At 65.9% G+C, this 44,600-nt stretch carries 38 protein-coding genes, 1 tRNA gene and 1 pseudogene (1 of these 40 running past the window's edge); 13 read left to right on the top strand and 27 right to left on the bottom strand.

Annotated features, from left to right (window positions below):
* Nucleotides 1–76: 76 nt before the first annotated feature.
* From LRH25_RS25935 to LRH25_RS25880, 12 genes and pseudogenes are all read right to left on the bottom strand, one after another.
* A pseudogene (locus LRH25_RS25935) lies at nt 77–926 on the bottom strand (fumarylacetoacetate hydrolase family protein); the annotation flags it as partial.
* 814 nt (nt 927–1,740) lie between these two features.
* Nucleotides 1,741–1,817, bottom strand: a tRNA-Pro gene (locus tag LRH25_RS25930).
* Nucleotides 1,818–1,844: 27 nt separating this feature from the next.
* The gene (locus LRH25_RS25925) at nt 1,845–2,366 is read right to left on the bottom strand and encodes a MerR family transcriptional regulator (protein WP_141290314.1); all 522 of its coding nucleotides are present in this window, start codon (nt 2,364–2,366) and stop codon (nt 1,845–1,847) included.
* A 58-nt stretch (nt 2,367–2,424) separates the two neighbouring features.
* Nucleotides 2,425–2,814: an integration host factor subunit alpha gene (locus LRH25_RS25920; protein WP_141290316.1), complete on the bottom strand. Its 390-nt coding sequence runs from the start codon at nt 2,812–2,814 to the stop codon at nt 2,425–2,427.
* 29 nt (nt 2,815–2,843) lie between these two features.
* The gene (gene pheT / locus LRH25_RS25915; protein WP_231012809.1) at nt 2,844–5,261 is read right to left on the bottom strand and encodes a phenylalanine--tRNA ligase subunit beta; all 2,418 of its coding nucleotides are present in this window, start codon (nt 5,259–5,261) and stop codon (nt 2,844–2,846) included.
* Nucleotides 5,262–5,323: 62 nt separating this feature from the next.
* Nucleotides 5,324–6,364, bottom strand: coding sequence for a phenylalanine--tRNA ligase subunit alpha (gene pheS / locus LRH25_RS25910; protein ID WP_141288452.1), 1,041 nt, complete (start codon nt 6,362–6,364; stop codon nt 5,324–5,326).
* Nucleotides 6,365–6,480: 116 nt separating this feature from the next.
* The gene (gene rplT / locus LRH25_RS25905) at nt 6,481–6,837 is read right to left on the bottom strand and encodes a 50S ribosomal protein L20 (RefSeq protein ID WP_141288451.1); all 357 of its coding nucleotides are present in this window, start codon (nt 6,835–6,837) and stop codon (nt 6,481–6,483) included.
* 27 nt (nt 6,838–6,864) lie between these two features.
* Nucleotides 6,865–7,068: a 50S ribosomal protein L35 gene (gene rpmI / locus LRH25_RS25900; protein ID WP_028601240.1), complete on the bottom strand. Its 204-nt coding sequence runs from the start codon at nt 7,066–7,068 to the stop codon at nt 6,865–6,867.
* A gap of 172 nt (nt 7,069–7,240) precedes the next feature.
* A complete protein-coding gene (gene infC, locus LRH25_RS25895) occupies nt 7,241–7,768 on the bottom strand; it encodes a translation initiation factor IF-3 (protein WP_141288450.1) in 528 nt (175 codons plus the stop codon).
* Between the two features lie 105 nt (nt 7,769–7,873).
* Entirely contained in the window at nt 7,874–9,793 is a 1,920-nt protein-coding gene (gene thrS, locus LRH25_RS25890) for a threonine--tRNA ligase (RefSeq protein ID WP_141288449.1), read from the bottom strand.
* A gap of 241 nt (nt 9,794–10,034) precedes the next feature.
* Nucleotides 10,035–11,105, bottom strand: coding sequence for a patatin-like phospholipase family protein (locus LRH25_RS25885; protein ID WP_231012815.1), 1,071 nt, complete (start codon nt 11,103–11,105; stop codon nt 10,035–10,037).
* 8 nt (nt 11,106–11,113) lie between these two features.
* Nucleotides 11,114–13,444, bottom strand: coding sequence for a Tex family protein (locus tag LRH25_RS25880; RefSeq protein ID WP_231012808.1), 2,331 nt, complete (start codon nt 13,442–13,444; stop codon nt 11,114–11,116).
* 239 nt (nt 13,445–13,683) lie between these two features.
* On the opposite strand from LRH25_RS25880, the gene LRH25_RS25875 reads away from it, so the two are divergent.
* The 6 genes from LRH25_RS25875 (at nt 13,684) to LRH25_RS25850 (ending at nt 20,597) form a co-directional block, all read left to right on the top strand.
* Nucleotides 13,684–15,057, top strand: a complete 1,374-nt coding sequence (locus LRH25_RS25875; protein ID WP_141284315.1) for a GH1 family beta-glucosidase — start codon at nt 13,684–13,686, stop codon at nt 15,055–15,057.
* An 89-nt stretch (nt 15,058–15,146) separates the two neighbouring features.
* The gene (locus LRH25_RS25870) at nt 15,147–16,379 is read left to right on the top strand and encodes an ABC transporter substrate-binding protein (RefSeq protein WP_375140546.1); all 1,233 of its coding nucleotides are present in this window, start codon (nt 15,147–15,149) and stop codon (nt 16,377–16,379) included.
* A 112-nt stretch (nt 16,380–16,491) separates the two neighbouring features.
* On the top strand, nt 16,492–17,328 hold the full coding sequence (locus LRH25_RS25865; RefSeq protein ID WP_375140547.1) for a carbohydrate ABC transporter permease: 837 nt from the start codon (nt 16,492–16,494) through the stop codon (nt 17,326–17,328).
* The gene (locus LRH25_RS25860) at nt 17,325–18,272 is read left to right on the top strand and encodes a carbohydrate ABC transporter permease (protein WP_141284313.1); all 948 of its coding nucleotides are present in this window, start codon (nt 17,325–17,327) and stop codon (nt 18,270–18,272) included. The genes LRH25_RS25865 and LRH25_RS25860 overlap by 4 nt, the downstream gene beginning before the upstream one ends.
* A 104-nt stretch (nt 18,273–18,376) precedes the next feature.
* Nucleotides 18,377–19,462: an ABC transporter ATP-binding protein gene (locus LRH25_RS25855; protein WP_141284312.1), complete on the top strand. Its 1,086-nt coding sequence runs from the start codon at nt 18,377–18,379 to the stop codon at nt 19,460–19,462.
* A 25-nt stretch (nt 19,463–19,487) separates the two neighbouring features.
* Nucleotides 19,488–20,597 (top strand): LacI family DNA-binding transcriptional regulator, encoded by a 1,110-nt coding sequence (locus tag LRH25_RS25850; protein WP_141284310.1) that lies wholly within the window; start codon nt 19,488–19,490, stop codon nt 20,595–20,597.
* Between the two features lie 101 nt (nt 20,598–20,698).
* Here the strand turns inward: LRH25_RS25850 and LRH25_RS25845 are convergent, their stop codons facing one another.
* The 14 genes from LRH25_RS25845 to LRH25_RS25780 form a co-directional block, all read right to left on the bottom strand.
* A complete protein-coding gene (locus LRH25_RS25845; RefSeq protein ID WP_141284308.1) occupies nt 20,699–21,604 on the bottom strand; it encodes an SDR family oxidoreductase in 906 nt (301 codons plus the stop codon).
* Nucleotides 21,605–21,632: 28 nt separating this feature from the next.
* Nucleotides 21,633–22,586 carry a glutathione S-transferase family protein gene (locus tag LRH25_RS25840; protein WP_141284306.1) on the bottom strand — a complete coding sequence of 318 codons (954 nt, stop codon included), beginning with the start codon at nt 22,584–22,586 and terminating at the stop codon, nt 21,633–21,635.
* Nucleotides 22,583–23,068, bottom strand: coding sequence for a GNAT family N-acetyltransferase (locus tag LRH25_RS25835; protein ID WP_211361261.1), 486 nt, complete (start codon nt 23,066–23,068; stop codon nt 22,583–22,585). The genes LRH25_RS25840 and LRH25_RS25835 overlap by 4 nt, the downstream gene beginning before the upstream one ends.
* Nucleotides 23,068–24,087: an NADP-dependent oxidoreductase gene (locus LRH25_RS25830; RefSeq protein WP_141284304.1), complete on the bottom strand. Its 1,020-nt coding sequence runs from the start codon at nt 24,085–24,087 to the stop codon at nt 23,068–23,070. Before LRH25_RS25830 ends, LRH25_RS25835 begins: the two co-directional genes overlap by 1 nt.
* A gap of 30 nt (nt 24,088–24,117) precedes the next feature.
* A complete protein-coding gene (locus LRH25_RS25825; protein ID WP_141284302.1) occupies nt 24,118–24,576 on the bottom strand; it encodes a PaaI family thioesterase in 459 nt (152 codons plus the stop codon).
* Between the two features lie 53 nt (nt 24,577–24,629).
* On the bottom strand, nt 24,630–25,421 hold the full coding sequence (locus tag LRH25_RS25820) for an SDR family oxidoreductase (protein ID WP_141284300.1): 792 nt from the start codon (nt 25,419–25,421) through the stop codon (nt 24,630–24,632).
* 30 nt (nt 25,422–25,451) lie between these two features.
* Nucleotides 25,452–27,284 (bottom strand): acyl-CoA dehydrogenase, encoded by a 1,833-nt coding sequence (locus LRH25_RS25815; RefSeq protein ID WP_141284298.1) that lies wholly within the window; start codon nt 27,282–27,284, stop codon nt 25,452–25,454.
* A gap of 91 nt (nt 27,285–27,375) precedes the next feature.
* Nucleotides 27,376–28,551, bottom strand: coding sequence for an acetyl-CoA C-acyltransferase (locus LRH25_RS25810; protein ID WP_141284296.1), 1,176 nt, complete (start codon nt 28,549–28,551; stop codon nt 27,376–27,378).
* 37 nt (nt 28,552–28,588) lie between these two features.
* Entirely contained in the window at nt 28,589–30,682 is a 2,094-nt protein-coding gene (locus tag LRH25_RS25805; protein WP_141284294.1) for a 3-hydroxyacyl-CoA dehydrogenase NAD-binding domain-containing protein, read from the bottom strand.
* 245 nt (nt 30,683–30,927) lie between these two features.
* Entirely contained in the window at nt 30,928–31,635 is a 708-nt protein-coding gene (locus LRH25_RS25800; RefSeq protein ID WP_211361260.1) for an ABC transporter ATP-binding protein, read from the bottom strand.
* Nucleotides 31,632–32,465 carry an ABC transporter ATP-binding protein gene (locus tag LRH25_RS25795; RefSeq protein WP_141284292.1) on the bottom strand — a complete coding sequence of 278 codons (834 nt, stop codon included), beginning with the start codon at nt 32,463–32,465 and terminating at the stop codon, nt 31,632–31,634. The genes LRH25_RS25800 and LRH25_RS25795 overlap by 4 nt, the downstream gene beginning before the upstream one ends.
* The gene (locus tag LRH25_RS25790; RefSeq protein WP_231012807.1) at nt 32,465–33,868 is read right to left on the bottom strand and encodes a branched-chain amino acid ABC transporter permease; all 1,404 of its coding nucleotides are present in this window, start codon (nt 33,866–33,868) and stop codon (nt 32,465–32,467) included. Before LRH25_RS25790 ends, LRH25_RS25795 begins: the two co-directional genes overlap by 1 nt.
* A gap of 10 nt (nt 33,869–33,878) precedes the next feature.
* On the bottom strand, nt 33,879–34,853 hold the full coding sequence (locus LRH25_RS25785; protein WP_231012813.1) for a branched-chain amino acid ABC transporter permease: 975 nt from the start codon (nt 34,851–34,853) through the stop codon (nt 33,879–33,881).
* A 157-nt stretch (nt 34,854–35,010) separates the two neighbouring features.
* On the bottom strand, nt 35,011–36,249 hold the full coding sequence (locus tag LRH25_RS25780) for a branched-chain amino acid ABC transporter substrate-binding protein (RefSeq protein WP_141284288.1): 1,239 nt from the start codon (nt 36,247–36,249) through the stop codon (nt 35,011–35,013).
* A 344-nt stretch (nt 36,250–36,593) separates the two neighbouring features.
* Here LRH25_RS25780 and LRH25_RS25775 point away from each other — a divergent pair, with 344 nt between their 5' ends.
* Nucleotides 36,594–37,778, top strand: coding sequence for a DUF4056 domain-containing protein (locus tag LRH25_RS25775; protein ID WP_170200681.1), 1,185 nt, complete (start codon nt 36,594–36,596; stop codon nt 37,776–37,778).
* A gap of 4 nt (nt 37,779–37,782) precedes the next feature.
* Here the strand turns inward: LRH25_RS25775 and LRH25_RS25770 are convergent, their stop codons facing one another.
* Complete coding sequence (locus LRH25_RS25770; RefSeq protein WP_141284284.1) at nt 37,783–39,438, bottom strand: 3-(methylthio)propionyl-CoA ligase; 1,656 nt, start codon at nt 39,436–39,438, stop codon at nt 37,783–37,785.
* Between the two features lie 140 nt (nt 39,439–39,578).
* On the opposite strand from LRH25_RS25770, the gene LRH25_RS25765 reads away from it, so the two are divergent.
* The 6 genes from LRH25_RS25765 to LRH25_RS25740 form a co-directional block, all read left to right on the top strand.
* Nucleotides 39,579–41,096 (top strand): protein adenylyltransferase SelO, encoded by a 1,518-nt coding sequence (locus tag LRH25_RS25765; RefSeq protein WP_141284282.1) that lies wholly within the window; start codon nt 39,579–39,581, stop codon nt 41,094–41,096.
* Nucleotides 41,093–41,512, top strand: coding sequence for a peptide-methionine (R)-S-oxide reductase MsrB (gene msrB / locus LRH25_RS25760; RefSeq protein WP_141284280.1), 420 nt, complete (start codon nt 41,093–41,095; stop codon nt 41,510–41,512). The genes LRH25_RS25765 and msrB overlap by 4 nt, the downstream gene beginning before the upstream one ends.
* A gap of 11 nt (nt 41,513–41,523) precedes the next feature.
* Nucleotides 41,524–42,183 (top strand): septation protein A, encoded by a 660-nt coding sequence (locus tag LRH25_RS25755; RefSeq protein WP_141284278.1) that lies wholly within the window; start codon nt 41,524–41,526, stop codon nt 42,181–42,183.
* A 16-nt stretch (nt 42,184–42,199) separates the two neighbouring features.
* Nucleotides 42,200–42,484 carry a BolA family protein gene (locus LRH25_RS25750; protein ID WP_141284276.1) on the top strand — a complete coding sequence of 95 codons (285 nt, stop codon included), beginning with the start codon at nt 42,200–42,202 and terminating at the stop codon, nt 42,482–42,484.
* 189 nt (nt 42,485–42,673) lie between these two features.
* Nucleotides 42,674–43,468, top strand: coding sequence for a peptidylprolyl isomerase (locus LRH25_RS25745; protein ID WP_141284274.1), 795 nt, complete (start codon nt 42,674–42,676; stop codon nt 43,466–43,468).
* An 80-nt stretch (nt 43,469–43,548) separates the two neighbouring features.
* On the top strand, nt 43,549–44,600 hold the 5' portion of the coding sequence (locus LRH25_RS25740; protein WP_141284272.1) for a dienelactone hydrolase family protein. 496 nt of this gene lie beyond the right edge of the window; only the first 1,052 of its 1,548 coding nucleotides appear in the window; the start codon lies at nt 43,549–43,551; the stop codon falls past the right edge of the window.

Genomic DNA, 44,600 nt, shown 5'->3' with positions numbered 1-44,600 from the left:
TGCGGTTTTCGATTTGCGTGGCATTCATGTTCCTTGTCGACATGCTATGCCTCACACACAAATCTCCTGACAGGCCCATCGGGTTGCGCAACAGCCCCACTGCCTCGATTTCCACCTCAACCACATCACCGACCTTCATGAACAGCGGCGGCTTTTTGCTCCAGCCGACGCCGGCAGGCGTGCCGGTGATGATCACATCGCCAGGCACCAGCGTAAATATTATTGATGCATAGTTGATCAGCCGCTCGACCGAAAAGATCATGTGCCCGGTGTGACTGGATTGAACCACTTCTCCGTTCAGACGCGTCTCGAGCTTTAATTGTTGGCCCGGCTTGATCTCGTCAGCGGTCCACCATCCATGGCCCAAACGCGCCGGTCGATTCGAAATTCTTGCCCGAGGCGATCTGCTTCGCGTGAAATTGCCACTCGCGCACGCTCGCGTCGTTGTAACAGACATAGCCGGCTACGTAGTCAAACGCTTCGGCAACGGGTATGTCGCGGCCCTCTCGGCCGATGATCACGGCCAGCTCACCCTCCCAGTCCAGCGACGGAGACACATTGGGAAGCACGACCGGCTGCTCGTGCCCCGTCTGCGAGCGCCACACTCGAAGGAAGATCGGAGGATATTCCGACAACTCGCGTTGCATTCCAGCGGCCAGCACTTCCTGATGGTGGTCCATGTAGTTGCGAACCGCGCAAACAATCTTTTCCGGTTTCGGGATGACTGGCAGAAAGACGATCTCACTCAGCTGGGCATCGATGGGACGGCCCTCAACGTGCTCAGCCGCGTCGCGGTACCCGCCACAGGCGATGTAGTCCTGCAACGTCTGCACATCGGTTCGCCAGTTCGACAAGTCCACCACCCCATCGCCGACGACAGCGCCCCAAGCTTCCCGACTTCCCACGCGATAGGACAAAAGCTTCATGTTTATCTCCGAATCAACTAGCGCAGATCAAAAACGTCCACCGCAAACTATATCGGCAAAAGTAATTTTTGTGCATAAAATTTTCCCTTAGGCAGACACCGTGGAGAAGCCAAAAAGCGCAGCTCGATCCGCCCACCTTTTGTAAGCGTTCCCAATGTCATCCGACTGTCCCACGTCTAGTCGCTCGACCTCTTCAGCGCTCAGCAGAACGACTAGCCTGTGCATTCGGTGCCATACAACTCCAACCCCGTTGCGATGTCATAGCGCGAGCTTTGAATACTGCGAAGCATCCGACAGGCATGCCATAAGTCACTGAACCGCCCCGGGGCGATTCAGCCTAAATCCGGCAGTTACCCGGTCGCTGGCAGCGCTGGGGCTGGCCTGGGTGGCCCGATGACGGGCGCGATGCGATCACTGATGTAGCGCAGCGGGCAAGCCCCAGCGCTGCCAGCGACCGGGTAACTGCCGGATTTAGGTTGAGATCAAGATCCCACAGCAGGCCAAGGACGACGTGGTCTTTGTTAAGTAAGACCACCCAGACAGCCAGGGCCCAATCAGAGAGAAAGCAAGGCTTGCTCGGCGAGCGGCAGCCCGGCGCTGGAAGACAGGCTGTTGCCGCGAGCGCCAAGGCTCCATGACAACCGGAACCACCATTAGCTGCCTGAGCGCTAAAGTGACCAATGTTGCAGTTTGCCGTGAGTAAGTCGGGCCGCGGAACAGGCACCATGTAGGCACCAACCGCGTTTGGTGCCCCAGAAAGGAGAAACGGGCTAGCCCCTGGCAAGGCTAACCCGTTGATTTTTCTCGCTGTCTTTGGTCGGGGTGGCGGGATTCGAACTCGCGACCCCTTGCACCCCATGCAAGTGCGCTACCAGGCTGCGCTACACCCCGACAAGACTTCCATTATAGGCAGAAAATTCACTGAATTGAAAGCAGGTCGCGGATCGCCAGCAATTCTTCTCGCACCTGCGCAGCACTGGGGTTTTGCGGCAGGACGGGATGCACACGCAGCTCGGCAGCGAGACCGCTGGCGTCGAGTGCGGCAGCTCCGAAGTGGCCGCTCGAAGTGCTGCTGTCCGCACGCGAGGCCTGCACGAGCGTGGCCATGTCCAGTTCGTCGCTCAGCGGATCGATCGTGATGTCGCTGCTGGAGAACTCGCCACCTTCGATGTGACCGGCTTCCTGCAGGCGGTTGCGGGCACCGCTGATGGTGAAGCCCTGGTCGTACAGCAGTTCGCGGATGCGGCGGATCAGCAGCACTTCGTGGTGCTGGTAGTAGCGCCGGTTGCCGCGGCGCTTCATCGGGCGCAGCTGGGTGAATTCCTGCTCCCAATAGCGCAGCACATACGGTTTGACACCGCACAGCTCGCTCACTTCGCCAATGGTGAAGTAGCGTTTGGCCGGAATGGCCGGCAGCAGCGGTGCGGCTTCATGGTGCATGGCGGAAAGAGGCCCCAATCACCGAGATATCAACGGGTTCTCGCAGGGCGCTGTGACTTTACTCGAACTCCTCGGCCGGCGGGACATCCCCCTGCACGACAGCCTTGAGCTTGTGGCTGGCGTGGAAGGTGACGACGTTGCGGGCCTTGATCGGGATCGACTCGCCGGTGCGTGGATTGCGCCCGGGCCGCGGCGCCTTGCGGCGGATCGCGAAGTTGCCAAAACCCGACAGCTTCACGTCGTCGCCGCTGACCAGCGCCTGGTTCACGATGTCGAAGAACGCTTCGACCATGTCCTTGGACTCGCGCTTGTTCAGGCCCAGCCGCTCGAAAAGCAGCTCGGCCAGTTCGGCCTTGGTCAGGGTCGGTGTTTCAACCGAGGTCAGCAGCAGCCGTCCGGGCGGTTGCAGGTCATCCTCGGACGGATCATCGTTGCCGTCGTTGCCCATCATGCTGGTCATGGTGTGGCGCCCTTCCCTCAAGCCCGCAGGCGCGCGCCGTGCGCGGCCTGCACCCGGGCAACTGCTGAGACGACTGCGGCGTCGATGCGCTCTTCGGTCAGCGTGCTGCTGTCGTCCAGCAGTTCCAAGCGCACGGCCAGGCTGCGTTCGCCCGCGGCAATGTCGGCCGTCGGCTGGGCCGGCTTGTAGACGTCGAACAGCCAGGCGGCGCGCACCAGCGGATCGTCGCGCAGCGTGCCCATCAGCGCGTCGTGCGTGACCTTGTCGGCCACCACCAGCGCCAGGTCACGCTGGATGAGCTGCTGTCGCGGCACGCCCTGGGCGGCCGGCAGTTCGCGCTTCTGCACCGCGGCCAGGTCCAGCTCGAACAACACCGGTGCCTGCGGCAGCTCGTAACCCTGGCGCCACTTCGGATGCAGCTCGCCGATGTGGCCGATGGTCGCGCCGTCCAGCTGCACCGCGGCGCAGCGGCCAGGGTGCATGGCGGGATGCTCGGCCGCCACGAAGGTGGCCTTGCGCGGCGCCAGCAAGGCTTCGATGTCGCCCTTGACGTCGAAGAAGTCCACCGCCTTGTCGGCCTGCGCCCATTGCGGCGCTGCCGCCGGACCGTAGGCCAGGCCGGACACGCGCAGCGGCTGGTGCACGCCGGCCACGCTGTGGTCGGTGTCCTGCACGCTGGCGTCGCGCAGGAACACGCGGCCCAGCTCGAACACGCGCACGCGCGGTGCCTTGCGCGCCAGGTTGTACTTCAGCACCTGGATCAGGCTGCCGAGCAGGCTGGTGCGCATCACCGACAGCGGCGCGGCGATGGGGTTCAGCACCTTGATCGGTTCGGCATTGCCCGCCAGTTCCAGCTCCCAGCGTGCCTCGACAAAGCTGAAGTTGATGGTTTCCTGGTAATCCAGCCCGGCCAGCGCGTGGCGCACCGCAAACGGCGCACGCTGCGACTCGCTGCGCACGCGCGCGGTCACCGGCGCCAGCGGCGGCGTGGCCGGCAGGCGCTCGTAGCCGAGGATGCGCACGACCTCTTCGATCAGGTCCTCTTCCAGCGTGATGTCGAAGCGCCAGCTAGGCGGCGTGACGGTCAGTGTGCCGTCGCCTTCAACGAAGGGCAAACCCAGGCGCTGGAACACGCTGGCACATTCAGCCTGGGTGACCGGCATGCCGATGACCTTGCAGGCACGCGCCACGCGCAGCGTCACCGGCTCGCGCACCGGCATGGCCGGCTGCTGGTCGTCGATGGGACCGGCTTCTCCGCCGCAGATTTCCTGCACCAGTCGCGTGATGCGCTCGATGTGTTCCACCGTGCCCTGCGGGTCCACGCCGCGCTCGAAGCGGTGGCCGGCGTCGGTCGAGAAGTTGTAGCGGCGCGAGCGGCCCATCACCGCCTTGGGCCACCAGAACGCCGCTTCGATGTAGATGTTGCGCGTGTCGTGGGAGACCGCCGTGGCGTCGCCACCCATGATGCCGGCCAGCGACTCGACGGCCTGATCGTCGGCGATCACGCCCACCTGCGCGTCCAGCGCGACGGTGTTGCCGTTCAGCAGCTTCAGGCTCTCGCCTTCCTTGGCCCAGCGCACGCTGAGGCCGCCGTGGATCTTGTCCAGGTCGAAGATGTGCGACGGGCGGCCCAGCTCGAACATCACGTAGTTCGAGATGTCCACCAGCGGCGAGACGCTGCGCTGGCCGCAACGCGCCAGGCGCTCGACCATCCACGCAGGCGTCTGCGCCTTCGGGTTCACGCCGCGCACGATGCGGCCGGAGAAACGACCGCAAAGGTCGCTGTCCTGCACGCTGACCGGCAACACGTCGGCATGCGCCTGCGCCACCGCTTGCAGGTTCGGCTCGACCAGCGGCGAGCCTGTCAGAGCCGAGACCTCTCGGGCCACGCCGTAGACCGACAGGCAGTGCGCCAGGTTGGGCGTGAGCTTGAGCGTGAACAGCGTGTCGTCCAGCTTGAGGTGCTCGCGGATGTCCTGGCCCAGCGGCGCGTCGGCCGCCAGCTCCAGCAGGCCGCCGTGGTCCTCGCTGAGCTTGAGTTCGCGGGCCGAGCACAGCATGCCGAAACTCTCGACGCCGCGCAGCTTGCCGGTGCCGATCTTGAAGGGCTTGCCGTCCTCGCCAGGCGGCAGCTCGGCGCCGACGATGGCCAGCGGCACCTTGATGCCGACACGCGCATTCGGCGCACCGCAGACGATCTGCAGCGGGCCGTCCTTGCTGTGCGGGCCGGCGTCCACGCGGCAGACGCGCAGGCGGTCGGCGTTCGGGTGCTGCTCGGCTTCGACGATCTCAGCCACGACGATGCCGTGGAACGCCGGCGCCACTGGCCGCAGCTCCTCCACTTCCAGCCCGGCCATGGTCAGCAGGCGGGCCAGTTCTTCGGTGTTGACAGGCGGGTTGCAGAACTCGCGCAACCAGGATTCGGGGAATTGCATGAAAGGTTCCGGATGAATGTTTTTCGAAGGCAGCGGGCGCGGCGCTCAAAGCCGCGCGGGGCTCACTTGAACTGCGTCAGGAAACGCAGGTCGCCGTCGAAAAACAGCCGCAGGTCGTTGACGCCATAACGCAGCATGGCCAGCCGGTCGATGCCCGAGCCGAAGGCGAAACCGATGTAGCGCTCCGGGTCCAGCCCCATGTTGCGGATGACTTGCGGATGCACCTGGCCCGAGCCGGACACTTCCAGCCAGCGGCCCTTCAAGGGGCCGGAGCCGAACATCATGTCGATCTCGGCGCTGGGCTCGGTGAACGGGAAGTAGCTGGGGCGGAAGCGGATCTCCATGTCCGTCGTCTCGAAAAACGCGTGCATGAAGTTGATGTAGGCCGACTTCAGGTCCTTGAAGCTAATGTTCTCGCCCACCCACAGGCCTTCGACCTGGTGGAACATCGGCGAGTGCGTCGCGTCGCTGTCCACGCGGTAGGTGCGGCCCGGCGCGATGACGCGGATCTCGGGCATCGGCTCGCCGGCATCGATAAGGTGCTGGTGCTTCTTGACGTGCTGCACCGCATAGCGGATCTGCATCGGGCTGGTGTGGGTGCGCAGCACATGACCACCCTCGACGTAGAAGGTGTCGTGCATCGAACGCGCAGGGTGATCCGCCGGCGTGTTCAGCGCTGTGAAGTTGAACCAGTCGATCTCGATCTCAGGGCCGTCGGCAACGTCAAAACCCATCGAGCCGAAGATGGCCTCGATGCGCTCCATCGCGCGCGTCACCGGGTGCAGGCCACCGCTGCTGCCGCGCTGGCGGCCTGGCAGCGTCACGTCCAGCGCCTCGGCCTTCAGCTGCACGGCCAGCTCGGCGTCGGCCAGGGCCTGGCGGCGCTCGGTCAGCAGGGCTTCGATGCGTTGCTTGGTCTGGTTGATCTCGGCGCCGCGGGTCTTCTTTTCTTCGGGCGACAAGGCCACCATGCCCTTGAGCAGTTCGGTCACCTGACCGGACTTGCCCAGGTAACGGGCCTTGGCATTCTCCAGCTCGGCAGGCGCGGCAGCCGCCGCGAACTCGGCGCGCGCGTTCTCCACCAGTTGATCGAGATCGTTCATGAAGAGGGAAATGTCTGCGGAAAAATAAAAAAGGCCGCACCACGAGGTGACGGCCTTCGAGAGCCTGATCGGGCAACCGGCCGCCTGCAGACAGACGACCGCGCCCTGTTAGGGAATCAAGCGAGCTGGGCCTTCACCTTGTCGACGATGCTGGCAAAAGCTGCCGGATCGTGGATGGCCATGTCCGACAGGACCTTACGGTCGATGTCGATCGAGGCCTTCTTCAGGCCGGCCATGAACTTGCTGTAGGTCAGGCCCAGGCTGCGAGCACCGGCGTTGATACGCGCGATCCACAGCTGACGGAAGACGCGCTTCTTGGCGCGGCGGTCACGGTAGGCATATTGCCCAGCCTTCATCACCGCCTGTTTGGCGATGCGGAAGACATTCTTGCGACGGCCGCGATAGCCCTTGGCCAGGGCCAGGATCTTCTTGTGACGAGCACGAGCGGTAACACCACGTTTGACGCGAGGCATGAGAGTTCTCCTTCAGTCTTGGTGGAATTACAGGCCGGCAAACGGCAGCATCTGTGCCATGTGACCCATGTTGGTCTCATGCACATTCACTGCGCCGCGCAGCTGGCGCTTGTTCTTGGTGGTCTTCTTGGTCAGGATGTGACGCTTGAAGGCTTGACCGCGCTTGACGGTGCCACCCGGGCGAACGCGAAAGCGCTTCTTGGCGCTGCTCTTGGTCTTCATCTTGGGCATTGCATGCTCCTTTTTGACACCTCTGCTGGGCGACGTTGCGCTTGCAACGTACTTGATGGCCTGCAGTGGCTTCTCTTCAACATCGCGGTCGCGAAACCGCGGCGTGAATCTCTGGATTCGATCTTCGTCTGAACTTCACTGTTGGCGCGGTGGCAAACACCGCGCCAACAGATCAGGACTTCTTCTTCGGGGCCAGCACCATGATCATCTGGCGGCCTTCGAGCTTGGGCATGTGCTCGACCAGGGCCACGTCAGACAACTCATCGCGAATGCGCTCCAGCAACCGCATGCCGATGTCCTGGTGGGTGATCTCGCGGCCGCGGAAGCGCAGCGTGACCTTGCCCTTGTCGCCATCTTCCGCGATGAACCGGCGCAGGTTGCGCATCTTGATGTTGTAGTCGCCTTCGTCCGTGCCCGGACGGAACTTGACTTCCTTGACCTCGATGACCTTCTGCTTGGACTTGGCTTCAGCTGCGCGCTTCTGCTCCTGGTATTTGAACTTGCCGTAGTCCATCAGCCGGCAAACGGGCGGATCGGCGGTGGCGGCAATTTCGACCAGATCCACGTCGGCTTCGGCTGACATGCGCAAGGCGTCCTGAATGCTGACGATGCCCAAAGGCTCGTTCTCGATGCCGTTCAGGCGCACATTCAGGGCAGTGATCTCGCGATTCAGTCGATGCTTGCGCTCGACGTTAGGCATCCGACGGTCGGCAAAGGTAGCGATGGTGCAAACCCCTCAAACAGGCGCCCAGGCAAGAGAGGGGCCCAAAAAAATAAAATCGGCGCGCGGCACCAAAGCGACTGCTCAGGTCCTGGCTGCGATGTCACCTGCGAGCTTCAACTGAAAGTCTGCGAGGGACATCACACCCAGGTCCTGCTGGCCTCGGGCGCGCACCGCGACGGCCCCGCTTGCCTTTTCCTTGTCACCTACGACCAGGATAAACGGGACCTTTTGCAACGAATGCTCGCGTATTTTATACGTGATTTTCTCGTTGCGCAAATCCGCGCTCACCCTAACTCCTTGTTTTTGCAAGGCTTTCACCACTTCGTGCACATAGTCGGCCTGTGCGTCGGTGATGGAGGCGACCACGACCTGCGTCGGCGCCAGCCAAACCGGCATCGCGCCGGCGTGCTGCTCGATCAGGATGCCGATGAAACGTTCCAGGCTGCCGACGATGGCGCGGTGCAGCATCAGCGGCCGGTGGCGCTGGCCATCTTCGCCGACAAAGTCCGCGTCCAGGCGCTCTGGCAGGTTCGGGTCGATCTGGATCGTGCCGCACTGCCACGGCCGGCCCAGCGCGTCCTTCAGCGTGTATTCAATCTTCGGGCCGTAGAAAGCGCCTTCGCCCGGCAGGTACTCGAAATCGCAGTTCGAAGCCTGCAGGCCCTTGGCCAGTGCGGCTTCGGCACGGTCCCAGCTCTCCTCGGTGCCAATGCGCTTTTCAGGCCGCGTCGAGAGCTTGTAGATGATGTCGCTGAAGCCGAAATCGGCATAGACCTTCTGCAGCAGCTTGGTGAAGGCCACCACTTCGGCCTCGATCTGGTCTTCGGTGCAGAAGATGTGGCCATCGTCCTGCGTGAAGCCGCGCACGCGCATGATGCCGTGCAGGCCGCCGGTCGGCTCGTTGCGATGGCACTGGCCGAACTCGCCGTAGCGCAGCGGCAGGTCGCGGTAGCTCTTGATGCCTTGCTTGAAGATCAGGATGTGGCCGGGGCAGTTCATCGGCTTGAGCGCGTAGTCGCGCTTTTCCGATTCCGTCACGAACATGTTCTCGCGGTACTTGTCCCAGTGGCCCGTCTTCTCCCACAGTCCCTGGTCGAGGATCTGCGGGCCCTTGACCTCCTGGTAGCCGTTCTCGCGGTAGACGCGGCGCATGTACTGCTCCACCTCCTGCCAGATCGTCCATCCCTTGGGGTGCCAGAACACCGTGCCGGGCGAGTGCTCGTCGATGTGGAACAGGTCCAGGTCCTTGCCGAGGCGTCGATGGTCGCGCTTCTCGGCTTCTTCCAGCATCGTCAGGTACTGCTGCAGCGCTTCCTTGCTGGCCCAGGCCGTGCCGTAAATGCGCTGCAGCATCTCGTTGCGGTGGTCGCCACGCCAGTAGGCACCGGCCACCTTCATCAGCTTGAAGAACTTCAGCTTGCCGGTGCTGGGCACGTGCGGGCCGCGACACAGGTCCTCGAAAGCGCCTTCGCGGTACAGCGAAACCTCCTGGCCTTCCGGGATGCTGGCGATGATCTCGGCCTTGTAGTTTTCACCCAGGCCCTTGAAGTACTCGACCGCCTCGTCACGCGGCAGCACGCGGCGCTGCACCTTCTCGTCCTTCTTCGCCAGCTCGGTCATCTTGGCCTCGATGGCCACCAGATCGTCGGGCGTGAACGGGCGCTTGTACGAGAAGTCGTAGAAAAAGCCGTTTTCGATCACCGGGCCGATCGTGACCTGGGCCTCGGGGAACAGTTCCTTCACCGCATAGGCCAGCAAGTGCGCCGTCGAGTGGCGGATCATCTCCAGGCCGTCGGCATCCTTGTCGGTGACGATGGCCAGCGGCGAGTCGGCCTCGATCAGGTAGCTGGTGTCCACCAGCTTGCTGGCATCGCCAGTGCCCACGCGGCCGCCGAGCGCGGCCTTGGCCAGGCCGGTGCCGATGGACGCGGCCACTTCGGCCACCGTCAGCGGGGCGGGATATTCGCGTTTCGCGCCATCAGGCAGCGTGATCGTGATCATCAGGAGACTCCAGGAACGGGGCGCATTTCAGGGCCCCAGAAAAACAAAAGCGCGGCATCAAGGCCGCGCAATTGGGTGCAGGAACAAAAACAGTGACGTGTGTAAACCTGCCGCGGCCGACTAATCCTCAGTGACGAAGGTCGTAGTTCGCGGTGTCATAACCCGTGCTGCCTTTCCCGTTCTTGTGGTGGATCTGCAAATTGTAGCGGTAGCGCGCGCACTGGTCGCCAGAAAAGCCGGGCTACAGCGGCTCAGCTTCCACAGCGCGGCCGCTTGCCACCTGCTCAGCGAACTCGTCCGCCAGCCGCTGGCTCTCAGCCACGGCCCGCCGCCAAGCGGACATGCGCCCCTTCAGGTCATCACCAAAAGCCTTGAAGTCATTGCGGTCCGGCAGCTTGGCATTCGGCAGCGTGGCAATCCATTCTTCTCGCGGTGCCAGCAGCACCAAGTTGTCCAGCGAGGCGCTGGGCTTGTGGCGGTGCGCCAGCGCCTTGTCCAGCCAGCCCGGCACCACGCTGGGCTGGAAGTGCGGGTACAGCACCAGGCCATCGCTCATCCGGGCGTAGCGCAGGTGCAGGTGGTAGTCGGTGATGCCGCCGTCCCAGTAGGCGCCACGCGGGCCGCCGGGAATGTCATGCACCGCCTGCAACCAGAAAGGGATGGAACAACTGGCCAGGATGGCTGGCGCCAGATTCGCGGCATCCAGTGGCACCTGGCGGCTGCGGTAGTCGTCCAGCGGCATGGGCAGCGCATCGCGTGCGTCCGAGAACACCACTCGCTCCAGCCAGTGGCCCAGCGCCTTGCGCGCCACCAGGTTGGTGAAAAACGCGCCGCCGTAGCCCAGCGGCGTGCGCAGCCGACCTTCCCGGCCCAGCACATGCCGGCCGCGGCTGGTGAACACATGCAGGCGGTAGCGCGGGTGCTGCAGCACCTCCGCCTCGCGCCCACCGAAGTGATGGCCCAGTTGCTCGCCGAAGATCTGGCTGACCACCCTCGCACTCGGCGCCTTGCCCGGCGCATGCGGATAGTCCTGCACGATGTAGTCCTCCGCCAGCCGGGCCAGCGCCGCCTTCGGATCGCTCATGCACGCAGAGGCCATGCGCCAGGCGCCGATGGAGGCGCCCAGCAAGTGCACCGTTTGCGAAGACTGCGGCAGCCAATCACCAAACAGGAACTGGTCCAGCGGATTCAGCGCCAGGCCCTTGGGCCCGCCGGCCGCCGCGGGAATGACCCGCACATCCGCCGGCGCCAGCCCGCGCTCGCGCAACTGCTGGCGCGCACGCGTGCCGGCGAGGATGCGCAGCGCCCGCACCGGCTGGCTCAACGCTTCAGTTTGGCAAAGGCGGCCGCCATCGCGCTGGGCGTGTCGGCCTGGCGTTGGCCGCCGCCTTGCGGGCGTTCGCCGCGGGCTGCCGGGCGGTAGTTGTTGTCGCCGCGGGCGGCCTGGGCCTTGGCACCGGTGGGGGCGTCCAGCTTCATCGTCAGCGAAATGCGCTGGCGCGACAGGTCCACCTCCAGCACCTTGACCTTGACGATGTCGCCGGTCTTGACGACCTCGCGCGCGTCGGTGACGAACTTGTTCGACAGCTGGCTGACGTGGATCAGGCCGTCCTGGTGCACGCCCAGGTCCACGAACGCGCCGAACTGCGCGACATTGCTGACCGTGCCTTCCAGCGTCATGCCGGGCTGCAGATCCTTGATGTCTTCGACGCCGTCGTTGAAGCGCGCCACCTTGAAGTCCGGGCGCGGGTCGCGGCCCGGCTTTTCCAGTTCGGCCAGGATGTCCTTGACCGTGATGGCGCCGAACTTCTCGTCGGCAAAGGCTTCGGGCTTGAGCGTGCGGATCACATCGCTCTTGCCCATCAGCTCGCCGGCGGGGCGGCCCAGCTTCTCGGCCATGCGCTGCACCAGCGGGTAGGTTTCCGGGTGCACGCCGGAGAAGTCCAGCGGGTTGTCGCCGCCGCGAATGCGCAGGAAGCCGGCCGCCAGCTCGAAGGTCTTGGCGCCCAGCCCGGCCACGTCCATCAGTTGCTGGCGGTTGCGGAACGCGCCGTTGGCGTCGCGCCAGCGCACGATGCTGGCCGCGACTGCATTCGACAAGCCGGAGACCTGCGCCAGCAGCGGCGCCGAGGCGGTGTTCAGGTCCACGCCGACCGAGTTCACGCAGTCCTCGATCACGGTGTCCAGCGTGCGCGCCAGCTCGCTCTGGTTCACGTCGTGCTGGTACTGGCCCACGCCAATGCTTTTCGGATCGATCTTCACCAGTTCAGCCAGCGGGTCCTGCAGACGGCGGGCAATGGAGACAGCGCCGCGCAGGCTCACGTCCAGATCAGGCAACTCTTTGGACGCGAACTCGGAGGCCGAGTAGACCGACGCGCCGGCTTCGCTGACGACCACCTTTTCGATGAACGTGCCGGGCGCCAGCTGCTGGATGCGCTTGATCAGGTCCCCGGCCAACTTGTCCGTCTCGCGGCTGGCAGTGCCGTTGCCAATCGCGATCAGGTTCACGCCGTGCGTGGCGCACAACCGGCCCAGCGTGTGGATCGAACCTTCCCAGTCCTTGCGCGGCTCGTGCGGGTAGACGGTGTGGGTGTCCAGCACCTTGCCGGTGTCGCTCACCACGGCCACCTTCACGCCGGTGCGGATGCCTGGGTCCAGGCCCATCACCACGCGCTTGCCTGCGGGTGCGGCCAGCAGCAGGTCGCGCAGGTTCTCGGCGAAGACCTTGATGGCCACTTTCTCGGCATCTTCACGTAGACGCGCAAACAAATCACGCTCCAGGCTCATCGAGAGCTTGACCTTCCAGGTCCAGGCAATCGTCTTGCGGATCAGCTCGTCGCCCACGCGCTTGGCATGGCGCCAGCCCAGGTGGCCTGCAATGCGGCCTTCGGCCAGCGTTGGCTGACCGGGCACCACCTCCTCGTCCAGCACCAGCTTCGCGTCCAGGATCTCCTGGGTGCGGCCGCGGAACACGGCCAGCGCGCGGTGCGAAGGCACGGTGCGGATCGGCTCGTCGTACTCGAAATAGTCGCGGAACTTGGCATGGTCCGCGTTGTTCGGGTCCTTGCCTTCGACCAGCTTGGAACGCAGCAGCCCTTCGGCCCATAGCCACTCGCGCAGCTTGCCGACCAGCGCGGCGTCTTCGGCCCAGCGCTCGCTGAGCAGGTCGCGCACGCCGTCCACCACGGCAAACGCATCGGCAAAGCCGGCGTCTGCATTGATGAAGGCCGCGGCCTCGGTCATCGGGTCCAGCGTGGGGTCGGCGAACAGCTTGTCCGCGAGCGGCTCCAGCCCGGCCTCGCGGGCGATCATGCCCTTGGTGCGGCGCTTCTGCTTGTAGGGCAGGTAGAGGTCTTCCAGATCCTGCTTGGTCGGCGCGGCCTCGATGGCGGCCTGTAGCTGCGGCGTCAGCTTGCCCTGCTCGGCAATGCTTTTCAGCACCGCCTCGCGCCGGTCTTCCAGCTCGCGCAGGTAGCCCAGCCGGGCTTCCAGTTCGCGCAGCTGGATGTCGTCCAGCCCGTCGGTGGCTTCCTTGCGGTAGCGGGCAATGAAGGGAACCGTGGCGCCGCCGTCCAGCAAGGAGACGGCCGCCTGGACCTGGGCCGGTCGAGCCTTCAGCTCGGCGGCAATTTGCAACAGGATCTTTTCCAAAACTCGTGTCTTCGGTGACCGGGAGAGCGCGGCAGTTTGCCAGAAGCCTGGCAGCCCGGACGCCGCCGCCATGACAACCGGCACGGGTTCGGAACGGCAGAAGCTCGGGTTCTCCCTGATGACGACGCCGGCCATCGTTGGTGCAATGCCAGCCATTGGAACCGGTTCCATATCCGTTCCACCCAACGCACCCACAACCGGCCCGCCCATGGCCGCCAGCTCCCAACAAGGAACGTCTCATGTCCAGCTCATCGCCTTCGCCCCTGCCGCCGCTCGCCCCGCCGCCGCAGTCGCCCATGGCGCTGCCCGGCTTCACCTGGGGCGTGGCGACCGCCTCGTTCCAGATCGAAGGCGCCACCCACGCGGACGGCCGCCTGGCCTCGATCTGGGACACCTTCTGCGACACGCCCGGCAAGGTGCTGAACGGCGACACCGGCGCGAATGCCTGTGACCATTTCAACCGCTGGGAAGCCGACGTGGACATGATCGCGGCGCTGGGCGTGGACGCCTACCGCCTCTCGCTGGCCTGGCCGCGGGTCATGGACGAAAAGGGCCGGCCGAACCAGAAAGGCATCGACTTCTACAAGCACCTGCTGGACCGGCTCGAAGCCAAGGGCCTGCAGCGCTTCGTCACGCTCTACCACTGGGACCTGCCGCAGCACCTGGAAGACCGCGGCGGCTGGCTGAACCGCGACACCGCCTACCGCTTCGCCGAATACGCCGACCTGATGAGCCGCGAGCTGCAAGGCCGCGTCACGTCCTATGCCTCGCTGAACGAGCCCTGGTGCTCGGCCTTCCTGGGCTACGGCAATGGCCACCACGCACCCGGCCGCAGCAGCGTGCGCTACGCCCGGCAGGCCATGCACCACCTGCTGCTGGGCCACGGCCTGGCGCTGCAGGCGCTGAAGGCCAACGACCCAGGCGCGCAGCGCGGCATCGTCGCCAACTTCGGCCGCGGCACGCCCGAGACCAGCAGCCCGGCCGACGTGCGCGCCGCCCAGCTGTTCGAGTTGCAGCACAACGACTGGGTGCTGGGCCCCTTGCTCAAGGGCGCCTACCCTGCCGACCTGGACAGCCTGTGGCCAGGCAGCGCGCCGCTGGTGCTCGAAGGTGACATGGCCACCATCGCGCAGCCGCTGGACTTCCTCGGCGCCAACTACTACTTCCGCACCCAGCTGAAGAGCGACGGCGGCCACGGCTACATCGAGACCGACGTGCCCAACGTCGAGCGCACGCAGATGGGCTGGGAGGTCTACCCGCAAGGCCTTGAAGACCTGCTGCGGGACTTCAAGTCCCGCTACCCCAACCTGCCGCCCGTCTTCATCACCGAAAACGGCATGGCCTCGGACGACCAGGTCGAGGCCGGCCAGGTGCACGACGCGCAGCGCATCAGCTTCCTGAACCGCCACTTCGCCGCGGTGGCGCGGGCCATCGAAGCCGGCGTGGACGTGCGCGGCTATTTCGTCTGGTCGCTGATGGACAACTTCGAATGGGCCTTCGGCTACGAGCGCCGTTTCGGCCTGGTGCATGTGGACTACCAGACCCAGCAGCGCACGCTGAAAGACAGTGCGCTGGCCTTCCAGGCCTTCCTCGCCGCCCGCAAGCAAGGCTGACAACCTTTTTCGCGCTGCTCGCTTCCCTACAGGCCGCCAAGCGGCCCTTTCCCCCGGTCATTTCAAAGACAGATACTGGAGACAAAGCCATGGCCCCAATGAAGTTCAAGACCCTTGCCGCTGCCGCCTTCGTCGCGCTGGCCGCCAACGCCGCCCACGCCCAGAAGGCCGAGGTGATCCACTGGTGGACTTCCGGCGGTGAATCGGCCGCGGTGAAGACCCTGGCCGACGCCTACAACCAGGCTGGCGGCACCTGGGTCGACGCGGCCGTGGCCGGTGCGGACAACGCCCGCGCCGCCGCCATCAACCGCATCGCCGGCGGCAACCCGCCGACCGCCGCCCAGTTCAACACCTCCAAGCAGTACCACGACGTGATTGACGAGGGCCTGCTGAACGACATCGACCCGGTGGCGGCCAAGGAAGGCTGGGACAAGCTCCTGCCCAAGCCCATCATCGACAGCATCAAGATCAAGGGCCACTACTACGCGGTCCCGGTCAACATCCACAACCCGACCTGGTTCTGGTACTCCAAATCCGCACTGACCAAGGCCGGCGTGGCCGCCGAGCCCAAGACGGTGGACGAATTCTTCGCCGCGCTGGACAAGCTGAAGGCCGCCGGCCTGGTGCCGCTGGCACTGGGTGGCCAGAGCTGGCAGGAATGGATCACCTTCTACAGCTTCGTGCTGCATGTGGGCGGCCGGGACGCCTACCTGAAGTTTTTCCGCGATCATGACGTGGCCAGCGTCAACTCCGAGCCCTTCCGCAAGGCCATGACGGCGCTGAAGAAGCTGCACGGCTATGTGGACGCTGGCTCGCCGGGCCGCAACTGGAACGACGCCACCGCGATGGTCATCAGCGGCAAGGCCGGCTTCCAGATCATGGGCGACTGGGCCAAGGGCGAGTTCGGCGCCGCAGGCCAGACAGCAGGCAAGGAATTCGGCTGTTTCGCCGGCTTCGGCCCCAGCGCACCCTACATGGTGGCGGGCGACGTCTTCGTCTTCCCGAAGACGACCAACAAGGCGCAGATCGAAGCCCAGCACAAGCTGGCCACCGTCTTCACCTCGCCGGCCACGCAGGTCGCGTTCAACAACAAGAAGGGCTCGATCCCGATCCGCACCGACGTCGACACCGGCAAGATGGACGTCTGCGCCCAGGCTGGCGTGGCGGCGATGAAGGATGCGTCGCGGCAGATTGCCAACCCCGACATGCTGATGACGCCTGACATGGTCGGCGCGGTGCAGGACGTGATCACCAAGTTCTGGAACAGCAACCAGTCGGTCGACGACGTGGTCAAGGCGCTGCAAGGCGCCATCAAGGGCTGAGCGCCGTCAGGCGCTGAAACAGGAAACCGCCATGGCCATATCTTCTTCCCGACACAGGCCGAGCCGGGCACGGCCATGGCGGGCCTTGACCGCGCAGATCGCGCTGCTGCCGATGGCACTGACCGCGCTGGGCGTCTACATCGGCACCGTGTTGTGGTCGATGCGCATCTCGGTCAGCAGCTCGCGCATCTTCCCGCGCGACGACTTTGTCGGCCTGTCGCAGTACCAGCGGCTGTTCGAAACCGAGCGCTGGCATGTCTCGGTGCAGAACCTCGCCGTCTTCGGCGTGTTGTTCGTCGCCGCCTGCCTGGTGCTGGGGCTGCTGCTGGCGGTGTTGCTGGACCAGCATGTGCGCGGCGAAGGTGTGCTGCGCACCGTATTCCTGTACCCCTATGCCGTTTCGTTCGTCGCCACCGGCCTTGTCTGGCAGTGGATGCTGAACCCCGAGCTGGGCATCCAGTCCACCGTGCGGGCGCTGGGCTTTCCGGACTTCAAGTTCGACTGGATCGTGCAGCAGGACCAGGTCATCTACACCATCGTCATCGCCGCCGTCTGGCAGGCCTCGGGCGTGGTGATGGCGGTCTTGCTGGCAGGCCTGCGCGGCGTGGACGAATCGCTGTGGCATGCCGCGCGGGTCGACGGCGTGCCGCGCTGGCGCTACTACCTCAGCATCGTGCTGCCGCAGCTCGGGCCAGCCATTGGCACCTCGTTCGTGCTGCTGGCCGTTGGCGTGGTCAAGGTCTTCGACGTGGTCGTGGCCATGACCCAGGGCGGCCCGGGCAATGCCAGCGAAGTGCCGGCCAAGTTCATCATGGACAACCTGTTCGGCCGCGCCAACGTTGGCCTGGCCTCCGCCGCCTCCACCGTGATGCTGCTGACCGTGCTGGCCCTGCTCACGCCCTGGTGGTATGCCCGTGCGGTGCAAGCGAAAAAGGCGCGCCATTCATGAACACCGCCACCACCGCCGTGCCCACGCCTCCCATGCCCACCATCGCCCCGCCTGCCAAGCCTGGGTCGCGCCATGCAACGCGGCCCAAGCGCGGCCTGTTCAGCCCCGCGCGCATCGGCCTGTATGCGCTGCTGATCAGCGCCGCGGCCTTCTTCCTGGTGCCGCTGTACGTGATGATCTCGACCTCGCTCAAACCGATGGTCGAGATCCGGCTGGGCAACCTGTTTGCACTGCCCACGCATGCCACCGCGGCCGCCTGGGTGGACGCCTGGTCCAGCGCCTGCACCGGGCTGGACTGCAACGGCATCCAGGTCGGCTTCTGGAACTCGGTGAAGATCGTGCTGCCCAGCACCGTGCTGTCGATCTTCTTCGGCGCGCTGAACGGCTACGCGCTGTCCTTCTGGCGCGTGCGCTGGGCCGGCGTGATCTTTGGCGTGCTGATGTTCGGCGCCTTCGTGCCCTACCAGGTCACGCTGTACCCGCTGGTGCGCATCTTCTCGGCCGCCGGCATGTTCGGCACCCTGCCCTGCATCGTGCTGGTCCACACCATCTTCGGCATGCCGGTGATGACGCTGCTGTTCCGCAACTACTACGCCAGCGTGCCCGGCGAGCTGTTCAAGGCCGCGCGCATCGACGGTGGCGGCTTCTGGCGCATCTTCTTCCAGCTGATGCTGCCGATGTCGCTGCCCATCATCGCGGTGGCCGTGATCATGCAGCTGACCAACATCTGGAACGACTTCCTGCTCGGCCTTGTCTTCGCCGGCCGCGAGAACCTGCCCATGACGGTGCAGCTGAACAACGTGATCAACACCACCACCGGCGAGCGCCTCTACAACGTCAACATGGCCGCCACGCTGCTGACCTCGCTGGTCCCGCTGGTGGTCTACCTGGTCTCCGGCCGCTGGTTCGTCAGAGGCATTGCGGCTGGCGCCGTGAAGGGATGACATGACCATCCCCAGCTCACTTCGTTCGCAGCCCACCAAGGGGGCGCGGGCCAGCCTTGGGGCGGCCCGGCGGCAGTCCCGCATCGGCTAAAGGATTTCCGAACATGTCATCCGTCACCATCGAAGACTTGGACATCCGCCTCTCCGGCGTCGACATCATCCGCCAGCTAAACCTGGAGGTCGGCACCGGCGAATTCCTGGTGCTGCTCGGCCCTTCGGGCTGCGGCAAGTCCACCTTGCTGCACAGCATTGCCGGCCTGATCGACGTGCACGACGGCCGCATGGCCATCGGCGGGCGCGACGTGACCTGGGCCGACCCCAAGGACCGCGGCATCGGCATGGTGTTCCAGTCCTATGCGCTGTACCCGACGATGTCGGTCGAAAAGAACCTGTCCTTCGGCCCGCGCATTGCCGGTGTGCCCAAGGCCGAGATAACCAAGCGCGTCAAGCGCGCGGCCAGCATGCTGCAACTCACCGAGCTGTTGCACCGCAAGCCGGCCCAGCTGTCCGGCGGCCAGCGCCAGCGGGTGGCCATCGGCCGCGCGCTGGTCCGCGAGGCCTCGGTTTTCCTGTTCGACGAGCCGCTGTCCAACCTGGATGCCAAGCTGCGCGGCGAACTGCGCCGCGAGCTGAAAGCGCTGCACCAGGAACTGGGCGCGACCATGATTTACGTCACCCACGACCAGGTCGAGGCCATGACGCTGGCCAGCCGCATCGCGGTGATGAAGTCCGGCGTGATCCAGCAGATCGATACGCCTGCCGCCGTCTACGCCAAGCCGGCCAACATGTTCGTCGCCGGTTTCCTCGGCGCGCCGAGCATGAACTTCGTCACCGGCCAGTTGCAGCGCAACGGTGACGCCCGGCGCTTCGTCTCGCCCACGCTGCAGGTCGATGTCTCGGCTTACCCGTTCGTTCAGCCCCCCGCAGTCGGCCAGCCGGTGGTGCTGGGCGTGCGGCCCCAGCACGTGACGCTGACCCCGGCGGAGGCCACCGGCACGGCAGGCCGCGCGCAGGTCTCGATGGTGGAGCCGATGGGTTCGCACCAGATCATCTGGCTGGACGCGCAAGGCCTGTCACTGGCGGCAGACCTGCAGGCCGAAATGACGCAAGTGGTCGACGGCCACGTCGGTTTCACGCTGGACGCCGCGCACATTTCGTTGTTCGATCCCGGCACGCAGGCCCGGCTGTGAGCGTTTCCAGGACAATCCTGCGCTGATGACCCGCACGCCCACCATCGCCGACGTCGCCCGCCTCGCAGGGGTGGGTAAGGGCACGGCCTCGCGCGCCATCTCGGGCAACGGCGCGGTCTCGCCCGAGACGCTGGCCCGTGTGCGGGAGGCGGTGGCGGCGCTGAACTTCCGCCCGTCGAACGCGGCGCGGGCGCTGTCCACCAAGCGCACCGGCATGGTGGGCATCTACGTGCACGACTTCGCCGGCGACTTCTTCGGTCCCATCCTGCAGGCGGTGGACGGCGAGTTGCGCGGCGCAAACCGGCACATGGTCGCGGCCAATGGCTGCGGCCTGGGCGTGGGTGCCGGGCCGGACGATGGTGACGCCCGCCAGCGGGCGCTGGACGGCATCCGCTTCCTGATCGAAAGGGAATGCGATGGCGTGCTCGTCGTCAGCAACGCCCTCAGCTCCGAAGACCTGGACATGCTGTGGAGCGAGAAGGCACCGCTGGTGGTGCTGAACCAGACCAGCCCTTCCAAGCCCGAGCACTGCTTCTCGACCGATCACGAACTCGCCGGCCGGCTGGCCGCGCATGCGCTGCTGCAGCAAGGCCACCGCGAACTGGCCTGCATCAGCGGCCTTCACACCGCGCCAGACAACGCGCTGCGCATGGCCGGCTTCCATGCCGAGCTGGCGCAGCATGGCGTGATCATTCCGCCCTCGCATCAGCGCGAAGGCCAGTTCAGCTTCGATGGCGGACACGCCGCCGCGCAGGCGCTGCTGGCGCAGGGGCTGGATTTCAGTGCCCTCTTCTGCGCGAACGACACCATGGCCATGGCCGCCATTGCCTGCTTGGGCAAGGCGGGCGTCAAAGTGCCGGACCAGCTCTCGGTGCTCGGCTTCGACGACAGCGTGCTGGCCCGCTACACCACGCCCGCGCTGAGCACCGTGCGCGTGCCCAGCGTGGACATGGCCGCCAACGGCTGCCGCTTCCTGCTGAACCTCTGCTACGGCCTCACGCTGCCGGTGCAGCGCGAGTTCCCGCCGGAGGTCGTGTGGCGTGACTCGGTGCGGCCGGGGCCGCATGCCAACGAGTCCACGCCGGCCGTGCAGGTCAAGATGGCCCGCAAGCGCAGCCCGACCTTCAAGGCCTGAGCCGGCTGAACCGCAAGGGGAAGGCTTCGACAGGCTCAGCCCGAACGGGGATCCGGCTCAGCCCGAACGGAGAAGGTGGCGGCCCGAACGGGGATGGTGGCTCAGCCGCGCAGTTGCGCCCGCAGGTTCGCGCCCACCTCCGGTCGCTCCTTGAACGGATCGGTCGGGTTGCGCAGCTGCAGAATGTCTTCCATGCGCATCTGCACGCCACCCAACGCATGCGGGTGGCTGAAGACGTAGAACTGGCGCTTGCGCACCGCCTCGAACACCCACTGCATGACCTGCTCGGCCGTCAGCTTGCCGCTGCTCACCGCCTTGTCGGACATGGCCTGGGCGATCAGCTGGCTCTTGGTGGGCTTGTGGTCACCGTCGTTGAAGTCCGCCGGCCGGTTGCGCTCGCTGTGGCTGATGCCGGTGGGCACGAAGTACGGGCACAGCACGCTGGTGCCGATCTGGTCGGTCACCAAAGCCAGGTCCTGGTAGAGCGTTTCGCTCATGGCCACCACCGCATGCTTGGTCACGTTGTAGACACCCATGTTGGGCGCGTTCAGCATGCCGGCCATCGAGGCGGTGTTGACGATGTGGCCCTCGTACGAAGGGTCAGCCTTCGCCGCATCCAGCATCATTGGCGTGAAGACGCGCACGCCGTGGGCGACACCCATCAGGTTCACGCCCACCACCCACTCCCAATCCTTCAGCGTGTGCTCCCAGATCAGGCCGCCCGCGCCCACGCCGGCGTTGTTGAACACGAAGTGCGGCGCGCCGAAGGTCTCCAGCGTGGCCGCACCCATCGCCTCCACGCGCTCGGCCTTGGCCACGTCCAGCTGGAACGGCAGCACCTCGGCGCCCAGGCCTCGGATCTCGGCCACGGCCTTGTCCAGCGCGTCCTGCTGCACGTCGGCCATCACGATGCGCATGCCCTCGCGGGCGGCAATGCGCGAGGCCTCCAGCCCGAAGCCGGAACCGGCGCCGGTGATCACCGCGGTGCGGCCCTGGAATGTCTTCATGCTTGTCTCCTGTCGGTGTTTTTGTGCTTCAAGCCACGGGTTTGAGGGCAAAGCCGATGCGCGGGAAGTGCACGTGCACACGGCCCGCACGCGCGTCCTCGCGGGCCAGCACGACCTCGCTGTCATCCAGGCCAACCAGCATGCCCGGCACCGGATCACGGCCGTAGTCGGTCGGCGTGACGGTGACCTGCGTGCCAGCTTCCAGCCCCTGGCCGGGCGCCACCGCCGTCTCGGCATAGCGGCCGCCGCTGGACAGCGCCAGTGCCACCGCCGCGCCTGAGCCCAGCGGCTGCATGCGGCCATGGCCGAAGGCCGCCACACGTTCGTACCAGGCCAGCAGCTTCGGGTGGCCGTCCAGCACGCCCGCAACCGGCGGCACGCGAAGGATGAACCAGATGGACTGAGCCACCGAGAAGTCCGCCACGCTGGGCTGGCCGCCGGCCATGAAGTCGCCACTGCCAGCCAGGTGCGCTTCCAGCCAATTCAGGTAGCTCTTCAACTGCGCCGCCAGGTCGCCCAGCGACGGGCGCAGCATGCCGGCGGTGAAGCTGGCCCGGTCCACCGCAAAGGCCTTCATCGCCTCGGGCGACAGGCCCTTCAGCGCGTAGGCGATGCCGGCTGGCTGCAGCGTGTACGGAATCGCCGCCCAGAACAGCGTGGTGTCGGCCCATTGCGAGAGCATGCTGGCCGTGCCCGCTTCACCCGCCGGGAACAGGCTGGGCGCGGGGCGGCGCTGCTCGAGCAGGTCCACGATGCGCCGCGTGTCGCAGTAGACGTCGGCGCCGACCTGCAGCACCGGCGTCTTGCGGTAGCCGCCGGTGAGCGCCACCACGTCGGGCTTGGGCATGATCTCGGGGATGTGCACGCTGTACCAGTCCAGGCCCTTGTAGCCCAGGATCAGGCGGATCTTTTCCGAGAACGGCGAGCCCTCGTAGTGGTGCAGCACCAGGCTGAGACACTCCGGCGTGGTGGCTTGGCTCATCGCGGCGACCTCCACATTTCGTGGTGGGGAATGTTGTCTTCCAGGTAAGGCTCGCCCACCAACGTGTAGCCAAACTCGCCGTACAGCTTCGCCAGGTGGGCCTGCGCGCTGATGCGGTTGCCCTGCCCGGGCCACACCTGGTCGGCCCGGCGCAGTGCCTCGCCCACCAGCAGCCGGCCCACGCCCTGCCCGCGCAACCGCGGGTCGTTGACCACGCGGCCCATCGAAGGCTCGGCGTATTTCACGCCCGGGTCCACCATGCGCAGGTAGGCCACGAGTTGGCCTGCAGGCAGCTCGCCAATGGGCTGCGCCAGCCGGCCCAGCAGGTGCCAGCTGTCCAGGTCCACGCCGTCCACGTCCAGGTAGGCGCAGGCCTGCTCCAGCACGAAGACCTCGGCGCGCAGCCGCAGCGCGTCGTACACGTCGCGGGCCGACAGGTCGCCAAAGCGCGACCATTGCCAGGTGATCGCCAGCGCCGCCATCAGACGAGCTTCACCAGCTGCTTGCCGAAGTTCTTGCCCTTGAGCAGGCCGAGGAATGCCTCCGGCGCGCTGGCAATGCCTTCGGCCACGGTCTCGCGGTACTTCAGCTGGCCGGTGGCCACCAAGGCGCCCAGCTCCTTGAGCGCCTCGGGCCACACGCCCATGTGCTCGCTGACGATGAAGCCTTCCAGCTTCATGCGGTTGACCAGGATCAGCGACGGATTGGTCATCGGGATCGGATCGCCGTTGTAGCCGGAGATCATCCCGCAGAAGGCGATGCGGCTGAAGGCATTGCAGCGCAGCATCACCGCGTCCAGGATCATGCCGCCGACGTTCTCGAAGTAGCCGTCGATGCCATCCGGGCAGGCTTCCTTCAGCGCGCGGGACAGCGACTTCAGGTCCGGGTGGGCCTTGTAGTCGATGCAGGCATCGAAGCCCAGTTCGCTGACCACCTGGCCGCACTTGTCCGGCCCGCCGGCAATGCCCACCACGCGGCAACCACGTGCCTTGGCCAGCTGGCCCACGGCGCCACCCACCGCGCCGCTGGCCGCGCTCACCACCACCGTCTCGCCGGCCTTGGGGGTGATGATCTTGACCAGGCCATACCAGCCGGTCACGCCCGGCATGCCGACCGCGCCGAGGTAGGCCGACAGCGGGATGTGCGTCGTGTCGACCTTCTGCAGCACGCCACGCTGGTTGGCGTCCACGCGCTGGTACTCCTGCCAGCCGCCCATGCCGACCACCTTGTCACCCGCCTTGAAATGGCTGTTGCGCGATTCGACGACCTCGCCCACGGTGCCGCCGATCATCACCTCGCCCAGCGGCTGCGGCTGCGCGTAGCTCTTGCTGTCGTTCATGCGGCCGCGCATGTAGGGGTCCAGGCTGAGGTAATGGTTGCGCACCAGCACCTCGCCATCGGCCAGCGCCGAGACCGGCGTCTCGACCAGCTTGAAGTTGGCCACGCTGGGCTCGCCCGTGGGGCGGTTGTCGAGCAGGATCTGGCGGTTGGTGAGCGACATGGTGAAGGTCCTTGTAGAGGTGTGATGCGCTCAGGCGTCGCCGGAGGACGGGACGCCGCGTTGCGCAGGGTTCACGCGATGCGGGTTGACCGGCATCGCGCGGAGGAACTTGAAAGTGGCCGTGGCGTGGGCGCACAGGTCGCCCGCGCTGTTGAGGATGCGGCCCTCGCAGAAGGCCATCGTGACGGTGCGCTGCAGCACATGGCCGATGCCGCGCAACTCACCCTCGGCGGGGCGCAGGAAGCTGGTCTTCAGCTCGATGGTGGCCACACCCGGGCCTTCCATCTGGCCGCTGCGCGCGGCGAGCGCCATCGAAATGTCCAGCATGGTCATCAACAGGCCGCCATGGGCCACGTCCCAGCCGTTCAGGTGCGGCGGCTGCAACCAGACGCGCACTTCGGCGGTGTCTTCGGTGCAGCCGTAGAACTGCAGGCCCAGGTGGTGGGCGAAAGGGATGGGGATCGGGAAGGCTTGGGGCGTGGACGACATGAAATCCTCAGGAGGCTGGGCTGCCGGAAATCAGCCCGGCGGCATGGCCCTGATCATCCCCCATGGATGGCGCTGACACCGCCGTCCACCGCCAGGATCTGGCCGGTGATGTGCTTGCCAGCGGCGGAGGCGAACAGCAGCGCGGCACCCTTGAGGTCGTCGTCGTCGCCCAGGCGGCGCAGCGGCGCCTTGGCGGCCATGTTCTCCTCCCCCACCGCGGCCAGCAGGCCCTTGGTCATGCGGCTGGGGAAGAAGCCCGGGGCAATGGCGTTCACGGTGATGCCGTATTCGCCCCACTCGCCAGCCAGCGCGCGGGTGAAGTTCACCACCGCGCCCTTGCTGGTGTTATAGGCAATGGTCTTCATCTCGTGGGTGTTGCCGGCCAGGCCGGCGATGCTGGCCACGTTGATGATGCGGCCGTGGCGGCGCGGGATCATGCTGGCCTGCGCCACCAGCTGGCTGAAGACAAACAGGCTGCGGATGTTCAGGTTCATCACCTTGTCCCAGGCCTCCAGCGGGTGGTCCTCGGCCGGTGCGCCCCAGGTGGCGCCGGCGTTGTTGACGAGGATGTCGATCCGGCCCAGGCGCTGCATGGCCTCGGCCACGACGCGCTTGGCGTCTTCGGGCTGGCTGGCATCGGCCGCGATCCAGCTGGCGTCAATGCCCTTGGCCTTCAGGATGGCCGCGGCCTCTTCCAGGTCGCCGGCCTTGCGCGAGCTCAACACGAGCTTCGCGCCGGCTTCGCCCAGGCTCTCGGCGATCTGCAGGCCCAGGCCGCGCGAGCCGCCGGTGACCACGGCCGTCTGGCCGCTGAGGTCCATCAACTTGGCAATCGGGGTGCTCATGTCTGTGTCTCCTTGTGTGTGTGCGTGTGATCAGAACCAGCTGTCTTGCATCTCGCGGCAGACCGCTTCACGTTGGCTGACGACGGCCAGCCAGGCGCCGATCTTGGGCAGCTCGTAGACGTGGAAGTAGCGCATCGCGGCCAGCAGGCCGGCGTTGCGCGCGGCTTGCTCATCGGTCGCAGGTGCAGCCTGCTTCGCGGCCAGTCCCAGCTCCAGCCAGATCCACGCGAGCACCACATGGCCGAAAGCCTGCAGGTAAGGCGTGGCATTGGCCAGCGCCTCTTCCGGCACGCCCGTGGCCCAGGCGGACTTGGTGGCCGCGCCCAGCTGCTGCAGCGCCGCGGCCAGGCCGTTGGCCGGTTCGGCCAGACCTTGGACCTGGCCCGCACGCTGGATGGTCTCGCCCACGCGCGTGGCCAGCAGCTTCAGGCCCGCACCGCCCTGCATCACCACCTTGCGGCCCAGCAGGTCCAGCGCCTGGATGCCGTGCGTGCCTTCGTGGATCATGTTCAGGCGGTTGTCGCGCCAGTACTGCTCGACAGGGAAGTCCCGCGTGTAGCCGTAGCCGCCGTGGACCTGGATCGCCAGGCTGTTGGCCTCCAGGCACCACTCGCTGGGCCAGCTCTTGGCAATCGGCGTGAGCACTTCCAGCAGCAGGCTGGCTTCAGCCGCCGCTTCCGGCGTGCCGGTGTGCGACTCGTCCACCAGCCGCGCGCAATACAGCTCCAGCGCCAGCGCACCTTCGCAATACGCCTTTTGCGCCAGCAGCATGCGCTTCACGTCCGCGTGTTCGATGATGGGGACCTGCGGCTCCGCAGCGTCTTTCCCGCCTTCGGTGATGGGCCGGCCTTGCGGCCGCTGCCGCGCATAGGCCAGCGAGGCCTCGTAGCCCGCCATGCCCAGCATCGTGGCCGCCATGCCCACGCCGATGCGCGCCTCGTTCATCATGTGGAACATGCAGCGCAGCCCTTCGCCGGCTCGGCCCACCAGGTAGCCGATGGCGCCTGGGCCACCGCGCACCGGGAACCTGCCTTCGCCGAAGTTCAGCAAGGTGTTGGTCGTGCCGCGCCAGCCGCACTTGTGGTTCAGGCCGGCCAGTGCCACGTCGTTGCGCTCACCGGTCAACCGGCCTTGCGCGTCCACCAGCTTCTTCGGCACGATGAACAGCGAGATGCCGCGCGTGCCGGGCACCAGCTTGCCGTCCGGCCCAGGGATCTTGGCCAGCACCAGGTGGATGATGTTTTCGTTCAGCTCGTGCTCGCCGGCCGAGATCCACATCTTGTTGCCGGTCAGCCGGTAGCGCGCGCCGAAGGGTTCGGCCTCGAAATCGTCGCCATCGGGCACGGCCTTGGTTGCCACGTCCGACAGGCTGGAGCCGGCCTGCGGCTCGGACAGGCACATGGTGCCGGACCAGCGGCCGCTGAACTCGTTGAGTGCGAACACCGTCTTCTGCAGCTCGGTGCCATGCTTCATCAGCAGGTTGGCATTGCCGGTGGTCAGCATGCCGGTGCCGATGCTGACCGATGCCTTGGCGAAAAACGCATTCGCCGCCGCTTCGACGGTGTACGGCAGCTGCATGCCGCCGTGTTCATAGTCCTGCGCGGCGCTGAGCATGCCGGAGGCCGCGTAGGCCTTCACGGCGTCGTGCGTGGCCTGCGGCAGGATCACCTTCTCGCCGTCGAAGCGCGGCTCCTCGGTGTCCACCAGCCGGTTGAACGGCGCGTACTTCTCACGCGCGATGCGCTCGCAGGTGTCCAGCACCTGGGCGAAGGTTTCCAGGCTGTGGTCGGCAAAACGCGGCCGCTCGGTCAGCGTGTCGGCGTGCAGCCAGTCACGCAGCAAAAAGTCCACCAGGGCGCGCATGGTCCCTCCTTTGAGATGACGGGCGGCAGCAGCGGTCGCCCATGCAGCAGCGGCCCGCGCACCGTGGGCGCGCGGTGCCACCGGCCATGGCTTACAGGACCTCGAAGACGCCGGCGGCGCCCATGCCGCCGCCGATGCACATGGTCACGCAGACCTTCTTCGCGCCACGGCGCTTGCCTTCGATCAGCGCGTGGCCGGTCAGGCGCTGGCCAGAAACGCCATACGGGTGGCCGACCGCAATCGCGCCACCATTGACGTTCAGCTTGTCCATTGGAATGCCCAGCGTGTCGGCGCAGTACAGCACCTGCACCGCGAAGGCTTCGTTCAGCTCCCAGAGGTCGATGTCGGCCACCATCAGGCCCAGGCGCTTCAAGACCTTGGGCACCGCGAAGACCGGGCCAATGCCCATTTCGTCAGGCTCGCAACCGGCCACGGCAAAGCCGAGGAAGCGGCCAAGCGGCGTCAGGCCCTTCTGCTGCGCGTACTTGTCGCTGACCAGCACACAGGCGCCGCCGCCGTCGCTGAACTGGCTGGCATTGCCGGCGGAGATCACGCCGCCCGGCAGCGCCGTGCGGATGCCGCGCACCGCTTCCAGCGTGGTACCCGGACGCAGGCCCTCGTCGGCGCTGCAGGTCACTTCCTTGCTGCGCAGACCCAGGGTCTTGTCGATCACGCCGGCCGTCACGGTGATGGGCGCGATCTCTGCGTTGAACAGGCCCGCTTCCTGTGCGGCGCAAGCCTTCTGCTGGCTGGCCGCGCCGTATTCGTCCATGCGCTCCTTGGGGATCTTGTAGCGCTGCGCCACGTTCTCGGCGGTCTGCAGCATGCTCCAGTAGATCTCCGGCTTGTTTTTCATGAGCCAGCTTTCGTGCAGCATGTGGTGGTTCATTTCCTGCTGCACGCAGGAGATGCTTTCCACGCCACCGGCCACGTAGGCATCGCCCTCGCCGGCAATGATGCGCTGCGCAGCCATCGCGATGGTCTGCAGGCCGCTGGAGCAGAAACGGTTCACGGTGACACCGCTGACGGTGATCGGCAGGCCGGCGCGCAGCGCGATCTGACGCGCGATGTTGGCGCCGGTAGCACCTTCGGGGTTGGCGCAGCCCATCAGCACGTCTTCGATGGCACCGGCTTCGATGCCGGCCCGCTCGACAGCGGCCTTGACGGCATGGCCGCCCAGCGTCGCGCCATGGGTCATGTTGAAAGCGCCCTTCCAGCTCTTGGCGAGCGGGGTGCGGGCGGTGGAAACAATGACGGCATCGGTCATGGCAATTCCTGTGTGTTCTGTATGTGGTGGGGCGCGATCAGCTGAAGGATTTGCCTTCGGCTGCGAGCTTCGCGAGCAGCGGCGCGGGCTGCCAGAAGGTCGCGTCGTCATGCGGGTTCTGCGCAAAGCGCTTCATCATCTGCACCACGTTGTAGAGGCCGACCGTGTCGGCGTAGCACATCGGACCACCGCGGTGCAGCGGGAAGCCGTAGCCGGTCAGGTAGACCATGTCCACGTCCGACGCGCGCTGGGCGATGCCCTCTTCCAGCAAGCGCGCGGCTTCGTTGACCAGCGCAAACACCAGGCGATGGACGATCTCGTCGTCGCTGATCTTGCGCGGCGTGATGCCCAGGTCCTTGCGGTAGTCGGCAATCATCTGCTCGACCAGCGGCGACGGGATCGCGTCACGCTTTCCGGGCACGTAGTCATACCAGCCGGCCCCCGTCTTCTGGCCGAAGCGGCCCATCTCGCACAGCAGGTCGGCCGTCTTGGAGTAGCGCAGGTCCGGCTTCTCCAGGTAGCGGCGCTTGCGGATGTACCAGCCCACGTCGTTGCCGGCCAGGTCGCCCATGCGGAACGGGCCCATCGCGAAGCCGAACTTCTCGGCCGCCTTGTCCACCTGCGCCGGCGTGGCGCCTTCCTCCAGCAGGAAGCCGGCCTGGCGGCTGTACTGCTCGATCATGCGGTTGCCGATGAAGCCATCGCACACGCCCGAGACCACGCAGGTCTTCTTGATCTTCTTGCCCAGCTGCATCACGGTGGCCAGCACGTCCTTGGCGGTGGCCGCGCCGCGCACCACCTCCAGCAGCTTCATCACGTTGGCCGGGCTGAAGAAGTGGGTCCCAATGACGTCCTGCGGGCGCTTGGTGAAAGCTGCGATCTTGTTGACGTCCAGCGTGGAGGTGTTGCTGGCCAGGATGGCGCCGGGCTTCATCACACGGTCCAGCTCCTGGAACACGGCCTTCTTCACGTCGATGTCCTCAAACACGGCCTCGATCACCATGTCGGCGTCGCCCAGTGCGTCGTAGCTCAGCGTGGTCGACAGCAGCGCCATGCGCTCGTCGTACTTCTCCTGCTTCAGCTTGCCCTTCTTGACCTGGCCTTCATAGTTCTTGCGCATCGTGGCCACGCCACGGTCCAACGCGTCCTGCTTCATCTCCAGCATCACGACGGGAATGCCAGCGTTCAGGAAGTTCATCGCGATGCCGCCGCCCATCGTGCCGGCGCCGATCACGGCCAGCTTGTTGATGGGGCGCACCGGCGTGCCGTCCGGCACGTCGGAGATCTTGCTTGCGGCGCGCTCGGCGAAGAAGGCATGGCGCAGGGCCTTGCTTTCGGGCGTGAACATCAGCGCGATGAAGGCCTCTCGCTCGACCTTCATGCCGGCCTCGAAGTCCTTGCCCAGCGAGGCCGCCACGGCTTCCACGCACTGCAGCGGCGCCGGGAAATTCTTGGACATCGCGCCCACGGTGTTGCGCGAGAACTGCAGGAAAGCCTGCGCTTCCGGATGCTTGACCTTCAGGTCGCGCACCAGCGGCAGCGGCCGCACCTCGGCCACTTCCTTGGCGAACGCGATGGCGCCTTCCAGCAGGTCGCCGTCGATCATGCGGTCGAACAGTTTCTGGCCTGGCTGCATCGCCAGCAACTCGCTCTTCACCGGCTCGCCGCTGACGATGATGTTCAGCGCGGTTTCCAGCCCCAGCACACGCGGCAGGCGCTGCGTGCCACCAGCGCCCGGCACCAGGCCCAGCTTCACTTCCGGCAAGGCCACGTTGGTGCCCGGCGCGGCGACGCGGTAATGCGCGCCCAGCGCCAGCTCCAGCCCGCCGCCCATGCACACCGAATGAATGGCCGCGACGATGGGCTTGCTGCAGGCCTCTTCCAGCTTGATCAGCGACAGCAGGTTGGGCTCGGCCAGCGCGCGCGGGGTGCCGAATTCCTTGATGTCCGCGCCCCCCGAAAACGCCTTGCCGGCGCCAGTGACCACGATGGCGCTGACGGCCGCATCGGCCTGCGCCTTCTCCAGCCCGTCGGCGATCGCCAGGCGGGTCGCCGCGCCCAAGCCGTTGACGGGAGGATTGTTCAGCGTGATGACGGCCACATTGCCGCGGACTTCATAGCTTGCGCTCATGTCGGTATCCCTTTGGGAAAGGAGAGGAAAGACGCCGGAAGGCGACGTGCTGACCCGGTGGAGAAAGCGTCCCGACCAGAATTAGCACGATCGTTCGATTCTAAGAACGAGGACGTTTCAGATGATGTCCCTGCTGCGACAGGTGGGGGGAGGGAAAACACCAAGAAGACCTTGGCAGCGGGCAGGACAACGCCGCGCGCCGTACGGGCCCCTCCGGGCACGCATGCCTGCCGAAGTCGCCCCGTTCAAACCTCCAGCCACTCCTTGCGGACGTTGCTGTTGGCCTTCAGTTCTGCCGGCGAGCCCTCGAACACGATGCGGCCGTGGCCCATCACCAGACAACGTTCGGAGACTTCGAGGGCGATGGTGAGCTTCTGTTCGACCAGCAGGACCGAGATGCCGCGGCGCTTGAGTTCGCGCAGGTAGTCGGCGACGAGTTCCACGATCTTCGGGGCGAGGCCTTCGGTGGGCTCGTCGATCATGATCAGGTCCGGGTCGCCCATCAGCGTGCGGCACAGCGTGAGCATCTGCTGCTCGCCGCCTGAGAGCACGCCGGCGGCGGTGTGTTCACGCTCCTTCAGGCGAGGGAACAGCTTGAACATGTCGTCCAGGCTCCAGCGGCCTTTTTTGTTGCCGCTCTTCACGCCCAGCAGCAGGTTCTGGCCCACGGTGAGGCGCGGGAAGATGTCGCGGTTCTCGGGCACGTAGCCAATGCCTTCGTGGGCGATCTCGAAGGCCTTGCGGCCGACCAGTTCGCGGCCCCGCCACTTGACCGAGCCCTGTGCGTCCACCAGGCCCATGATGGCCTTGACGGTGGTGGAGCGGCCCGCGCCGTTGCGACCCAGCAGGCTGACGATCTCGCCTTCGCCAATGTTCAGCGACACGCCGTGCAGCACATGGCTCTTGCCATAGTAGGCATGCACATTGGACAGCTGCAGCAGTTCTTTTGTCATGCAGCGCACCCCATCGGCTGCGCCACAGCTTCGGCCGCCTGGTGATCAGCCAGCACCGAGCCGAGGTAGGCCTCCTGCACGCGCGGGTTGGCGCGCACCGCATCTGGCGTGTCGAAGGCGATCACCTCGCCATAGACCAGCACCGCAATGCGGTCCGCCAGGCCGAAGACCACGCCCATGTCGTGTTCCACGGTCAGCAGCGTCTTGCCTTCGGTGACCTCGCGGATCAGCTGGATGAAGCGCTTGGTTTCGCTCTTGCTCATGCCGGCGGTCGGTTCGTCCAGCAGGATCACGCTGGAGCCGCCGGCGATGGTGATGCCGATCTCCAGCGCACGCTGCTCGGCATAGGTGAGGTTCATTGCCAGCTGGTCGCGCCGCTTGTCGAGCTTGATCATCTGCATGACCTCCTCGGCACGCGCGTTGGCCTCGTGCTGGTTGGACAGGAAGCGCCAGAACGCGTAGCGCTGGCCCATGGACCACAGCACCGCACAGCGCAGGTTCTCGAACACCGAGAGGCGGGTGAACAGGTTGCTGACCTGGAAGCTGCGCGACAGTCCGCGGCGGTTGATTTCGTAAGGCTTGAGCCCGTCGATGCGCTCGCCGTGCAGGCGGATCTCGCCGCTGCTGAGGCCGAAGCGCCCGGAGATCAGGTTGAACAAGGTGGACTTGCCCGCGCCGTTGGGCCCGATGATGGCCACGCGCTCGCCCGGCTTCACCTGCAGCTGTGCGCCGCGGATGATTTCCGTCAGCCCAAACCGCTTGTGCGCCCCTAACAATTCCAAGGCGTACGGGCTGGACCCGTTGGAAGACACGGCAACCGAACTGCTCATCACAAGGCCTCCCTGCGCTTCATCTCGCGCTCGATCTCTTCCTGCGCCTCGCCCCATTGCTGGGCAAAGTGCCGCCTCGAAACTTCGAACAACCCGGCACCGGTCAGCAGCAGCAGCGCTGCGCCGCACCAGGCATCCAGGCCTTTGGCATCCAGCGTCACGCCGAGGAAGTTCATCTGCGGGCCCAGCGCCTCGTTGAGCCGCAGGTGGTAGACCATCTCGATGCAGACCGCCGCGGCCAGCAGCACCGTGGCTGCCGTGCCAGCCAGCGCCAGGTAGCCTGTCCACAAGCGGCCCAGCTTGCCGTGCGCAGCCACGCGAAGGTTCATCATGACCAGTCCGGCCACACCACCGGGCGCAAACATCACCATGAACATGAAGACCAGGCCCAGGTAGAGCAGCCAAGCCTGCGTGAGCTCCGACAGCAGCACCAGCGCCACGACCATCAGCACCGCGCCGATGATGGGCCCGAAGAAGAAAGTGGCGCCGCCGAGGAACACGAACAGCAGGTAAGAGCCCGAACGCGCGGCGCCGACCACTTCGGCATTGACGATCTCGGTGTTCAGCGCGCTCAGCCCGCCCGCAATGCCGGCGAAGAAGCCGGAGATCATGAAGGCCAGGTAGCGCACGCGCTGCGTGGAGTAGCCGATGAACTCGACGCGCTCCGGGTTGTCGCGCACGGCGTTGAGCATGCGGCCCAGCGGCGTGCGGGTCAGCGCGAACATCAGCCCGGTGCAGACGAAGCAGTAGACGGCGATCAGGTAGTACAGCTGGATCTGCGGCCCGAAGCTGATGCCGAAGACCTTCTCGCCGACCACGCGGTTGCCCGAGACGCCGCCCTCGCCGCCGAAGAACTCCGGCAGCATCAGCGACATGGACCAGACCAGCTCGCCCAGGCCCAGCGTGATCATCGCGAAGGTCGTGCCACTCTTCTTGGTCGTCACGTAGCCCAGCAGCGCGGCGAAGAACAGGCCGCCCAGCCCGCCCGCGATCGGCACCAGGCTGACCGGCAGGTGCAGGCTGCCGGCGCTGACGGCGTTCAGCGCATGGATCGCAACAAAGCCGCCGAGACCGCTGTAGACCGCATGCCCAAAGCTCAGCATGCCGCCCTGGCCGAGCAGGATGTTGTAGGCAAGGCAGGCGATGATGCCGATGCCCATCTGGCACAGCATGGTCTGCGCGAAGCTGGTGGTCCACAGCAGCGGCACGACCAGCAAGGTCACGGCGAACAGGCTCCAGATCAGCGCGCGGCCCACATTCCAGGGCTTGAAGTGGTAGCTGCGCGGACTGGGTTGCCGGCGCACGGTGGCCACTGGCGGCGGGCCGCTGGGCACCGCGGCCAGCACCGGCGCGGCAGGACGGATGGCCGCGGGCGAAGCCGCCATGTCAGGTTGTACAGCCATGCTCATTGCCTCATTCCTCCCGTGTGCCCATCAAGCCCTTGGGCCGGAAGATCAGGATCAACACCAGCAGCAGGTACGGCAGGATGGGCGCCGCCTGCGCCAGCGTGATGCGCAGCAGCGGCCAGCCCCGCGAGCCTTCGTGCACCGAAGCGCCGAAGCGGTTGAACAGGTCGGCCAGCGAAGCGTCCACCGTCAGCGGCAGCGTCTGCAAAAGGCCGATGACGATGGAGCCGACAAAGGCCCCGGCCAGCGAGCCCATGCCGCCCACCACCACGACCACGAAGATGATGGAGCCGACCACCGCGGCCATCGCCGGCTCGGTGACGAAGGTGACACCGCCGATCACGCCGGCCAGCGCCGCCAGTGCGCAGCCGGAGCCGAACACCAGCATCAGCACGCGCGGCACGTTGTGGCCCAGCGCCTCGGCCATTTCCGGGTGGGTCAGCGCCGCCTGGATCACCAGGCCGATGCGGGTGCGCGTCAGCAGCAGCCACAGCGCAAGCAGCATGCCCAGCGAGACCAGCATCATGAAGGCGCGGGTCATCGGGAAACGCGAGCAGCTGGCTGCCGCCTCGCCTGCGGACTGGCACATCTCCGGCGGCGCCACGCCCGCCACGATGGACAGCCCGTGCTGGGCCGACTGCACCACCGTGAAGGCCGAGCTTTGCAGCCAGGCCGGCGGCACCGCCGGCACCGGCGTGCGGCCCCAGATCAGCTGCACCACTTCCAGCACCACGTAGGACAGGCCGAAGGTGATCAGCAGTTCGGGCACATGGCCGAACTTGTGCGCGCGGCGCAGTGCCGTGCGCTCGAACAAGGCGCCCAGGCCGCCGACGATCAGCGGGGCCAGCACCAGCGCAGCGGTGAAGCCCAGCCAGTTGCTCAGCGAATAGGCCACGTAGGCGCCCAGCATGTAGAAGCTGGCATGGGCGAAGTTCAGCACGCCCATCATGCTGAAGATCAGCGTCAGCCCGGAGCTGAGCATGAACAGCAACAGCCCGGAGCTGAAGCCGTTCAGCAGGTTGATCAGGATCTGGTCCACGGCAGGTGATTCCAGTGACGTAGAAAGGTCGACAAAAAGGGCCCGGCGGAGCGGCGTCCGGCGGGCCCGGTTCAGGCGCGCAGCGGCGCGCTCACCCTGCTCAGGGCCGCTTCATCTGGCACGAGGTGGGCGTGCTGGAAACATACGCGTCGTAGGCCTTGACCTCGGCGAAGGTGTAGCCGGTGTTCTCGACGCTGTAGTTGTTCTTCGCGTCAGTCTTCTGCCAAACCGAGATGAACAGCGGCTGCTGCAGTTGGTGGTCGGTCTTGCGCATCTCGACCTCGCCGTTGAAGCTCTTGAACTTCAGGCCTTCCATGGCAGCGGCGACCTTCACCGGGTCGGTGGACTTGGCCTTGGCCATCGCGTCGCTCAGCAGCGCGAACAGGTGGTAGCTGGAGCCCGTGTACCAGTCGTCGTTGAACTTGGTCTTGAAGTCAGCCATCAGCTTGGCGGTCGCGCCACCCATGTTGGAGGTGGCGTAGGCGACCTGGAACACACGACCGGCTGCCGCGGCACCGAGCGCGGTGGGCGTGCCTGTCACGCCGGCGTAGTAGGTGTAGAACTTGACGTTCAGGCCGGCGTCGTTGGCCGCCTTCACCAGCAGGGTGAGGTCGGATCCCCAGTTGCCGGTCACCACGGTGTCGGCGCCGGAGGCCTTGATCTTGGCGACATATGGCGCGAAGTCGCGCACCTGGGCCAGGGGATGCAGATCTTCGCCCGCCACCTGCACGTCCGGACGCTTGCGCGCCAGCGCGTCCTTGAAGTATTTGGCCACCTGCTGGCCATGCGAATAGTTCTGATTGATCAGGTAGACCTTCTGAATGTCCTTCTGGTCCTTCATGAAGGTGGTCAAGGCCTCCATCTTCATCGAGGTGTCGGCGTCCAGCCGGAAGTGCCAGTAGCTGCACTTGCTGTTGGTCAGGTCGGGGTCTACCGCAGAATGATTGAGGTAGACGACTTCCTTGCCCGGGTTGCGCTCGTTGTGCTTGTTGATCGCATCGATCAGCGCCAGTGCAACGCTGGAGCCATTGCCCTGGGTCACATAGCGCACACCCTGGTCGATGGCCGACTTCAAGGCATTCAACGACTCGGCCGGGCTGAGCTTGTTGTCAATCGGGACGACTTCAAACTTCACGCCGGCCGCATTGCCCTTGTTGAACTGCTCGGCAATGAACTGGAAGCTCTTGACCTGGTTCTGGCCGACCGGGGCCATCAGCCCGCTCAAGGGGTCGATCCACGCGACCTTGACCGTTTCGCCCTTCTGGGCGTGGGCCAGGCCGGTGGTCATCGCCAGCGATGCCGTGACCACCATGCCAAGCCATTTGTAGCTGATCTTCATCGGGCCGTCTCCTGTTGTGTTTGATGCGCTGCACTGAAGCCAGTCAACGGTAACGGAAGCCCCTGTGCAGGGCTTCAGGGACTACCACTAAAGCTTGTCGCGCCCGGGACAAAGCCGCGGGAAAACGCCATGCGCGCGGGCCGGCCGTGCAGCGAGCGATGCAAGACCCCTCTTCCGACGATTGCTTGTGCCCGTCGCCCACAAGCGGATCGCGGGCCAGGCCTAGCATGCGGGCCGGTTCGGCCCAATGTGGAGAGGGAGGCGGCATCGTGTGGAATTCCCATCGCATCAGACACAGTTGCGCAGCGCGACTGAAGCTTGCCGCGGCAGTTCTTGGCCTGGCCATGTGCGCGGGCAATGGCAGGGCCGCGGCGCTCGATGCGCAGGAGGCCGGCTTCGCCCCCGGGGTGCGCCTGGGCACCATCCCGGCGCTGCATACGCTGCGCGGCGTGGACAACATGTTCTTCGACGTCCACTTCGTCGGCCAGCACGGCTATCGCGACCATCGCGGCGAAAGAGGGGGGCTGGTTTACACCTGCGCAGCCGGCTTCCTGGACGTGGACCACCTGCGCCAGTCCGCAGATTGGGTGGCCTACCTGCACGGCCGGCTGGGCGCGGCCTGGGCCCGCCAGGACCAGACGCTCAAGTTCACCGTGCCTGCCGGCGACCGCGGCATGCAAGTGCGCGTCACCTTGCAGCGCCCTGCGCTGGCGCAGGGATCGCCCCCGCCCTGGCCCGAACTGGACACGCTCGCACGCCGCATGGCGTTCCTGATGATGACCTGGCACGAAGTGCTGACCTGGTTCGACTACCGCAGCACCTTCCTGGCCCCCGAGAAGATCTCGGCCTTCACCTATGAGGACACGCTTTCGCACGTTGTCGGCATCGAGATCGGCGCGCGCGCGGTGGCCCGGGCAGGCGTGGCCTACGCCACCGCAGTGGACGAGGAACTCAAGGCCCTGCCGGAGCGCTACGGGGCCCAGCCGATCGCGGTCACGCGGCAGACCTTTGCGCGCGTGAGAAACCGTTGGTGGCGCGGCGACAGCGGCTGGCCGCACAACGAGTTCATCACGGGCCGGGACCTGGCCCTCGGGCTGGATGGCTCGCCGCTCCAGCCCTGGACGGTGCCCGACCTGGCCGCCTGTGCCGGCAGCGCGCCACGCAGCTTCAGCAGCCGCGAACTGGTGTTCGACGCCCCCGCCGATGGAGCGCAACATCCGCCGTCCGAGCCATCGACCTCTGGCGCCATGCCCACCCTGGCCGACCCGGCCGAAGCCGCGGTGTCCGCCACTGCAAATGGCGCCGCGCCGGTCCCGGCACCCTTTGTGCTCCAGTTGCGCATCGACTCGACCGCGCGCGAACTGCAGCCCGTGCTGGCCCAGCTCTTCCCCGAGCAGGCCGGTGCCAAGGCCTTCCAGCTCAACCCGCGCGCGGACCTGCTCAAGCTGATGCTGGAGATCGAACGCCGGGTGAAGGCCGAGCTGGGTGACGACGCGACTTCGCCGGATCGGCTGCTGCGCCGCCCCTGAGGCTTTAGGCGCCAGGCAGCCGGTGCTGCTTGAACTGCTCGCGCAGCTTGAGCTTCTGCAGCTTGCCGGTGGCCGTGTGCGGCAGCTCGGCAACGATGGCCACGTCGTCCGGGATCTGCCACTTGGCGATGCGGCCTTCGAAGAAGCCCAGCAGGTCCTCGCGCGTGGGCGACATGCCAGGTTTGGGCACGACCACCAGCAGCGGCCGCTCATCCCATTTCGGGTGCTTGCAGGCGATGACTGCGGCCTCGTGCACGGCGGGATGCGCCATTGCGATGTTCTCCAGCTCGATGGAGCTGATCCACTCGCCGCCGGACTTGATCACGTCCTTGCTGCGGTCGGTGATCTGCATGTAGCCGTCAGGGTGGATCGCGGCCACGTCGCCGGTCGGGAACCAGCCGGGCTCGCCGTCCACGCTGACCAGCGGCGAAGGCGCGTCCTTCTGGCCGAAGTAACTGGCGATGACCCAGTTGCCGCGCACCACCAGGTTGCCGGCGGCCACACCGTCCCACGGCAGGCTGCGGCCATCGTCGTCGATGATGGCCATGTCCACGCCATAGATCACCCGCCCCTGGGTCTCCAGCAGCTTCTGCTTGGCCTCGGCCGGCAAGTCGTCGTGCTTGGACATCAGCTTGGACAGCGTGCCCAGCGGCGACATCTCGGTCATGCCCCAGGCGTGGATGACCTCGACATGGAAGTCCTCCTGCAGGGTCTTCATCATTGCCGGCGGGCAGGCCGAGCCGCCGATCACCGTGCGCTTGAAGCTGCTGAACTTCAGCCGATTGGCTTTCATGTAGGTCAGCAGGCCCAGCCACACGGTGGGCACGCCGGCGGAAAAAGTGACCTTTTCGTTTTCGAAGAGTTCGTAGAGCGACTTGCCGTCCAGGTGCGGGCCAGGCATCACCAGCTTGGCGCCGACCATGGCCGCGGTATAGGGAATGCCCCAGGCGTTGACGTGGAACATCGGCACCACCGGCAGGATCACGTCGCGGGTGGAGCAGTTCATCGCGTCCGGCATGGCCGCGGCGTAGGCATGCAGCAGCGTCGAGCGGTGGCTGTAGACGGCGCCCTTCGGGTGGCCGGTGGTGCCCGAGGTGTAGCAGATGCTGGACGCGGTGTTCTCGTCGAAGTCGGGCCAGCTGTAGGCGCCGTCTTCTGCGTCGACGATCTCTTCGTAGCACAGCAAGCCGGCAATGCTGCTGGCAGCCGGCATGTGCACGCGGTCCGTCATCAACACGAAGTGCTGCACCGACTTCATCTCCGGCGCCAGCTTCTCGACCAGCGGCAGGAAATTCAGGTCGAAGCACAGCACGCGGTCGGCTGCGTCATTGGCGATCCAGGCAATCTGCTCCGGGAAAAGGCGCGGGTTGATGGTGTGGCAGACCAGCTGCGAGCCGGAGCTGCCGTAGTAGATCTCCAGGTGCCGGTAGCCGTTCCAGGCCAGCGTGCCGACGCGGTCACCCGGCTCGCAGCCCAGCCGCGCGAAGGCCTGCGCCAGCTTGCGCGCGCGAAGTTCGATGCCGGCCCAGTTGGTGCGGTGCACATCGCCCTCGACCCGCTTGGACACCACCTCCACTTCACCCGCATGCCGCGCTGCATGGCGCAACACGGAACCAATCATCAGCGGCGTGGTCATCATCTGGCCCATCAAGGCGCTCATCGGGTGTCTCCTGCAAGGTGGCAAAACAAGCTCGCTCGATGATAGGCACGCAGCAGCGCCAGAGGCCTTGCGCGGCCTCAGATGAAACCCGAATGCCCCTCGTCGCCAAGGCGACAGTCGCGCCTGCCTACACTGCCGACATGTCTGCCGTACAAGTTGCCCCGCAAGCCGCCCTGCCGCCACCGCCCGCCGCCTGGCTCAACCGCTTTGCGGCGCTGGGTGCAGGCTTTGCCACCCGCCTGCCCGCGCAGGGCCTGCCAGACCCGCACTGGATTGCCGCCAGCGAGGATTGCGCACGACTGCTGGGCTGGCCCGAAAACTGGCAGCAAAGTGAAGGCGCGCTGGCCGTGCTCAGCGGCAATGGCAGTTGGCCCGGCATGGCGCCGCTGGCCAGCGTCTACAGCGGGCATCAGTTCGGCGTCTGGGCCGGCCAGCTGGGCGACGGCCGCGCGCTGCTGCTGGGCGAGCTGGACACGCCTGCCGGTCCGATGGAGTTGCAGCTCAAGGGCGCCGGACTCACGCCCTACTCGCGCATGGGCGATGGCCGCGCGGTGCTGCGCTCGTCGATCCGCGAATTCCTCTGCTCCGAGGCCATGCACCACCTGGGCATTCCGACCACCCGCGCGCTGTGCCTCACCGGCTCGGCGCTGCCGGTGCGGCGCGAGCGCGTGGAGACGGCGGCAGTCGTCACGCGCGTGGCGCCCAGCTTCATCCGCTTCGGCCACTTCGAACACTTCGCGCACCATGGCCAACCCGAGCGGCTGCGCCAGCTGGTGGACTTCGTCATCGCCCATCACTACCCCGCTTGCGCCGAGGCACCGCAGCCGGTGCTGGCCTTGCTCGGCGAGGTCACGCGGCGCACCGCGCGGTTGCTCGCGCAGTGGCAGTCTGTCGGCTTTGCACATGGCGTGATGAACACCGACAACATGTCCATCCTCGGCTTGACGATCGACTACGGCCCGTTCGGCTTCCTCGACGCCTTCGACCCGAACCACATCTGCAACCACTCGGACGACAGTGGCCGCTACGCCTTCGCGCGCCAGCCGCAGGTGGCCTGGTGGAACCTGCATGCGCTGGCCCAGGCGCTGCTGCCACTGGTGGGCAGTGGCAAGGGCGAGGAGGCCGATGCCGAACTGCTGCGCGCCGAACTGGAACCTTATGGCCCCGCGTTCAGCGAGGCCATGACCTCGCTGATGCTGGCCAAGCTGGGCCTGCAGGACACCCAGGCTGGCGACGGCGCGCTGGCCGACGGCCTACTCCGCCTGATGGCCGCACAGCGCGCCGACCACACCATCGCCTGGCGCCGGTTGTGCGACTTCAGCACGGCACTCGAGGCCCGCAACGACGCGGTGCGCGACCTTTTCGTCGACCGCGAGGCTTTCGACGCCTGGGCGGCAGACTACACCCAGCGCCTGCGCCAGGAAATGAGCGACGACACTGCGCGGGCCTTGCGCATGCGCCAGGCCAACCCCAAGTACGTGCTGCGCAACCATTTGGCCGAACAGGCCATCCGGCAGGCCGAAGGTGGCGACTTCAGCGAAGTGCAGCGCCTGTTGAAAGTTTTGTCGCGCCCGTTCGACGAACAGCCTGAACACGATGCCGACGCCGGCTTCCCGCCCGACTGGGCCCATCACCTGGAAGTTTCCTGTTCCTCATGAGCCACGATCACGACGACCCGCGCTACCCCGTGCGCAAGACCGATGCGCAATGGCGCGAAGAGCTGGACCCGACCGAGTACGCGATTGCCCGCCACGCCGCCACCGAACGCGCCTTCACCGGCAAATATTGGGACCACTTCGCAGGCGGCACCTACCGCTGCATTGGCTGCGGCGAGCCGCTGTTCAGCTCGGACAGCAAGTTCGACGCAGGCTGCGGCTGGCCCAGCTACTGGCAGGCGATTGACGACGGCAAGATCGAGCGCGTGGTCGACACCACGCACGGCATGACGCGGGTCGAGGTGCGCTGCGCCAAATGCGGCTCCCACCTGGGTCATGTGTTCGAAGATGGCCCCGAGCCGACCGGCGAGCGTTTCTGCATCAATTCGGCAGCGATAGACTTCGCGCCGAAACCGTAAAACGCCTCGACATGAAACTGCTGTTCGACCTGCTGCCCGTCATCCTCTTTTTCCTGACCTTCCGCGCCACCGAATCGCACAAGGAATGGGCCGGCGAATTCGCCACCCAGCATTTCGGCGCACTGGTCTCGGGCGGCGTGGTCGCGGCCAGCGAAGGGCCGGTGATGCTGGCCACCTTGGTCACCATCGTGGCCACGCTGTGCCAGGTCATCTACCTGAAGCTGCGCGGCCGCAAGGTCGACCTGATGCTGTGGATCAGCCTGACGCTGGTCACCGTGCTGGGTGGGCTGACCGTGTGGCTGCACAACGAAACCTTCATCAAGTGGAAGCCCAGCGGCCTGTACTGGGCTTTCGGGTTGACGCTGTGGATCAGCCAGGCGCTGTTTCGCAAGAACCTGCTGCGCAGCACCATGGGCGATCAACTGGTTTTGCCGGACGCCATCTGGCAGCGCCTGAATTTCGCCTGGGTCGGCTTCTTCGGCATGATGGGTTTGCTGAATCTATGGGTCGCGTACAGCTTCACGACAGAAACCTGGGTCAGTTTCAAACTGTTCGGCGGCACCGGATTGATGCTGCTGTTCATCCTGGGCCAAGGCCTTTACGTCAGCAAATACATGCCCGAAGAAGGTGAAGCTTCCGCGCCGGCACCAGGCCCTGGCAGCGGCCTTTGAAGGCTGAGAAACTCCCATGACAAACGCTCTGCCCACCCATGCCACAGCCGCGGCACTCGAAGCGGTGTTGCAGGCCGCGCTGCAGCCCAGCGCGCTCGTCGTGCAGGACGACAGCGCCTCGCATGCCGGCCATGCCGGCGCCCGTGAAGGCAGCCATTTTTCGGTCCGTGTGGTCAGCGAAAGCTTCACCGGACTGTCACGAATTGCACGGCATCGCCTCGTGTATGATGCTTTGGGCCCCCTGATGAGCCGGGGCATCCATGCCTTGGCACTGGACGCACGCGCTCCGGGCGAAGTCTGACCGCGAACAGCGAATCCACCCATCACCCATCCGCGTCAAATCAGGTCCTTCAAATGAAGGTCTTGTCTTCATCGCCGAATCTGGCCTGAACCCAATATCTCCTGTGATCGCGGCTGCGTGGGTATATCTGCCTCGCGCCTTCCTTTTTCATCTCATCGACAAAATCGAGTCCCCCGAAAGGCGACACGCATGAACTTGAAGTCCACTGTCTTGCTGGCGGCCATGGCCGTGATCCTGCCGATGGGCGCATACGCCCAGAACATTGCCATCGTGAATGGCAAGCCTGTTCCGAAGGCGCGTGTGAGCATGCTGATGCAACAGGCAAGCCGCAACGGCCAGCCGGTTGCCCCTGAAATGGAAGCCCGCGCGAAAGACGAAGTCGTGCTGCGCGAGATCTTCGCCCAGGAAGCCGAGAAGAAAGGCATTCCCGCGACGGCAGACTACAAGGCCCAGCTCGAACTGCTGCGCCAGACCGTGCTGATCCGCGAGCTGTTTGCCGACTATCAAAAGAAGAACCCTGTCACCGACGCCGAAGCCAAGGCCGAATACGACAAGGTGAAGGCTTCTTCCAGCGGCACCGAATACCGTGCCCGCCACATCCTGGTCGAGAAGGAAGAAGACGCCAAGCGCCTGATCGCCGAGATCAAGGCCGGCGCCAAGTTCGAAGACCTGGCCAAGAAGAATTCCAAGGACCCGGGCTCGGCCGAAAACGGCGGCGACCTGGACTTCGCCAAGCCTGACGCCTACGTGCCGGAATTCGGCCAGGCCATGGCCGCGCTGAAGAAGGGCGAGATGACGCAGGAGCCGGTCAAGACCCAGTTCGGCTACCACATCATCAAGCTGGAAGACTCCCGCGAAGCCCAGTTCCCGGCCTTCGACGACGTGAAGGCCCAGCTGATGCAGCGCCTGTCGCAAGCCAAGCTGCAGAAATACCAGGAAGACCTGCGCGCCGCGGCGAAGACCGACTACAAGTTCAGCCAGTGAGCGCTGATCACCCAGCGAACCAAGGCGCCAACAGGCGCCTTTTTTTCGTCCGCCGAAAGGCAAGCTTCAATCGGAGTCCCATGCGCTCTCTCCTGCTGTCACTGGCCTTGTTGCTCGGCCTGCCCTGCGCAGCCCGCGCCGAATCCAACTTCACCCGGCTCAACCCGCCGGGCCCCCATGCCGTGGGCCTGCGGGTGATTGAGCAATACGACTTCTCGCGTGGCTACCGCGGGCCCACCGACACGGTCACCGGCAAGCCAGTGACCGGCGAGCGCGCCCGGCCGGTCCAGACCCTGATCTGGTACCCGGCCGAGACCGGCGCAGCCCCGGCGATGAAGGTGGTGGACTACCTGCGCCTGGGCGCCGGTGACGACGACTTCTCACGCCCACCCGCCGAACGCGCGGCCCAGGCCGCCCAGTTCGTGCAAGGCCGTGTGGCCGCACTGCCGCCAGCGCGTGCACAGGCCGAACTGGCCGCGCCGATGCTCGCGGTGCGGGACGCAGCCGCGGCCACTGGCCAGTGGCCGGTGGTGATCTACGCGCCCAGCTTCGGCGCCTGGTCGTTCGAGAACGCTGACCTCTGCGAATACCTGGCCAGCCAGGGTTACCTGGTCATCGCCAGCCCCAGCATCGGCCAGAGCTCGCGTGAGATGACCAGCGACCTGGAAGGGGTCGAAGCCCAGGTGGCCGACATCCGTTTCCTGATCGGTTTTGCCCACGGCCTGCCGCAGGCGGACAGCAGCCGCGTCGCGGTGATCGGCTACAGCTGGGGCGGGCTGGCCAATGTGCTGGCCGCCGCCAAGGACAGCCGCATCGGCGCCGTGGTCAGCCTGGACGGTTCGGTGCGCTATTGGCCCGACCTGGTCAAGCAGGCCGGCTACGCGACACCGGCGCGCAACACCGCGCCCTTGCTCTACCTTGCAGCGCGGCCGGTGGAGATCGAAGAACTCTCGGAAGGCCGCAACAAGGCCACCAGCTACCTCAATCGATTGAAATACGCCGACGTCTACCGGGTCACGCTGTATCCGATGACGCATCCCAACTTCTCGGTGATGTTCGACCAGCGCCTGCGGCCCGACGAGCAATACCAAGACTACGACAAGGCCGAACTGTCGACCGCCTACGCCTGGCT

This window comes from Ideonella azotifigens, assembly GCF_021043325.1.
Classification (GTDB): domain Bacteria; phylum Pseudomonadota; class Gammaproteobacteria; order Burkholderiales; family Burkholderiaceae_C; genus Ideonella; species Ideonella azotifigens.
Note: the sequence above shows the minus strand (reverse complement) of the source record. Positions and strands in the feature narration are given on the sequence as shown.

Excerpts from the sequence above, each read along its gene's own strand:
- rplT (WP_141288451.1), bottom strand. The coding sequence starts at position 6,837 with ATGCCTCGCGTCAAACGTGGTGTTACCGCTCGTGCTCGTCACAAGAAG.
- thrS (WP_141288449.1), bottom strand. The coding sequence starts at position 9,793 with ATGATCACGATCACGCTGCCTGATGGCGCGAAACGCGAATATCCCGCC.
- LRH25_RS25845 (WP_141284308.1), bottom strand. The coding sequence starts at position 21,604 with ATGAAGACATTCCAGGGCCGCACCGCGGTGATCACCGGCGCCGGTTCC.
- LRH25_RS25800 (WP_211361260.1), bottom strand. The coding sequence starts at position 31,635 with ATGACAAAAGAACTGCTGCAGCTGTCCAATGTGCATGCCTACTATGGC.
- LRH25_RS25770 (WP_141284284.1), bottom strand. The coding sequence starts at position 39,438 with ATGAGCGCCTTGATGGGCCAGATGATGACCACGCCGCTGATGATTGGT.
- msrB (WP_141284280.1), top strand. The coding sequence starts at position 41,093 with ATGAGCCACGATCACGACGACCCGCGCTACCCCGTGCGCAAGACCGAT.
- rpmI (WP_028601240.1), bottom strand. The coding sequence starts at position 7,068 with ATGCCCAAGATGAAGACCAAGAGCAGCGCCAAGAAGCGCTTTCGCGTT.
- pheT (WP_231012809.1), bottom strand. The coding sequence starts at position 5,261 with ATGCAATTCCCCGAATCCTGGTTGCGCGAGTTCTGCAACCCGCCTGTC.
- LRH25_RS25745 (WP_141284274.1), top strand. The coding sequence starts at position 42,674 with ATGAACTTGAAGTCCACTGTCTTGCTGGCGGCCATGGCCGTGATCCTG.
- LRH25_RS25855 (WP_141284312.1), top strand. The coding sequence starts at position 18,377 with ATGTCATCCGTCACCATCGAAGACTTGGACATCCGCCTCTCCGGCGTC.
- LRH25_RS25785 (WP_231012813.1), bottom strand. The coding sequence starts at position 34,853 with ATGCTCAGCTCCGGGCTGACGCTGATCTTCAGCATGATGGGCGTGCTG.
- LRH25_RS25810 (WP_141284296.1), bottom strand. The coding sequence starts at position 28,551 with ATGACCGATGCCGTCATTGTTTCCACCGCCCGCACCCCGCTCGCCAAG.
- LRH25_RS25840 (WP_141284306.1), bottom strand. The coding sequence starts at position 22,586 with ATGAGCCAAGCCACCACGCCGGAGTGTCTCAGCCTGGTGCTGCACCAC.
- LRH25_RS25850 (WP_141284310.1), top strand. The coding sequence starts at position 19,488 with ATGACCCGCACGCCCACCATCGCCGACGTCGCCCGCCTCGCAGGGGTG.
- LRH25_RS25825 (WP_141284302.1), bottom strand. The coding sequence starts at position 24,576 with ATGTCGTCCACGCCCCAAGCCTTCCCGATCCCCATCCCTTTCGCCCAC.
- LRH25_RS25780 (WP_141284288.1), bottom strand. The coding sequence starts at position 36,249 with ATGAAGATCAGCTACAAATGGCTTGGCATGGTGGTCACGGCATCGCTG.
- LRH25_RS25805 (WP_141284294.1), bottom strand. The coding sequence starts at position 30,682 with ATGAGCGCAAGCTATGAAGTCCGCGGCAATGTGGCCGTCATCACGCTG.
- LRH25_RS25920 (WP_141290316.1), bottom strand. The coding sequence starts at position 2,814 with ATGGGCAACGACGGCAACGATGATCCGTCCGAGGATGACCTGCAACCG.
- LRH25_RS25875 (WP_141284315.1), top strand. The coding sequence starts at position 13,684 with ATGTCCAGCTCATCGCCTTCGCCCCTGCCGCCGCTCGCCCCGCCGCCG.
- LRH25_RS25830 (WP_141284304.1), bottom strand. The coding sequence starts at position 24,087 with ATGTCGCTCACCAACCGCCAGATCCTGCTCGACAACCGCCCCACGGGC.
- LRH25_RS25790 (WP_231012807.1), bottom strand. The coding sequence starts at position 33,868 with ATGGCTGTACAACCTGACATGGCGGCTTCGCCCGCGGCCATCCGTCCT.
- LRH25_RS25820 (WP_141284300.1), bottom strand. The coding sequence starts at position 25,421 with ATGAGCACCCCGATTGCCAAGTTGATGGACCTCAGCGGCCAGACGGCC.
- LRH25_RS25755 (WP_141284278.1), top strand. The coding sequence starts at position 41,524 with ATGAAACTGCTGTTCGACCTGCTGCCCGTCATCCTCTTTTTCCTGACC.
- LRH25_RS25860 (WP_141284313.1), top strand. The coding sequence starts at position 17,325 with ATGAACACCGCCACCACCGCCGTGCCCACGCCTCCCATGCCCACCATC.
- LRH25_RS25815 (WP_141284298.1), bottom strand. The coding sequence starts at position 27,284 with ATGCGCGCCCTGGTGGACTTTTTGCTGCGTGACTGGCTGCACGCCGAC.
- LRH25_RS25835 (WP_211361261.1), bottom strand. The coding sequence starts at position 23,068 with ATGGCGGCGCTGGCGATCACCTGGCAATGGTCGCGCTTTGGCGACCTG.
- pheS (WP_141288452.1), bottom strand. The coding sequence starts at position 6,364 with ATGAACGATCTCGATCAACTGGTGGAGAACGCGCGCGCCGAGTTCGCG.
- LRH25_RS25765 (WP_141284282.1), top strand. The coding sequence starts at position 39,579 with ATGTCTGCCGTACAAGTTGCCCCGCAAGCCGCCCTGCCGCCACCGCCC.
- LRH25_RS25750 (WP_141284276.1), top strand. The coding sequence starts at position 42,200 with ATGACAAACGCTCTGCCCACCCATGCCACAGCCGCGGCACTCGAAGCG.
- LRH25_RS25795 (WP_141284292.1), bottom strand. The coding sequence starts at position 32,465 with ATGAGCAGTTCGGTTGCCGTGTCTTCCAACGGGTCCAGCCCGTACGCC.
- infC (WP_141288450.1), bottom strand. The coding sequence starts at position 7,768 with ATGCCTAACGTCGAGCGCAAGCATCGACTGAATCGCGAGATCACTGCC.
- LRH25_RS25870 (WP_375140546.1), top strand. The coding sequence starts at position 15,147 with ATGGCCCCAATGAAGTTCAAGACCCTTGCCGCTGCCGCCTTCGTCGCG.
- LRH25_RS25865 (WP_375140547.1), top strand. The coding sequence starts at position 16,492 with ATGGCACTGACCGCGCTGGGCGTCTACATCGGCACCGTGTTGTGGTCG.
- LRH25_RS25775 (WP_170200681.1), top strand. The coding sequence starts at position 36,594 with ATGTGCGCGGGCAATGGCAGGGCCGCGGCGCTCGATGCGCAGGAGGCC.
- LRH25_RS25925 (WP_141290314.1), bottom strand. The coding sequence starts at position 2,366 with ATGCACCATGAAGCCGCACCGCTGCTGCCGGCCATTCCGGCCAAACGC.